This window comes from Nitrobacter vulgaris (assembly GCF_002028545.1).
Lineage (GTDB): Bacteria > Pseudomonadota > Alphaproteobacteria > Rhizobiales > Xanthobacteraceae > Nitrobacter > Nitrobacter vulgaris.
Map to the genome: position 1 here is coordinate 1 of NZ_MWPQ01000035.1, position 41,163 is coordinate 41,163.

Here is a 41,163-nt window from a genome sequence, read left to right on the forward strand (position 1 = left end):
AAGCAATCGCCAACGCTCTCAAACGCTTCTCACCCGATGAATGTCAAAATTATCTCGCCGCCGCTGGATACGACGCTACCTGATCGAAAAATGCTCTAGCGCGCGCGGCTGAGCGTGTGTCATGAACAACCGTCGCTGTTGATGTGAGTCAATGTGAACTGGTTCACGGTATGATGGATAAATTTGGATGGCGTGGGTCCGCAGATGCCGAGTCGGCTGGTTGTGACATGTCAACAGGCGGCGAAGCACGTCCGGGAGGATGCATGATGGGTTGGTCCATATCGCTCGGACGCATTGCCGGTACCGAGGTGCGCATCCACCTCACATTCTTCTTTCTCGTTGCATGGTTCGCTTTTGCCGCCGGCTCGAGGGGCGGACAAGCTGCGGCTGTCGAGGCCATTGTTCTCATTCTGGCAGTTTTCGGATGCGTTCTAGCTCACGAGTACGGGCATGTTTTGACGGCACGGCATTTCGGCATCGCAACGCGCGACATCACGCTTCTTCCCATCGGTGGCGTCGCAAGCATCGAAAGAATGCCAGAAAAGCCTGGCCAGGAGCTGTTGATCGCGCTCGCCGGGCCGGCAGTGAACGTCGTCATCGCTCTATTGCTTTTCACTGTATTCGGTGCGCGCCTCGATCCGGAACGGGCTGTGGATGCGGTTGGAGATCTTAAAATTGATCTCGTGACGCAACTCGCGGTCGTTAATGTCATACTGGTGATCTTCAATATGATTCCGGCCTTTCCCATGGACGGTGGCCGCGTGCTTCGCGCTCTTCTATCCTATCGGCTCGATCGGGCGCGAGCGACCCGCATTGCGGCATCCATAGGGCAAGCGGCTGCTTTCGGCCTCGGGTTCCTGGGGTTGTTTGGGAACCCGTTGCTGCTGTTCATCGCCCTGTTCGTATTTCTCGCTGCGAGCTACGAGGCCCATGCGGTCGAGCTCAGGGAGGCCGCCAAGGGCGTGGCGACTCGCAAAGCCACCATCACGTCATTCGCCACGCTCGATACCCAAGCGACCGTCCAACAGGCGGTCGATACGCTGCTTACGACGACGCAGCGCGAGTTTCCGGTCACGGATAGGAGCGGAAGGCTTCGCGGCGTGTTGACACGGGACGGTATGATCCGCGCCTTGGCGGCGACCTGGCCGGGGACCGCGGTGCTCGACGTGATGGAGCGCGATGTGGTGACAGTCAACTGCCACGCACCACTCTCGGAGGCGGTCACAGCGCTCCAAACAAGCGGTCGCCCAGTTGTCGGCATCGTCGACGATGAGGCGCGTGTCGTCGGCATCATTACGCTTGAGAATCTGGCCGAGTACATGATGGTCGATGCCGCCAGCCGGGGATGGCGCGAACTGGCTCCCGCGTCACCCATGGATGTTTCGCACCACAAGTAGGTCTTTGGGAGGCCGTGCTTAGGTTTGCGATCATCATGTCCGACGGCAGCGATCACAAGCAGGAACGGTGGAGGCGGCGCTGCTCGGCGTCATCGCTGCCTGGCTCTTGCTCGGCTCAGTCACGTGCGTAAGGGCATACTCAGAGTGCATATTCAATGGGAGATCAGGACAATGATTGCCAATGTAGGAAACTTGGACCGGGCGGCTCGTCTTGTGCTCGGCGTGGCGCTGATTGCAGTCGCGCTTCTTAGCGGCTGGGCCATCTTTGATGGAGTTGCGCTGAAGTACGGAACCATTGTCCTGGGCATCGTGATGATGGCGACAGCCACAATCCGGTTCTGCCCGCTCTACACCGTTCTGAGGGTCAAGACATGCCGGAACTGAGCGTTATCGAAACCCTTTTCACCCCCTGGCAATCGCTGGCGGGTGGTGTGCTGATCGGGCTGGCTTCGGTACTGCTGATGCTGACGCTGGGCCGGGTCATGGGCGCCACCGGCGTTCTTGCCGGCGTGCTGACCCCATCGGCGCATCCGGATGCCGGCTGGCGCCTTGCCCTTCTGGCCGGGATGATCAGCGGTCCTCTGGTCGTCCTGGCGGTCACCGGACAGATGCCTGCGGTCGAAGTGCCGGCGTCCATGCCGATGCTCCTGGCTGGCGGTCTGCTGGTCGGAATCGGGGTCACCTATGGGTCGGGTTGCACCTCGGGGCATGGGGTCTGCGGAATGGCGCGGTTGTCGCGCCGGTCAATCGCCGCCACGGCGACCTTCATGCTGACCACCGGATTGACCGTCTTTGTTATTCGCCACGTTCTGGGGGCCTAAGCCATGCGTCTCGTTTCAACCTATCTCATCGGGCTGATTTTCGGCGTCGGCATCGCAGTCTCGGGCATGGCTAACCCGGCTAAGGTGCTCAACTTCTTTGATGTTGCAGGCACCTGGGACCCGAGCCTGATCTTCGTGATGGGCGGCGCAGTTATGGTGGCCTTCATAGGCTACCGCATCGTGCTGCGAAGGCCCGCACCGATCATCGACGCTAAGTTTCACTTGCCCGACAACCCGCGCATCGATGCGCGTCTGCTCGGCGGCTCGGCCCTGTTCGGCGTGGGCTGGGGCATCGCCGGGTTCTGCCCGGGCGGCGCACTCCCCGCCTTGGGAACGGGCCGGATCGAGGTCTTCGCCTTCGTGGCGGCCCTCATCGTCGGGATCTTTTCTGCCAAGGGGCTGATGGCGCTGACCCATGCTCGCGCCGCGCGCCTGCTGCGCCGTGAAACCTGAACTGAAAAGGAAACCATCATGACCGACTATCCGATCGACATGTCCGTGAAACCCCAGGTCGAGGCGTTCTTCGACCCGGCGACCAACACCATCAGCTACGTGGTCAAGGACCCCTCCTCGAATGCCTGTGCCGTGATCGATTCCGTCATGGATATCGACTATGCGGCAGGCCGGATCACCTATGATCATGCCGACGCCATCATCGACTACATCCGCAAGAACGATTTGAAGCTGGAGTGGATCATCGAAACCCACGTCCATGCCGATCACCTATCCGCCGCGCCCTACATCCAGAACGCCCTGGGTGGCAAGATCGGTATCGGCGACAAGATCATGGTCGTGCAGAATACCTTCGGGAAGATCTTCAACGAAGGCACCGAGTTTCAGCGCGACGGCAGCCAGTTCGACGCGCTGTTCGAGGATGGCGATACCTACATGGTCGGTACCATGCAGGCAGTGGCGATCCACACGCCTGGCCACACGCCCGCCTGCATGGTGCATGTCATGGGCGATGCGGCCTTTGTGGGCGATACACTCTTCATGCCCGATGGCGGGTCGGCCCGCGCCGATTTTCCCGGCGGCGATGCGGCGACGCTTTACGACAGTATCCAAAAGGTGCTGGCCCTGCCGGATGAGACGCGCCTGTTCATGTGCCATGACTACGGCCCCGACGGCCGCGACATCCAGTGGGAGACCACGGTGGCGAGCGAAAAGGAGTACAACATCCATGTCGGGAAAGGGACCACGAAAGAGCAGTTCGTGAAGTTCCGCACCGAACGCGATGCAACGCTGGCGATGCCGAAGCTCATCATCCCGTCGCTCCAGGTCAACATGCGCGCAGGTGAGGTGCCGACCGACAAGGACGGCCGTCCGATGCTCAAGGTGCCCGTCAACGGGCTCTGACCAGACACTCCGTAGAAGAAGCGACAACGGTCCACTGGAAGCCTGAAGCAGAAATAACCGTCGCATGAACGTCGCGTCGCTCGCCCGCTATGTTCCGATCCTGAAATGGGGCCGGACCTATGGCCGAAACGCTCTGACGGGCGACGTGCTGGCGGCGGTGATCGTGACGATCATGTTGATCCCGCAATCGCTCGCCTATGCGCTGCTTGCCGGATTGCCGCCCGAGGCCGGGCTTTATGCCTCGATCGCACCCATTATCCTCTACGCGATCTTCGGCACCAGCCGGGCGCTGGCGGTGGGGCCGGTGGCCGTGGTGTCGTTGATGACGGCCGCTGCAATCGGAAATATCGCCGACCAAAGCACCATGGGCTACGCCGTTGCAGCCCTGACCCTGGCGGCACTGTCGGGCGCGATCCTGCTGGTGATGGGGCTTCTGAAACTTGGGTTCCTTGCCAACTTCCTTTCGCATCCCGTCATCGCAGGTTTTATCACTGCATCGGGCATCCTAATCGCGACCAGCCAGATCAAGCATATTCTGGGCATCAGCGCGGGCGGCGATACCCTGCCCGAAATGGTAATCTCGCTGGTCGGGAACCTATCTGCTACGAACTGGATCACGCTGGTGATTGGGGTTAGTGCCACCACGTTCCTGTTCTGGGTGCGCAAGGGGCTTAAGCCGCTGTTGTGCCGAATCAGACTTGGCCCGAGACTGGCCGATATGGTCACCAAGGCCGGGCCGGTGCTTGTCGTGATGGTAACGACGGCGGCGGTTTGGGGCCTCGGGCTGGATGCAGAGGGGATCCGGATCGTTGGCGTGGTGCCGCAGGGCCTGCCACCACTGACGCTGCCGTCGTTTTCAACCGATCTGATCCGCCTCCTCCTCTTACCAGCGCTGCTGATCTCGGTCATCGGCTTCGTTGAATCCGTGTCGGTCGCGCAGACGCTCGCCGCCAAGAAGCGCCAGCGGATCGATCCCAATCAGGAACTGATCGGTCTTGGCGTCGCGAACCTCGGAGCGGCCTTCACAGGTGGCTATCCCGTGACGGGCGGGTTTGCCCGGTCAGTCGTCAACTTCGATGCAGGGGCTGAAACACCGGCCGCGGGGATCTTTGCAGCTTTGGGCCTGTCCATCGCGGCCATCGCGCTGACCCCGCTGATTTATTTCCTGCCCACCGCCACCCTGGCCGCCACAATCATCGTGGCTGTCCTGTCGCTGGTGGATTTCTCAATCCTCAAGCGCAGCTGGACCTATTCCAAGGCAGATTTCAGTGCAGTTGCCGCCACCATCCTGCTGACACTGGGGCTGGGTGTGGAAACCGGCGTTTCGGCGGGGGTGGTCCTGTCCATCGCGCTGCACCTCTACAAATCATCTCGCCCCCATTTGGCCGAGGTGGGTCTTGTTCCGGGCACGCAGCACTTCCGGAACATCCATCGTCACAGCGTTTTGACCGACCCGACCCTTCTCACCATCCGCATCGATGAAAGCCTTTACTTCGCCAACGCCCGCTTTCTGGAAGATTATGTTGCTGATCGCGTCGCCACGGATCGCCCTATCAGGAACGTGGTGCTGATGTGCTCTGCCATCAACGAGATCGACCTGAGCGCGCTGGAAAGTCTGGAAGCAATCAATCATCGGTTGGAGACAATCGATGTGAAGCTGCACCTGTCGGAAGTGAAGGGGCCCGTGATGGACCGGTTAAAGAAATCCGATTTTCTTGATTTGCTGACCGGCCAGGTTTTTCTGTCACAATACGACGCCATGCGGGCCCTTGCTCCTGAGCAGGCATTGACGTGAAGCGCTGTTGGCGGCGCCATGCCGGCGTTCCACGCACATGGCTTCGGCGATGATGATCCCCGGCGTGCGACGGGACGGCGACCAGAAGACCGACATTCGGACCATCGGCGAAGCCTGCTCTGAACTGGCGCGCTCGCCATTAGGCCTGCCGCTCCAGGTCCCAGCGCAGGTTTCTCTTTGCTCAAACGGCGGCTACGGCCTTGTCCAGCAAATCGCGCACCTGACCCGCGACCTCACGCAAGGCGGGGTTATCGATGGCCTGCATCGATGCAACGGGATCAACCGCGCTGACCTCGACCCCACCCTCGACCTCCCGAAGGATGACGTTGCAGGGCAGCATCGCGCCCACCCGGGGCTCTATGCCGATGGCCTGATGCGCCATCCCCGGGTTGCAGGCGCCGAGGATCCGATAGGCCGGCATCTCGACATCCAGCTTCTTTTTCAAGGTTGCCTTGACGTCGATTTCGGTGAGGACGCCAAAACCATGCTTGCTCAGCGCGCTGCGCGCGCGAAGCTCCACATCGTCTATTGTGGCGTCTGCAATCATGCGATTGATTGTGTAGTTCATAGGTCATCCACTTTCTAGATTGGCCTGGGGTCGGTTTGCAAAAACACCAGACAGGGTTTGCTCGCTTCAGCTTGACCATGACAGCCCGAAATAGGCCGCCACTTCCTGGTTTTATAAGCGGCCGTGGGCAGGGCGCAAAAGGAGCCGTCATTCTGACTTTGGAACTTAGTGAACGAACACAAACTGACCTTGACGAACATCAATCGTCGACACCATCGAGCGGCGCTTTTTGGTTCGGTCGACTTATGCTTCTCATATAAGCGACGGCTTTCACGAGGCGTGCCCTAAGTGCGTTGACCAACTCGGTGCAATGACTGTCCGCTCCCGTCCGCACTAGCCTGGCAGCACGGGTGCAATGTTCGCCAGCTCAGGTCTTAATGCTTGACATCGTGCAGCTTCGCGCCAGATTCACGGAATTACAAGTCAGCGACTAGATCGCTTCGGAATTCTGAATGTCAATCGGCTCCTAGAACTTCAAATTCGCAAACGCACGCCGATTCTAGGCATCCTTTTGCGGACGTGGTTCGGATATTCTCTTTTAGAAGGTTTTTTCTGATCATTTCGCGGACGCGAATGAGGAAGCATCCAGCTTGGTCCTTTGGAAAGGCGCCAAGCTCACTGCTCTTGCCGTGCGCACCTGATACACAACGCCGCTTCCGGACGAACCTCTAGACGCTTGGCTGAAATCTGCTCTCCGCAGCGGACACACTCACCGTATGTTCCATTCTTGATTCGCGTCAATGCGCGCTGCACGGAAGCGATCTCTCGCACGAGGAGCGCAGCTTGTCCTTCGAGCGAAGCGTCATCCTCCAATTCGACCGCTTGTTCGGACGAGTCAGGATTGAGTGGTGTGGCCAAGTCCTGCGCAATCCGTTCCTGCCGTTCTTTAAGCTCCACAAGTTGTGCCTCAAGATGGGCTTTCGCTGCCGCAGTGTCGGCCATGCCAAATCTCCTTTGTTTGCCCCAATAATAACAGCCAACGTCGCTTTGCAAAGCTGCTCATCATGAAGCCAATGGATGCCGCGCGCGGTCTCTTAGGCGCGAACAGATGACGATCCAATGATTGACTGCCCAGCGTTGTGTTTCGGCGTGGGGGCTCGACCGTAGTCGGCAAGGGTCCATAATGCCAACTCAACGATATCCATGGGCTGAAGGCTTCCATAGCATAATTTTGACATGGTCGGTCGCGGCGGGATTGCCAAGGATATGATCGCGTTTGTAAAGCGCGACGTTCAAGTCGTGATCAACGACGTACGGATCGATTGTAGGATTGGATGTAAGGGTTTGACGAGCGGCACCGCGCGCTATCGGCTTGAATCAGCATCGTAGCAAAACCGGGGTTCACAGCCTGGGCGGGGCAGGCGAGTATCTGGTGGCCCGGGGAATTACTGCCGCACTTGAGAGAAAATCGGGTTCCGCGTACTGAGGCTACAACTGTCTTCCAACTCTGCGGGTCAGCGCAGCCCAAGGCGCCGTCGAGCCTACAGGTATCCATGCATCTTGACGAAACGATCAGCTCATCGCGAAGTTAACTAAGTTCGCCGGGTTGCGACCTGGCTTTAGCGCTCTGCGAGTTCAACCCTACCCCGTTAGTTGACCGAAGTCGGCGAATATACGTCGCTGATAAAAGCAGCTTGGTTTTAGTCAGGCATTATCAATGGAGTTCCGGATGGCGGAGCTGGATGACACGCAACTAGGTCTGATGGACCGCTACTGGCGAGCAGCCAACTACGTATCCGTGGGCCAGATATATCTAATGGACAATCCCCTGCTGCGCGAGCCGCTGAAGGCACAGCACGTGAAGCCACGGCTTCTCGGTCATTGGGGCACAACGCCGGGACTGAATTTCATCTACGTGCATCTGAACCGCGTCATCAAGAATCGCGGTGCCGACATCCTCTACATCTGTGGCCCCGGTCATGGCGGGCCGGCGGTGGTTGCTAACACTTACCTCGAGAGCTCCTACAGCGAGATCTACCCAGAGATCACGCAGGACGAGGAGGGATTGCGGAAGCTGTTCCGGCAGTTTTCGTTCCCAGGCGGCATCCCAAGCCACGCAGCCCCGGAGACGCCTGGCTCTATCCATGAGGGAGGCGAACTCGGCTACGCCCTTGTCCATGCTTTCGGCGCCGCCTTCGACAATCCCGCCCTCACGGTGGCGTGCGTGGTCGGCGATGGTGAAGCCGAGACGGGTCCGCTGGCTGCTGCATGGCATTCCAACAAGTTCCTGAACCCGAAGGTGGACGGCGCTGTCCTACCGATCCTACATCTGAACGGCTACAAGATCGCAAACCCCACCCTGTTGGCGCGCATGTCGGACGCGGAACTCTGCGAGCTTTTCAGGGGCTACGGCTACGACCCTCTTTTCGTCGAGGGGCATGAGCCGATGCCAATGCACCGCGCCATGGCGGGATCTTTGGACCTGGCCATGGATCGTATCAACGACATCCAGGGGGGCGCGCGAGCTGAAGGCGGGTCAGGCGAGCGGCCGCGTTGGCCGATGATCGTCCTGCGCAGCCCCAAAGGGTGGACCGGACCAAAGGAGGTTGACGGTAAGAAGGTCGAGGACTTCTGGCGCTCCCATCAGGTCCCCGTGTCCAACGCCCGCGGCGATGACGCGCATCGCAAGATCCTGGAGGAGTGGTTGCGCAGCTACCAGCCGCAGGAGCTGTTCGACGTCAACGGGCACCTCCTGCCGGAGATCGCTGCCCTGGCGCCTGAAGGCGACAAGCGCATGGGATCGCTACCGCATGCCAATGGCGGGCTGCTGAAGAAGGATCTCCTCTTGCCGGATTGGAGGGGTATGGCGGTCGAAGTCGGCAGGCCCGGAGAGACGATCGCCGAGACGACCCGATACATGGGGGCTTATCTGCGTGAGGTCATCCGCCTCAATGCCGAGGCAAAAAACTTCCGTCTCATGGGACCGGACGAAACCGCGTCCAACAGGCTTGATGCAGTCTTCGAGGTGACGGATCGGGTCTGGATGGAGAAGATCGAATCCTACGATGTGCACTTGGCTCGGGATGGCCGGGTTATGGAGGTGCTGTCAGAACATCTCTGCCAAGGGTGGCTGGAAGGTTACCTGCTGACGGGCCGCCACGGCGTGTTCTCCTGCTACGAGGCCTTCATCCACATCGTTGATTCGATGGTCAATCAGCATGCCAAGTGGCTGAAGGTTATGGCAGAGCTCCCATGGCGCAAGCCCATCGCCTCTCTGAACTATCTCCTGACCTCCCACGTCTGGCGCCAAGACCACAACGGCTTTAGCCACCAGGATCCGGGATTCGCCGACTTCGTCGCCAACAAGAAAGCTGACATCGTGCGGCTCTACTTCCCGCCCGACGCCAACACTCTACTCTGGGTCACCGACCACTGCTTGAGGACCCGGAACCGGATCAACGTGGTCACGGCCGGCAAGCAGCCTCAGCCGCAATGGTTGCCTGCCGAAGAGGCCGAACGCCACTGTGTGGTGGGTGCCGGGATCTGGAAGTGGGCCGGCACTTGCGGAGGGGGCGAGGATCCTGACGTGGTGATGGCCTGCTGCGGCGACGTGCCAACACTAGAAACCCTTGCTGCCGTCGACCTGCTGCGCCGCGAGTTGCCTGATCTCCGGGTCAGGGTTGTCAACGTCGTCGACCTGATGACGCTGCAATCCAAGGCAACACACCCGCACGGATTCACCGACGAGGAGTTCGACGCTCTCTTCACACGGGAAAACCCGGTGATTTTCGCGTACCACGGCTATCCCTATCTCATCCACCGCCTGACCTATAATCGGACCAATCACACGAATTTTCATGTGCATGGATTCCAGGAAGAAGGCACAACCACCACGCCCTTCGACATGGCGGTCTTGAACCAGATCGATCGCTTCCATCTGGCCATGGCCGCTATCCGGCGGCTGCCCGATCTCGGCGCCGAGGGCGATCGGGCGATAGACAAGTGCAGGCTTTCGCTCGAGGAGCACTCCCGCTATGTGCGCGAGCACGGCGAAGACATGCCTGAGATCCAGAAATGGAGTTGGCTCCACAAGACCGCGGCAGAGGCAAGAGACTGACTAGCGCTCAGCCAGCGACGTTATACCGCTTCAGACTACACGAGCTCATCTGTCACGGTGACTTCAATCCTGGCTGCGTGGCCCTCGATGGACGTGCATGGCTGAGACCGCGCTGGGAAAGCGCCATGTGGCCACGGGACTTGCCGGCCGTAAGCGCTTCCGCCATCAGGAGTTGAGAGCACGGCCGGTCAGGCGGGCCGCTCGCGTACGCTGGGCGCGAATGGGGAGGCGTTCTCGCCATGCCGGCAGTGAAGGCGATGCCCTCGAGCCTCTCCAAGCGGAAATCGTTGCGCCGGTCTCGCTCCGGATGCGGCGCACGAATATGTCGTCGCTTCGGTCGCGATCGAATCGTCGCGCATGCAACGCGCACATGTCGACGGAGATGCCGCCCCCCAGCAAGTTCTCGACTTCGGAAGCCCTCATTACCCTCATATATCTGGACGTGGAGAGGCGGCGCCAGGATCAATCGTGCCACTACATTGGCACGAACGGTCGCCGCCGGGCGCTGGGGCGAATACAAGATGTTCTAATTGATAACGGCTCCCAGAAGCTATGAAGGCGGACGTCTCAACTGCGTAGTTCCTCGAACCAGCCGAGGCGGCGCATCAGTAGCTTCTCGCCTTCAAGGAACAGCATCAGCGCGAAGCCGATTCCGATGATCAACGCGCCGTCGGCGAGGGTGAGAGGCTCGCTGTGGAATAGACCGTGCATGAAGGGGGCGTAGGTGAACAGCAGCTGGGCGATCACAACCACCGCAATCGCGGCAAGCACCGCCGGCGTGCCTAGCGCACCGCGCCAGGTTAGCGAGCGCATGCTGAGATAGCGCACATTGAACAGGCAGAATGTCTCGGCCACCACCAGCATGTTGACGACCATAGTTCGCGCTACGTCTATTGCCCGACCATTAGCCAGTGTTTCAAAGAAAACGCCAAACGCGACGCCCGCAAAAAGGACCGACACTACGATCACTCGCCACAGCAGGAAGGCGGACAAGAGTGGAGCATTTGCGGCCCTGGGGGGCGCTGCATGACGCCGGGTTCGGCAGGCTCGAAGGCCAGCACAAGGCCGAGACTTACGGCGGTGACGAGATTAACCCAAAGGATCTGGGTTGCGGTCATGGGTAGTGCAAAGCCGACCAATACGGCGAGGATGACCGCGATGGATTCACCGCCATTGGTCGGCAGCGTCCAGGAGATCACCTTGCGGATATTGTTGTAAACGGTGCGTCCTTCTTGAACAGCCGCCACAATCGACGCGAAATTATCATCAAGGAGTATCATCTCCGAAGCTTCCCGCGCAGCTTCGGTGCCCTTGAGCCCCATTGCCGTTCCCACGTCAGCCTGTTTAAGTGACGGTGAATCATTCACTCCATCGCCCGTCATTGCAACGATCGCGCCACCTGCCTGGAGCGCCCGGACGATGCGCAGCTTATGCTCGGGGGTGGTGCGCGCGAAGACAGCTATTTGCGGGACCCATCGCCCGCAACGCCTCATCCGCCAGGGGATCGAGTTCGGCACCGGTCATCGCCCTGGGATCGTCAGCAAGGTCCAACTGCCTGGCGAGGGCCAGTGCTGTCGCGACATGGTCGCCGGTAATCATCTTCACGTCGACTCCGGCGGAGCGGCATTGCGCAATGGCGAGCAGGGCTTCATCCCGCGGTGGGTCGATGAAGCCGATCAGTCCAAGAAACACCACATCCGCCTCGAGATCGGAAAATGCCAGCCTTTCGGTAGTGCACGGCAGCCGCTTGGTGGCGAAACCGAGCACGCGCTCGCCGGCGGCGGCAGCGGTTGCGATGTGGGTGTCCCACTTCGCGGACTGACACGTCCCGCGTCATGGCGAGCAGGGCTTCAGGCGCACCTTTGAGGAATACGATCGACTCACCTGCCGGACTGCGATGCAATGTCGCCATGAATCGGTAAGCTGCGTCGAAGGGTATTTCATCGAGCCGTGCCCATTCGCCGCGGACATGATTCGGATTGAAGCCGGCCTTCATCGCCAGCGCTGTCAGCGCTCCCTCCATGGGATCGCCTTCGACTTGCCCATCGCCAGCCTCCCGCCTCAACTGAGCGTCGTTGCACAACACCCCGCACCGGATGATCGCACACGCAGCCGCAATCGCTGCCGCATCATCATCGTGATTCTCGGCTGTCAGCTCGCCTTCGGGCACATAGCCTGATCCTCCGACGAGCAATTGATGATCTTCGACAAAGACGTGCCGGACTGTCATCTCATTGCGTGTGAGAGTACCCGTCTTGTCGGTGCAAATGACCGACGTTGCGCCCAGCGTCTCGACAGCAGGCAGCTTGCGTATGACTGCCTTGCGCGCCGCCATCCGGTGGACGCCGATCGCGAGTGTGATTGTTATGACGGCTGGCAACCCCTCCGGGATCACTCTGACCGCCACTGCCACGACGGCGATCAAGGCATCATCCCAGGCAAAACCCCGTACGAGAACGGCGAAGGCAAAGAGCAAAATCCCGCCGGCAAGCACGGCCCAGGTGAAACGGCGGGCAAAGCTGTTGATCTGCCTGAGGAGCGGTGTGGTAAGCGGCTCAACCCCGCGCAGCAATCCGCTGATGGCCAATCTGGGTCGCCGCACCGGTCGCTACGACAATCGCCGTCGCCTGCCCCGCCGTCATCATCGTCCCGGAAAACGCAACGCTTAGGCGATCACCCAGCGGTGCCTCGATGTCGACCGGAGACTCTTGGTTATCAGCGTTGACAGATTCGCCGGTCAGCAACGCTTCGTCGATCTTCAGCCCGCGCGCGTGGAGGATGCGCATGTCGGCGGGAACACGATCACCCGCTTGCAGGATCACTATATCGCCCGGAACCAGATCCGCGACCTCGACGGTCTTGCGCCCACCATCCCGCAACACCGTTGCATGAGGCGAGATCAGGTTCCGGATTGCCCCCAGCGCGTGCTCAGCCTTGCCTTCCTGAACAAAGCCGACAACCGCGTTGGCAATCACAACAGCAGCTATGACGGCGGCATCGACAGTGTGGCCCAGGAACATGGCCGCAGTGGCTGCGGCAAGCAGGAAGTAGATCAGAGCGCTGTTGAACTGCGCTAGAAACCGGATCACCGGGTGGACAGTTGCGGGTGCTGTCAGGCTGTTCGGGCCAAATTTGGCCAGTCGCCGTAGCACCTCACTCTGATCGAGTCCGGAACGATTGCCCTCCAACAGGGTGAGAACCCCATCCTCCGGGAGCGCATGCCACGCGACCTCTTTGTCGATCTGCACATATTTCTCCGACGCTTGACGCTGCGTAGATGATTGCGAGTCCGAAGAGCGTAGGGAAGAATACCAACTAGCGGCGGTCACTCATGGTAACATAAGGGCGGGGCTGAACAGCGCGAAATCAATCAAGATAGGTGATATACCGGCGATATTTGCGCATGGGCCTATCGGTCTGCGTTACAGTTGGCGCAAATCTGCTTGGCGCTGCGAATATCGTTGCCGTCGACAGGCTGCCCGAACAGCTCGGCATGCCGCGCGTCCTAGGGTCGGGACCCATAAAAGTGATTCCTTCGGCGCTGTGTTTGTGATTCACGGTCTCCGACAGGAGGCTTTTGATGGAGTCGCGATTGCAAAGATCATGCGCATTACTGAAGGCGGGATGTTGACGTCACAATCGAGGCGCTTGGCAAACAGGCGACGTTCGAAGCTTGTCTGCCGGTGCTCAGACCCGGCGGGACGCTGTCCAGCCTCGGGGTCTACTCCTCTGACCTGACCATCCCCTCGATGCATACGCCGACGGCATCGAGGACAATCGGAATGTGACAAGCCTTTGCCAAGGCCGCAAGGAGCGGCGGCTCGTAGCTGTCATTGAATCAGGGTGTGTGGATCTTACCGCGATGGTTTCCCATCTCTTCAGACTCGATGACATCGAAGCCGCTTACGAACGTTTCGTTAGTCAAGAGGATGGCGTTTTCAAGATTGCCATCACATCCTGAGGGCCGGGACGGAGTGGCCCCTGCGACGTTGATGCGCTGAACTCGTCTGAAAGGCGTTTCGTGAAGATACTGGTAATAAACTGCGGCAGCTCGAGCTTGAAAGTCGGCGTTTTCGAAATCGAGGAAAAATCGACCGAAGTCTTCAAGGCGAGCTACGAAAAGTTTGAGGCCGGGTCCTGTTCCTATGAAATTACGTCGGGCGGCAAAACGGCGACAGGCGAAGCGCCCCTCAACGATATAGCCGCTGCCCTGGTTGCCCTTCCGCGCAGTCTTGCAGACCGTGGCGTCACGAAACTGGACGCGGTCGGACACCGGATCGTCCATGGAGGTGAAGACTTTCGAACCACGACGGTCCTCGACGAATCAACCATCAAGGTTATCGAGACGCTGACGCCGTTGGCGCCGCTGCACAATCCCCCAAATCTTTTGGGTGTGCGAATTGCAAAAGAAGTCTGGCCGAACCTGCCGCAGGTTGCGGTCTTCGACACCGCTTTCCATAGCACCAATCCACCTCGCGCCACGACCTACGCGGTGCCGAGGACGTGGCGCGATGCTGGTCTGCGGCGCTTTGGGTTTCACGGCACTTCACACAAATATGTGGCTATCCGTGCCGCCGAAGAGATTGGGGTGCCGCTGCGAGATCTGCAGATCGTCAGCGTGCATCTCGGAAACGGGGCCAGTGTCTGCGCGGTGAATTACGGGGAAAGCATAGACACCTCCATGGGCATGACGCCGCTCGAAGGGTTGGTTATGGGAACACGTTCTGGCGACGTCGACCCGGGCCTGTTTGGATTCCTTTCGCGGCAACATCGGCTGTCGATCATGGAAGTTGAGGAAGCACTTTATTCCGATAGCGGGCTCAAGGGACTCACGGGCTCCTCCGACATGCGCGATGTCGAAGATCGTGCCCGCGAAGGTGACGCCGATGCCCAGCTTGCTATCGCATTGTTCGCCTATCGCGCTCGAAAATATATTGGAGCCTATGCGGCGGCGATGGGTGGCCTCGATGCTGTCGTCTTTACCGGAGGCATCGGCGAGAACTCCCCGTCAATGCGTCGGCGCATCTGCGATGGACTGGAGTTCATGGGCCTGCGGCTCGATCACGACCGAAACCAAGTTGTGGACCTTGCTAACCACGGTGCACCGCAGATCCAGGCCTATGGCGCCAGAGTGCGGGTAATCGTCACCAGGACTGCCGAGCAATTGATGATCGCCCGGGAGACAGCTGCTGCATTGAAGCCTATGACATCAGTGCCCGCACCGATCCCGATCGCGGTGTCGGCCCGCCACGTTCACTTGTCCCGGCGAGCAGTCGAGGCCTTATTTGGGGCCGGCTACCAACTGACTCCCGCTGTTTCTCTGCGGCAGCCTGGCAAATGGGCAGCCAGCGAGCGCGTGATGCTGGAGGGGCCTAAAGGTCGCTTAGAGCGCGTTGCCATTCTCGGTCCGGAGCGGCCCCGGACGCAGATCGAAATCTCAAGAACGGATGGCTTCGCGCTCGGCATCGACGCCCCGGTTCGCGACAGTGGGAAGCTGGAGGGGACGCCAATGGTGCGGCTCATCGGACCTGCCGGTATCCTTGACAGCGACGGACTGATTGTGGCCGCACGGCATATTCATACCAACCCGGATGATGCGTCACGCCTGGGCCTTATGGACGGCACGCTCGTGGACGTTCACATCGAAGACGAAGAGCGCGGGCTGGTGTTTGGTAAGACGCTCATCCGCGTGAGCGCCAACGCTGTAACCGAGATGCATATCGACACTGATGAGGCAAACGCCGCCGATATCCGCATCAGCGCTGAAGGATCGCTCGTTCCCGATCTTTCCGCCCTGGCCGTGCGGAGCACAGAGCCGTAGATCCGAAATTGGATACTAGCACGATAGAACTGAAAAATGCTTGATGACATGCTTTCTCGCTCTCGCATCGGAGCGAAACTCGGACAACGCCTTAGGTGTTTGGTCCCGGCATATCGGATAAGACTTGAACTTCTTCTTTGGTGGTCTGTCGCCCGCAACCTCGGGTAAGCCGCTCGGCATCATCGCCGTCACATGGCTCATGGTGCGGCTGGGCTGGTGCCGCTTGCCGCCCGGCGTGACCTGGGGAGAGGTCGCCCTGATCGGCCTGCTCGCCGGGATCGGCTTCACCATGTCGATCTTTATCGCCATGCTCGCTTTCGAGAATGAAGCGCTGTTGAGCGCGGCAAAACTCGGCGTACTGTTGGGTTCACTGACGGCCGCGCTGATCGGCTTGGCCTGGGGCCTCGTCCAGGTGCGGCGTCTTCGCCGGTAAAGGCAGTTCTCCAGGATGAGATCGACCACGACCTCCTTCAAGGCAGTCGCGGAAGGAGGCGCCTGTCAGCTCGTTTTCTTCGCAAGCGCGTCCCGCTCGTGGGTGAGTCGCTCCAGTTCTTCCGTTTGTTGAGCGATCCTATCAGACACCAAAGCTTCGCTTTCAGCTCCTGACGTCGCTGTCGCCTGTTCGATCAATTGCCGGATATTGTCCTGAATGATGCCGATCCGGGCCTCGATCTCTGAGAGAGTCCGTGTTCCAGCCATCGGCATTTCTCCGTATTTCGGCAATTCTTCGCTCATTCTTGGAGGTAAAATCCATGGACGACGTTCACAAGGCCCCCACCTTCAGGATTAGGTTTGCCGCGAGGTTCCAGATTGAGCAAGGTTCCCGCCATTCTCTAGCCGGCCCTTCCAACCCTTGTCCTCCGAAGTAGTTGACGACACGGTCGCTGGATCGGTCGCCCGCCTTGTAACGGCGCAGCGCCTCTGCATCGTCGTCGAGAAACATCGCCAGCGCCATTTTGCTGACGATCCATTGTCCGCTTCGACGTGCTGGAACATAATGTCGCGATGCCGCTTGAGCAGCTGCACGATGCGCCGGAGGATCCCCTTGCGCTTCTCGCGGTTCGGGAACGCCTCGATGTCGGCCCGGATGCCGCTATCGGCGGCGATCGACTTGGTGAATTTGAGGCGCGGTTGGAGCTGGCAACGCCGCTCGAACAGCGCCTTGTAACCGAGCGGGTTGGTCGGCTTCCATGTCTTCACTGATTTGTCGGGCACCAGGTCACCGCCGTTGCTGCAACGGGGGTTGAAGATGGTCGGTGAGATGTCGAGGTGGAAAGCCCGCTCGTAGTTGAGGCGCCAGCACCGCTTCTTCTCCTCCAGCATCGTCCGGTACAGGCCGTGCTCGCGCAGCCGATTGCTGATGATCTGCTTCAGCACCGACGGGGAGGTCGTGTCGGTGAGGTTGTGGACCCGGCAGATGGTGTCGACATCGAAGTCATCGCGGCGATCGGGCGGATGGTGGTGCCAAGGGCGCTCAAGCCGTGGGCGTACAGCGAAATGTTTTTGAGGATCGGGTTGTCCGACACGCTCAACCAAGCGGCGACGGTCTCGTAGCTGGTCTTGGACTGCTCGTACTGCGTGTCGGTCGGCTCGAGTCCCTGACAGATCTCCTCGAGGATTTCCCAAGTTGCGGCCTTGCGCATCTGGAAGTGGCCGAACGCGGTACGCGTGGGATACGGCGTATCCAAAGATGGAAGCCAAGGCTAACCAGTTCGCAGCGATGGTGCTTATGCCTCCGGATGATTTCCGCGAACAGACTAAGTCGTTCTTGGCGCCGACGCTCGCGCAGTTCGAAGATTTGAAAGATCGTTATGAGGTCTCGCTCACTGCGATCGTCTTGAACTGGCTAAAAACGACCGATCGGCGGGCGATGATTGTCGTTAGCAAAGATGGCTTTATCGACTGGTCATTGGGAAGCGACCGTTTATTCAGGTCAGGCGTATTCTTCCAGGCAAAGAAGGAAACGATCCCAATTCCGGAAAGGTCTCTGGCTGCGCTTGGATCCGCGTGCGGCAAAGAAGACGCACGACATCCGGCCGGGGTTTGGAACGCCCGGGAGGGCGTTCTAGAATCCGTTGTGTTCGCCGATGCGCATGGCATGACTATCTCGTTACTGATCTATCCGAAAGATGCGCCATCACGATGGGAAGCGGCTGAGGAAGAGGCGGAGCTGATGGACACCTACGAAGCGTTCAAGCGCGGGCAACGATAGTAGCGTCAGCATCGAGATCGTCGTTATCGCTGCCGAAGTCCAAGAGTGGAAATACTGTCCGTCGTCAGATAATTTGAGACTGATCAGGCGTTTCGAGAAGAGAGGATCTGGCTCGTCAGGGGTTAGAGTTTAAGCGGCCCGCAGCTGATGCTGCAAGCGGCGGTTTGCGATAGTGGTAAGCTTGATACGTTTGCGTTCGGCGAGGATCGCCTCAGATCTGCCGAAGTAAACATCGGCAGGTGTAACGTTGCCGATGCTCTCGTGGTAGCGGACGTGATTGTAGTGCTCGACGAAGGCGGCGATCTGGGCTTCGAGATCACCCGAGAGGAAGTAATTTTCGAGAAGGATGCGGTTCTTCAGCGTCTGGTGCCAGCGCTCGATCTTGCCCTGGGTCTGAGGATGGTACGGCGCGCCGCGCACATTAGCGTTCAGCGCGCCGATGCCCGGAATGCCCTGTCAACCGCCGGGCTCGATCGTCGGTCCGCGCCATAGCTGCGAACTCAGCGTCAAATGCGGCGATCCGGAGATCCAGCTCCTCCCAGCGTGTGCGCATATCCCGGAGCAGGAACGTCATCCGGGGGCTCAGAGCGCCCGCGCTGCAATCCAGTAGTTCGCTGAGCAGGAGGCGTAGTTGGGCATGGCCCTGCGCCACGACGTGCCCGCGCTCCATTAGAACAAAATAGGAACACTATCGCTGCCCGTCAAGACGGAAACGCGACATGCAAATCCATCTACTCACGAACGATCAATCGGAGGCCGAGAACCTTGAGATCGCGGTCGGGCAGGCCATCGCTGCCTGCGACGGCGATCTGCGGACGACGATCCGAGCTTTGATCGTAGCGAATGCGTTTCGGGAAAAGCAGGTCTCGCACGGTTACGCGCGCCGAAATTGGCGACTTTCTCGGCCTGACGATTGGAACCGTTTCGCGCGAGCTCACGCGGCTACGGCGAGTCGGAGTGATCAAGATTTCCTCGCACCGCCACATCAACATTCTGAATCACGAAGCGGCGATCTTCAACATCGCTGTCCGCAGTTATAGGCTCGCTTTTCAAGCTCATTGAGATGGTCGATCTTAATAGTGGGGATTGTTTTGAGGCCCATTTCGGCGACAGCCTGTTTCACGTCAATGAAACGCGTCCGTGAAGGCGTAGACGTGACGGTCACCTTTGCAGATGCTGGCGTGGGTGAAGAAGCGCTGCGGCACCATCAGATGCAAATCGTCCTTTGCGCGGGTCATCGCGACACGCATTTCTTTTGGAAATGACATTCCTGTACTCCCGTTTCGGCAATTGCGATCGATCTCGGCGGCAGGAGCCCTGCTGCCGGTCGTCGAACGAGGAGATGACGACCTCGTGCACGTAGCCACGGACCAGCACCTTCTGGTGCCCACCAATGTCTAATAGACTGAATGTAGATACTCGGCTGAACGACTACTCGGTGCCCCCGGCCTATGTGTGGGGTCGAGGTGATTGCGCGCCATCTGCGCTCACGGCTTGCTCCTGATGCTGGCTCTATTTCCACTCGAGGCGCTGTCTGGCGGCATGACGCCCCGTGAAAGCATGCCCGGGTTTTATCCAGAATATCATGCTTGCCGCCCCAAGACTCGCTTCGCGACCATGGCGCAGGCTGTTCTGTTCCGCGGCGCCGGCTTCGATGTGGTCTGGCCGCAATTTCATTGCGCTACTCGGGATCGGTTCTGCGCTATTCACTTTTTCTTTGTGGCGCCTCCGGAAAGCGCTGAGATGACGGCGCACGATTCATGCGAATCGAACCTGTCACCGAGGATGCTTCTCAGTCACTCGACTACGCCGAGTAGCCGCAGGTATCCGGCGCGATCCCTTGCGATGAATCAAAACATGGAGTTCCTTAGCTAGGTTAAAAATCTCCAAAAGGAGGGATTCATGGCCTTCAAGGATGTTCTTCTAACGCTGACGAGCTATCCGGAGCCGACGCCCGTCTCGGTGGTGGACGATGCAGTTTCGATAGCCGCCGCCCTTGGTGCTCATCTGGCGGCGATTTCCTACGAAGTACATGTAGAAGTGCCAGGCAGCTTCCTTGCCAGGACGATCATTGACATACCCGGGATCGCGGCCCACGAAACGGCCAAGAGCCGAAAGAATGCCAAAGAGCTGCTCGCCGCGTTTGAAGCGGCGGCTGCAAAATTCGGCGTTCCGCATGAAACCATTTTCGAAAAATGCGCACCCCATAGGACCGCAGCGCTGCTGGTCGGCTATGCGCGGCTTCGCGATCTCACGATTATGCCGGTCCCGGAATCATATGAACTGTGGTGCGCGGAGGAGATCATCTTCGAATCGGGCAGGCCGGCGCTGATCCTGCCTGCTTCCCCGCGATCAGGTCCGTTCCAGCTCGACACCGTCGGCGTAGCCTGGGATTTCAGCCGTACCGCGGCGCGTGCGGTTTCGGACGCGCTCCCCCTTCTTGAGAAGGCGAAGAAAGTCCGCGCCGTTATTGTCACGAATGAAAAATCATTTGGCTCCCAACATTCCCCCGAAGAACTGGCAAAAAATCTTGCCCGTCACGGTATCGATGTCATTGTGGATGAGGTGGACGCCGAGGGCAGGCCGATTGGCGAGGTCCTTGAAGCATACGTGCTTTCGCGTCAGATCGACCTGCTTGTAATGGGAGCCTACGGGCAGTCCAGATGGCGTGAGTTCGTACTTGGAGGTGCAACCAGGAGTCTGCTGTCGAAACCGCCTGTTCCGGTTTTCTTCTCGCATTGACGAGGTGCGATGCAAGGGCGCTATTCGCATCCGGCGAAAATGCGTGCGGTTGGATTTGGCATGTTTCGAGCGAAGTGAATACCGGTTCGCGTGAAGAAAACGTGTCAAAACAGCATCCAGAGCTTCGCTTCTGATTCAATCAGAAGCGAAAATGTTCTAAGAAAATTTCGAACGAATTCTGAGCGGTGTTTTCTTGCAGCAGCAGTGGCAGCAACCAAGAGATCCACATCGCCTCTCGGCGGATGAGGTATTCAAAGCGCTCGGCACGACGATGCAGTTCGGGTTGAGCGGTGACGAGGTTAAGCGACGCCTTGGGCGCTATGGCCGCAATGAACTGCAAGCGGAACCGCCCAGGGCTGCCTGGCTGAAGTTCCTTGATCAGTTCGCCAACATCCTCGTGGCCCTTTTGATCGTCGCGGCGGTGATCTCCGCCGGCCTTTGGTTCTATGAATCTCGTTCCGCGCTGCCTTACGAAGCCATTGCGATCTTCGTCATCGTTCTTCTGAATGCGGTGCTGGGCTATGTCCAGGAATCTCGAGCTCAGAAGGCCATGGCGGCGCTGCGCCAGATGGCGGCGACGCGTGCTAGTGTCATCCGGGAAGGCGCGCCGCAAACGATCGCCGCGGCGGAGCTGGTTCCGGGCGACATCATTTTCATCGAGGAAGGCAGCACGATCCCCGCTGACGCGCGGCTTGTTCAATCAACCGCGCTGCAGCTCCAGGAGGCAGCGCTGACCGGAGAAAGCCTTCCAGTCTCGAAGAACACGCTGCCCGTCACCACCGAGGCGGAATTAGGTGACCGGCACAACATGGTCTTCAGCGGGACGACCGTCGCTTATGGGCACGGTCGCGCCGTGATCACGGGGACGGGCATACAGACCCAGATAGGTCGCATCGCCGGTCTGCTCGAAAGGGCGCCGGAAGAGACGACCCCCCTTCAGAAGGAGCTTGATCGCGTCGGCAAGCTGTTGGCGATGGTCGTCATAGTCACCGCGGCGGCAATGATCGGGATCATCCTGCTCATTAGCGAGATTCGCGGACTCTCCGATGTGTTCGATGCCTTGATCTTCGGCGTTGCGCTTGCCGTGGCAGCGGTCCCGGAAGGCTTGCCAGCCATCGTGACGGCCGTGCTGGCCCTCGGCGTGCAGCGGATGGCCAAGCGAAACGCCATCATTCGTAAGCTCGCCGCGGTCGAGGCCCTGGGTTCGGCGAACGTCATCGCTTCCGACAAAACCGGAACGCTGACGAAGAACGAGATGACCGTCCGCCGTATCGTTACGGCCAGTGGATGCACCAATTTGAACGGCACCGGCTATGTCCCCGACGGGGACCTGGAGTTTCAGTCGTCGAATGACGCCGCCCTTCAGCACGAGCTGAGCCGCGCGCTGCGCGCGGCCGACCGGGCCAACAATGCAATTCTCCGGGAGGACGATGGCAGATGGACGATTCATGGTGATCCGACTGAGGCCGCGCTGATTGTCGCGGCGCGCAAGGCGGGGCTGACGGCAGAGGCGCTGGACAAGCGTTTTTCCCGCATAGCCGAGGTCCCGTTCTCGTCGGAGCGCAAGCTCATGAGCACGATTCACGCTGATGCCAAGAGGCGCGAGCGGCTTATCGCTCTGACGAAAGGCGCGCCTGACGTTCTGCTCACCCGCTGTTCGCACGAGCTTGTAGGCAGAGAGGCGAGGCCGCTGACCGATGCGCGCCGGGCTGAAATCCTGATGAGCAATGAAGCGCTGGCTGCGGACGCGCTTCGGACGCTGGGAGTGGCATTCCGCTCGCTGCCACCCGACCTGGAGGAGCGAGAGGGCTTTGACGAAAGCGTCGAGCAGGATCTCGTCTTCCTGGGGTTGATCGGAATGATGGACCCGCCGCGGGAGGAAGCACGTATCGCCATCGCCAAGGCGAAAAGAGCGGGTATCCGCCCGATCATGATCACCGGCGATCATCCGAAGACCGCCACCGTGATCGCCGCCGAACTTGGCATCGCATCCGGCGGCCGCGTCGTCGCTGGCCTTGAGTTGAAGACTATGAGTGACGACGCGCTCGACCGGGTGGTCGCGGAGGCTTCGGTCTACGCGCGGGTCAATCCGGAGCACAAGCTGCGCATCGTCGAGGCGCTTCAGCGGAACGGAATGATGGTGGCGATGACAGGCGACGGCGTCAACGACGCACCGGCCCTAAAGAGGGCGGATATCGGCATCGCCATGGGGATCACCGGCACCGATGTCTCCAAGGAAGCAGCTGACATGGTGCTGGCCGACGATAATTTCGCGACGATTGTGGCGGCAGTGGAGGAGGGACGGGCAATCTTCGCCAATATCAGAAGATTTCTGCGCTATCTGCTGTCGTCGAACTTCGGCGAAGTCATGACGATGTTCTTTGGCGTGCTGCTCGCTGGCGTGATCGGCCTTTCAGCGCCGGGAGGGGACGACGGCACGCTCATCCTTCCCCTAATGGCCACGCAGATCCTGTGGATCAATCTGGTGACAGATGGCGGTCCTGCGCTTGCCCTCGGAGTTGACCCGATCGACGCCCGAACCATGACTCGTTCGCCGCGCCCTCGAGGCGAAGGCGTGATCACCCGCCGGATGTGGAAAGGTATCTTTTTCGTCGGCGCCGTGATGGCGGCCGGAACGCTTTTCGTGCTCGACGCTTCGCTTCCCGGCGGTCTGATCGAAGGCAAGGGATCGGTCGCCTATGCGCAGACCATGGCGTTCACCACGTTGACGATGTTTCAGCTGTTCAATGTGTTCAATGCTCGCTCCGATGAGCAGAGCGCGTTCGTTGGGCTGTTCAGGAATAACTGGCTGTCGGCGGCCGTCGTGTTTTCTCTGATCCTCCACATCGCTGTCGTCTATGTGCCGTTTCTTCAGGAAGCGTTCTCGACGACAGCTCTGGGTCCGGGCGACTGGTTGATGTGTACGGTGGTCGCAAGCTCGGTATTGTGGCTGCGTGAGCTTGGCAAGCTCCCGGTCCGGGCGGGTTCACCCCACCGCCGGGATTGATCCCTTCGACGCGGACGTGATCGATGCTGATGGAACTGAGACGCCGATTGCTGGAAGTGCTCCGGAGCCTTTGGGCCGCTGCTCGGCCTGATTTGCTTGCTTCAGATCATGCTCGTTCAGGCCCCTGCGGCGCTATTTATCCAGTTTCTGGCAGGTTCGATGCTTGTCATTCTCGGGCTGCTTCTGCTGTTTCTCGGGGTCGATTTCGGAATCTTGCCGATGGGCCGGTTCATCGGCGCTGAAATGCCGAGAAAGGGTTCGATTACGCTGATTATCAGCGTCGTTTTTGCGATGGGCCTTGTAACCACCATTGCCGAACCGGATGTGCTGGTTCTTGCCCGTCAGATTGATGAGATTTCGCAAAAGAATATCGATGGCACGATTGTTCTCTACGTGATCGGAATAGGCGTCGCCCTCTGCACGGCCCTTGCGATGGCGCGGGTGGTATACGGGATATCGTTGCGCCTGCTGCTCACCTGCTTGCTCGTTTCGGCGATTTTGCTCTCGTTCCTCGCACCGGCAGCGTTCGTGCCGCTAGCCTACGACGCGGGCAGTGTCACCACGGGCGTTCTCACTGCGCCAGTGATCATCGCCGGAGCGGTGGGATTAAGCTCGGTGCTGGCAGGCCGCTCCGCGGTGTCCGATGGATTTAGGTTGCTCGGCCACCCGCAAAGGCATGACTTCCTGTCGGCCTCATCATGCCCGCACGTGGCCGATCAGATGCACGGCCGGATGTATTGCCGATTAGCCTCCCAGAGCTCTTCCAACAGATTCGACGCCGCAGTCGCGGAATTGACGACGGGATCGATCAGCAGCGCCTGTAATGCGATTTCCTTGGAGGCTCGCACAGCCGCTTCTACGGCGAGCTGCTGGACGTTCACTTGTGCCAGGAGCAGCTTGGCAATGGCGTCAGGCAGCGGACCCAGCGATACCGGATGTATCCCGGCAGGATCAATCATTACCGGGGCCTCGGCGGCCGCGTCATCGGGCAGGTTCGGAATGGCGCCCTGGTTATACACGATACCGGATTCGATCACGCGGCGCTCATCACGCATCGCCCCGGCAATCACCGCCGCGCCGCGCTCGCCGGAGGCCGTGCGCCATTCGGTAGGCACTTCTCCGCCAGACAGCACAGCGTCTATGGTTGACCGGAGCTTTTCGCGGTCCATCTCGTCACGGGCGAAGTCGTAGCCCTTTTCTCCCGCCTCCCATCTGTATGCCAGAAGCTCCCCGAGGTGTTCGTCGCTGCAGGTGGGCCACAGCCCGAAGGCGTGGAAAAGGCGGCGTGTCAGCGGAGCAAACGAGGGATCATATCGCATGTCCCGTTCCGAGGACGTGGATAGAGATCTTCGCCGGTACGGCGCTGGCGGATGTGAACAAGCCACTGGAAATGATTGAGCCCCCGCTCCCCACACCGCGACCTCCGCCGGCGGCATGTCAAGAATCCGCGCCACATCGTCACGCGACATGAACAGCCCATGGCACAGGCCAATCGTCCGTATCCGGCTATAACGGCCCAGCGCCAGGACGATACGATTTTCCGGATTGGAGAAGTCGATAAACAACGCCTGCGGACAGCGCTCCTCCATGTCCCGCACGATATCGAAGACGAGCGGCAAGGTGCGGAGCGTGAAGAACAGGCCGCCGGGCCCGCCATTCTCGCCGAGCGTATGGCGGATGCCGTACTTGCGGGGAATCTCGAAATCGAGCTTCCACAGCCGCAGCCGGTCAATGGCGGCCGCATTGATCACGAATCCGGCGCCGTCGAGAGCCGATCGCCGCTCGGTCGTATGTTCGATCGTGAACCCCGAGCCGGACGCCGCATTCAGAACATGCGCGAGCTCGGCCATGCGCGCCAGACTTTGCGCGTCATGGTCCACCAGGGTCAACGTACTTCCCGCCAATTCGAGGGTCGAAAACAGATGGCGCAGCATACTAAGTCCGAACGACATGCTGCCGGCGCCAATAAACACGATCTTGCAGCGCTTGATCATTTCGCGGCCCATCCAGGCTCGGCCGCGCCGGCATGAATCGTTTCGGCCCGGGCATTTACATCGGTCATGGTCCGTGTCAGTTCGCCGTAGGCGACATCCTCGATCGTCACGGTTCCGTAGTTGGAATTCTCCCCGTCGAATCGGCCCTCTGCGGGCTGATCGGCATGTTCGAACCAGTGGTAGCCGATGAGGTTCGGATGGAGCAGGCCGCTCTCGACGAAGCTACGGAAACACCGGGCGCGGTCTGTTTGCCGGGGCACCCGAAGTCCGGCGCCAATGGTGTTGGGAAGCCCCGAATCGTCGCCGCGGAACGAGAATTCAGTCACCATGCACGGCTTGCCGATCGCCGCGTAGCTGTCGATGACGGCTGCGACGTCGGGGTCGTAATTGTTGAACGACAGGATATCCAGATGCGGACCGGCCGCATCAATCACCGATGATGATGGGACGTAGGCGAAGCGGCAGCCGAGGAACAGGTGGTTCGGGTCGGCCTTGCGCACAGCGGCGCTTACTATTGTGAAGTAGCGGTGTGCGACCCTGCCCGCAAAGAGATCGCAATCCGCCAGGAAAGCGGCATGTTTCGAGTCAGATGCGCCGATCCGCGCATTCGTGGCCGCGTCTCGCTCGCAGACCGACTGCCGCGGATAGGGCGGTACGATATGAGGGCTGGCGGCAAGCTCGTCCCATCCGCCGAGGCCTGAGCGCCAGACCGTATTGAAATCTGCGAATGACGTGTAGCGCTCCTTGAGTAGCGCCAGAGAGGCCTGACGGCCGGGACTCTGTGGAGGCAAATTGAGAAACAGCGTCAGCAGCGCATCATCACCACGCCAATCCGGTCCCCAGCGCAGTTCATTGTCCGAGAACCAGCCGATGATATGCTGGTCCTCGCACCACGGTGCGCAGAGATCATGTGCGCGCTGCGCCACATGTCGCTCGAACGCCGAATCGAATACATCAGGAAAAGCCTGCGGCGCCGCGTTGCGGTTGCCGGAGACGAATGCGGAGCCGAGGTGGAGCGTCGACGTCGAGGCCAGCGGCGACAGCCTAGCGTTGGCGACACGCATGTCGGACCACGACCCTAGCGTATTGAAGCCCCACGACAGCAGACGCGCAGCCGCCGCGGCGCGCCAGGCATCCTTGCTGCCGTATTTTCGCCGGCAAGCTTCAGCGTAAGGGATACGATCGCTATTCTGGACGGTATCCTGATCGTATCGGACCGTGTTGACACCCTTGGACAGAAAGCGACCGCCATCGGGATCGATCAGCCACCAGATGCCGGATATAGTCTCCGTGCGAAAGAACTTGCCTGCCGGCGCATTGCCGCGCGGGATGCCACCCCATCTTGTCCGTACCATCGCCATACCGTGACGTGAATGGATCGTAGGAACAATTCTGACTGGTGATAGACCGGGCGCCTTGATCCCGGTCAAGTTCTCTCTTCCTGCGCTGGTATGTTGTATGAACCAATTGCGAGACAGGACCGCTTCCCATGAACCCACTAGACGAGGCGAAATGGACATGGCCGCCGACATTCGTCTGGGGAGTCTCCACGTCGGCTTTTCAGATCGAAGGGGCAACGCGCGAGGACGGCCGTGGGCCGAGTGTGTGGGACATATACGGTGCAAGCGGCCGGGTAGCCAATAATGATACTGGCGACGTCGCCTGCGATCATTACCACCGCTATCCGGAGGACATCGCCCTCATGCGCGAACTCGGGGTGCGAGCCTATCGCTTCTCGGTGGCATGGTCTCGTGTGCTGCCGCAGGGCAGGGGAGTCGCCAACGAGGCTGGGCTTGCCTTCTATGACCGGCTTGTAGATGCGCTCCTTGAGGCCGGTATAGAGCCGTGGCTATGCCTCTACCATTTCGATTTACCGCAAGCGCTCGATAATTTCGGCGGATGGGCCGTGCGCGACTCGTCGGGATGGTTTGCCGATTACGCAACTCTTGTCGCGCGTCGATATGGCGACCGTGTGAAACGATTTGCGACCTTCAACGAACCCTCTATCTTCACCTTGTTCGGATACGCCTTGGGCGGGGCGGCTCCGGACGCCGCCGACGTGAGCACGCTGAGACGCGCGATCCACAACGTGAATCTCGCTCACGGCTCGGCGGTCGATGCGTTGCGTGCGCTCGTGCCGCGGGCCTCAATCGGGGCCATACACAACGTTCAGCCGTGTCTGCCCGCAACCCCAGCGGATGCGGACGCAGCCGATCTGCTGGGCGCCTACTGGAATGCCGCATTTCCTGATCCGCAATGCCTCGGCCACTATCCCTCCAGGCTCGTCGAGGTGATGGAGCCTTATATTCATCCCGGCGATCTTGCGCGTATTTGTCGCCCGCTTGACTGGTTTGGCCTCAATCATTATTCGCCGATCTACGCAACTGCCAATCCGAATTCGCCGCTAGGCGTGACGCCTGGAGCAGCGCCAGCGGATATTTCGCGAACCCCGGTCGACTGGCCCATCATGCCCGAGGCGCTGCGTGAGACCCTGCATCAGGTCCACAACCGGTATCGGCTGCCGATCTATGTCACGGAAAACGGCTTCGGAGGCCAAGATGCGCCGGATGCCGCAGGCAAGATTACCGATACTCCGCGGATCGAGTTTCTCAGCGCCTACGTCGAAGCGGTTCGCCAGGCGGTCACCGAGGGCGTCGATGTCCGAGGCTATTTTGTCTGGTCGCTGCTCGACAATTTTGAATGGGGATCGGGGTATGCGGTGCGCTTCGGGTTGGTTCACGTCGACTATACAACGCAGAAACGGACGCCGAAGGATTCGTTCTTCTGGTATGCCGACCTGATCAAGGCGGCGCAGGGAGCAAGTCGTGTGATCCAGCCGGCGCGATCAGTATTGGGCGGCCTCAACCCGCCCCGGTGACGATTCCGGATCGCTGTAGGTATCGAGCGCCAGCAAGAATGTGGCGACCCGATGCACCGATGCCTGCCAGTCGGCGAGCCGGGCGTAGTTGTCCACCAGCCAGTTGAAGGCGCTTTGGACGGTGACGAAGGCGGCAGCGGCTTGAGTCAACTCACCGAGCGACATCGTTCCGGCAACGAATTTCGGAGCACAGAGTAGCCACGCCACGATCGGTGCCAATAGAAAGTTACTTTGCGAAACCAGCGTGGTCCGCATCAACTCCCAGAGGAGATTGCGCCAACGCTGCAGAACGACGTGCATAGCCTTCCAAAATATCTCCCGTTCCTCGGTGTGGGATTGTTGTGTTTCGTCGCCGTTCTCCTGGCGCAAGGCATGCGCGGCCGATCGAAAGTCAGCTTCGGCCTGAAGCTGGTGTTCGATCACCGGGCTGAGGTTTCGCCCGACGAGCATCATCAGCCCGGAGAAGACCGTCGAATAGACGATGACGCCGATGACGAGGTAACCTGGAATGCTCCAGACGCGGCCGAACGCGTCGAAACTCAGGGTTCCCCCAATGCCCCACAGGATGCTCAGGAAGATGGCCGCTGTCAGAGCCGACGAGAGAAGCGCCATGATCAGGTCTATGGGTGAATCCGTCGCGATGCGGATATTCTCGGAGATTCGATATTCCGGATTCTCCGCTCCGGCCGCTGTGTAGTCGATCCTGCGGAATCGCTCCTGAGAAAGCCAGTGATTGGCCACATGGCGCAGCAAGAATTCGCGCCACTTGCGCTGCGTGGTCATGCGCGCCCATACAGATGTCACGGCGATTAAAACGCTTGCTGCCGCTAGGGGAACCAGCAACTCTACCTGCACCCACAGCATGGCGACATCGCGCGTCTGCAAGGCGTCGAAAAAGTGCCTGTTCCATAGGTTCAACAGGTACTGCACGAGCAGTTGCAGGAGGACGATGAGCATGAGGAACGCGGTCAGACTCCACGCTCCAATCGCCGAACGGCCGGTCCAGAACCGCGAGGCGGAACGCCAAAATCGCGCGAACAAGTACCGGCGTCCAGGCGTAGGGTTGCTTTTCTGCGCCCCGTCTATTGGCGTCGCCTGGCTGGCACGTAGGATGGGAATGGTAAACTCCTCCGGTGGATAACGCACATTTCGGAAAAACGTTATTTGGCGGATTCCGACCCGATCTTGACCTCCGTCAAGAACATCAACATTGTTCAGTAGAGGAAGATCGACGCTCATTTGGTCCGGCCGTGCACGATACTCTGATCCAGAACCGATTTTTGATGATATGATAAGATGACCATGAAGGCTCGCGACGTCATGACTCGTCATGTCGTTTCCGTTGCACCGAACGAGGCGATCCTCGAAGCGGGCGAGCTGATGTTGCGCCATCACGTCAGCGGGCTGCCGGTTGTCGATGGAAATGGGCGGCTGATCGGAATCGTCACCGAGCGCGACTTTCTTCGCCCGATAGGTCCCCGCGCGGACGATCGCCGGCCCCGCTGGTTCGAGGTGATCGCGGCTCGTCCGGTGATTTCGGAGCCTGCAGAATTGCGGTGCCGGCGTAAGGTGGCCGAGGTTATGACGCCCAATCCCGTGACAGTGGACGACAACACTCCTATCGACGAAGTGGTCCGGATAATGGAGACACACCGTGTCAAGCGCTTGCCGGTTATGCGCGAAAGCCGCGTGGTCGGCATCATCAGCCGTGAGAACCTGATGCACGCCCTGATCAAGAGTATCCACAAGACCCAGGCATGGGCAAAGCAGGAGGAAGCAGACCGTGGACGACTTGCGGAACTTGAACGCGAAGCATGGCTGCACCGGACGCGCACCTGACCCTCCCTGCGTCGAGATTCCGCTGTCGTCGGGCATGTCTGGTGCGGTCATAAGGCAGCGCTGCACGAGTCGAGAAATTCATGGCTAATCCTGCAAGCTGCGTATTGCTTGGTGACATCGGCGGAACCAATGCCCGGTTTGCGCTCGTCACGGATGAGCGCATGGGGCCGATCGAGACATTGTCGGTCGCCGATTATCCGGATTTCGATCGGGCACTGGCCGCGTTCCTTGGTCGTCATCGGAACGGGCTGCCGATTTCCGGCGCGGTGTTCGCCGTAGCCGGAGCTGTCGAGGCCAATCGCAGCATACTGACCAACAGTGGTTGGGTTATCGATGCTGGTCGATTGGGAGCGATATTCGATTTGCCAAGCGTGCGCGTGATCAACGATTTCAAGGCGGTCGCCTGGTCGCTGCCACATCTCACACCGCACGACCTGTTTGCGGTCGGAGGCGGCGAGCAGGCCGCGGCTGCGCCCGCAGTCGTGTTGGGGCCTGGAACAGGCCTCGGGCTCGCCTGTCTTGTGCCGCGTCCTCGCGACCCGCTCGTCGTCACTACGGAGGCGGGCCATACCACGCTTCCGGGCGCCAATGCGCGGGAGGATGCGGTCATCGCGCATCTACGTGGATGTTTCGGCCATGTCTCCGTGGAGCGCGCGTTGTCGGGTCCGGGGCTGGTCAGTCTTTACCAGTCGCTCGCCGCCATCGATCATCTTTCCGTACCTCCACGCAAACCAAGCGAGATCACCGAAGCGGCGCTTCGCGAGAGTTGTCCGACTAGCCGGGAGGCTGTCGACATGTTCTGCGCCATGCTGGGTACCGTTGCTGGAAATGCCGCGCTGACGTTCGATGCGCGTGGCGGCGTGTATATCGGTGGTGGCATTGCCCCGCGGATCAGCGAGTATCTGGCGTGCTCGCAGTTCCGCGAGCGGTTCGAAGCGAAGGGGCGTTTCCGGGCCTACGTCGCTGCCATCCCGTCCTGGGTGATCATGCACCCCGATCCTGCCTTCATTGGATTGCAGCGTCTCGCCACGAGACCGAGCAGCGACAGCAAACCACCGCAAGGTAATTACGCTCAGGTGCCGTCGCATGGAGAATAGCCAATTAGGCTACGAATGCGCATCACCAAGCGATAGTGCACCATGAAACGTCCAGTTATCTCATTGACACTAAGGACGGACGAGACCTGTTGAAACGTCGTGGGATATTGGCCAGCATCGCTTTAAAAACTCCAGTTCGAGCGCCTGACGGCCGGCCAACCGCTCGAGCGCGGCGATGCGCGCTTCGTATTCCTGGACCAGACCCGCAGCGCGCGTGTCGTCGTCCAGCGCGCCGGCCTCGTACTTTTCGACCCAGATGCGGATCAGGTTACGCGAAACGTCGTGGCGTTTGGCCAGCCCATGAAGCGTCTCACCACCCAGAAACTCCTGGGCGACCTGGCGCTTAAACTCAAGGCTGTGGGATCGGTGTCTCGGCAAGGGCTTTTCTCCAAAAGCCCGGCCACCCGGTCAATCAACTTTGCTTACCTGTCCGGCACCAGGGGCCACTCCAAACTGGCTGGCAGGGCCCGGCAGAAATTGGCAAAACCGCACGAGATCGGCGAAAGCAATTTCGTCCATCCACTACCGGCGAACAAACTCATCGCGGAAGTAACCAATGTAGGCGATCGGGCCGCCGAAGCACCACAATCCGAGCTTAAGAAAATCCCGAGGACCTCCAAAGGCGAACCCAGCCTTGCTACGCGTCCAGTATCTGCCTCGTTCGAGAAATTGAGGCTGCTCACAACGTCCACTCTCAGATTGGAATTCTATAGCGGAGAGCACCATGCTGTTCTTGTTCGTTTCGAACTCAATGACGCCTGCGTCTCGTAGTTTACCTCCGCACGATCTGGAAAGCTCGGCCAGACGCGACGCAAAGATCGGTATAAGAGCCGCCTCAGCGAGAAATATCTTGTCGAGCATTGACTGAGGCCGTGCTCGCGCAAGACGGACCTCACAACAGGCTTGAAACGAACCGGCCTAACGTCGGCTAGAATAGATCGGTGCCGCCAAAACCACACCGGCTGCGATCTGCAGTACAAGCAGAAAGAACAGGGCTGCGATAGTTATTCTCGCTGCGGAATTATGCCTGAGCTCTCCACAAATGTATTGGTCGGACGATTTGGTTGGAACCAAAGGTGGCTGACCTTTCTTACTGTGGTTCATTGAAATCTCCCCGAACAGACGTTGACCAATTGTCTGCTTGCACTCTTTCCGGACGCAGGGGAATGATCTGGATCAACATGGGAGGGCAGCGCCGCCGCTGGTGGTCTCAGCGTTCCTGGCGTTGCTTGAGAACTAGCAACAATAGCCCGGGTGCGCTGAGATGTTCTCTCTCGAACGGAAAGGCTGTGCCTCTCCGCTCATCCTAGCCTTGTCAAAGCCTCTGGGGTCTGAATCCATCAAAGTCTCGTGCGATCAGAGTCCGCTCTAAATATAACACGCATCAAATCGCCGCGCTCTGGCATTACCTGGCGCAACTCCGGAATGCGCTAGGTGTAGTTTCGTCGAAAGCCGCTTGCCGCGCGTATGCCAACATGCCTTCGAAGATCACCTGCGCCTGTTCAGACAGGTTACGACTACATCCTTCTCCATTTTGATCGACATCAAGTCTGCCTATGACACGCGATGTAGACTTCAAGTGAAGAGGAGGTCCAATATGCTGATCTGCAATTCCGCAAAGGGATATGGTGCGATACCGCAGGCGATCCATTGGCTTACCGTCATTCTTGTGGTTGCTGCCTGGATTCTCGGTCTTGTAGGCGATGAGTTGCCAAAAGGAACGCTGCGTGATGCGGGGCTGTCTGTTCATATATCTGCAGGACTCGTCGTTATAATTCTGCTTGTTGTTCGGTTGGCTTGGAGCTTCTTCAACCCGGCACCATCCGCAGGGTCTACAATGCTCGGCGTCTGGTTAGCTCGCGTGGGGCACGTCGCTCACTACTTGCTCTATGTCCTGCTGTTCGCAGTTCCTATCGCGGGGATTGTGCTGCGGTTCGCGGGCGGCGAATCTATTCCAATATTTGGATTGTACGAAATTGCATCCCCTTGGGTTAAAGATCGGGCATTGTCCGAGACTGTCGAAGAGGTACACGAAGTTCTCGCTCATACCTTAATGGTTGTCGCAGGCCTGCATGCCGCCGCAGCTTTAATCCATCATTGGATACTTCGTGATCAAACGCTGGCAAGGATGCTTCCTCGTTTTGGCGAGAAGGAGTAAATGAACTACATCCGCGGGCGGGGCCCTTCCTCGTAGCATTTGTTGGATGGGTTGCTGGCAATGCGCCGTTTTGGCACAAACGTCTGAGTGTAGGAATGTACAGACTTGCGAGACATCCTTTCTCTTGAGCCTCAATGGCAGGAAGGATGATCGGGATGCACAAGTTTCGGCGAGATGTGGACCACAAGCTGCGGGTGCTCCAGCACGCTGATAAGATTGGCGATGTCGGCAAGGCTTGCCGGTATTTCGGCGTCGGTCGCGCTAGCTTCTATCTCTATGGACCGCTCTCCCGTTGCAGGTCGATTTTGATCTGATCTGCTTGGTCCGTTGCAAACATCTATCCGGCGTCACCTGAAGTGATCCAGGGCGCCCAAATGGGGAATCCGCTCGCGCCCGCCTCTACAGTTGGTAGGCCACGAAGGCCTCGATAAAAGTCAGGCTCTTGGCGCGCCGGTCCGACCTGTGCATCTCATTTCTCCGTCGTCTCGCAATCTCCAGACGGGTCCTCAGAAAGCGGCGCGGTACGGTTCGCCGGTTCGAAGCACAGCCCAGATGATCCGTGCATTCTTATTGGCGACCGCCACCGTGGCGCGGTTGAAACCGCGCCGCTCCCGAAGCTGATTGACCCATTGGTTATTGAGGTCTGTCTTGGATGGCGCCGTCCGGACCACAGCTCTGGCGCCGTGAACGAGCAAGCTGCGCAGGTGCTGGCTCCCGCGCTTAGAAATGCCCATTAACGTGGTGCGATCGCCACTGGAGAATTGCCGCGGCACGAGGCCGATCCAGGCGGCAAGATGACGGCCGTTCTTGAATTCCGCGCCGTCCCCGATGGCGGCGATGATTGCCGTGGCGGTCTTAGGCCCAACACCTTTGATTGTCGCGATGCGCTGGCAACGCTCGCTGCCGCGGAAAACCGCATCGATCTTCTTGTCGAAGATCGCGATGCGGCGGTCGAGATCTCGGAACAGATCATGCAGCTCAGCGATTGCCTCCCGCGCCAGCGGCGTCAGTTCGTTCTCCAGATCCGACAGGATCTCCGGAACCAATCGCCGGGCGCGGGTAATGCTCTTGGCAATGGCGAAGCCTCGATCGAGCAAGAGACCTCGGATTTGGCTGACCACGGCGGTGCGATGTTTGACCATGCGCTGGCGAGCGCGATGCAGGGCCTGGATGTCCTGCTGCTCGACCGTCTTCTTCGGGACGAGCGGAATGTGCGGTTGGCGTGTGCGGCGGTGCAGATCGCCTCAGCGTCGTTGCCGTCGTTCTTCTGCCGGCGCACAAAGGGCTTCACATATTGCGGGCTGATGATCTTCACCTGGTGGCCGAGCGCCTCGAACTTGCGCGCCCAGCAGAACGCGCCGGTGCAGGCTTCCACCACGATCGTGCAGCACTCGACTTGCGCGACAATATCGAGAAGCTGATCGCGCATCACCCGCCGCTTCAGCACGACGCAGCCATGATGATTGACCCCGTGAAGTTGAAACACGTTCTTGGCGATATCGATACCGAGCGTCTCGACGGTCATTGCAGTTCTCCTTCCTGTTGCAGGCTCTCAGCCTGAATGGTGGAGGGAGAGCCGTCCATCCCATTAGATGGCGAACAGCTTATCGACAGCACGGCCTGGCAGGCCGTGAGAACCGCGAGACGGCCGAAGAATCCCGCCAATCGAACGGTGCCGGAGATCGTCGAGAAGGTGCTACATCTGCGCAAAACCTACTGTCTGGGGCCAATACGCATCGTCTGCTATCTGGCGCGCTATCACGCCATCATTATCTCCGATGCAGGCGTGTATCGCATTCTCAGGCGCAATGGCCTCAACCAGATGCCCGGCGGCACGCGCGTTCGCAAGATCCACCCCAGCGATATCAGAAACAGGTGCCGGGTCACCAGATCCAGGTCGACGTCAAATTCTCGAAATTCGAGGGCAAAGACGGAAAGCCCGTGAAGCGCTACCAGTACACGGCGATCGACGATGCCCCGCGCATTCGCGCCTTGAAAATCCACGACCAACACAATCAGTCAAACGCGATCGACTTCATCAATACCATCATCGAAAAATTCCCGTTCCGAATCCGCGAGGTTCGAACCGACAATGGTCATGAATTCCAGGCTCAATTCCATTGGCATGTTGAGAACCTCGGCATTCGCCACGCCTACATCAAACCTGCGTCGCCGCAGCTGAACGGCAAGGTCGAGCGGTCGCATCGAACAGATGAGCAGGAGTTCTATCAGCTCCTCACCTACACCGACGATGTCGATCTTCGCGCAAGGCTCTCCGAGTGGGAGCAGTTCTACAACCTCTCCCGGCCTCACGGTGCATTCAACGGAAAAGCACCTTACGAGGTTCTCCGCGAACGGCTGTAATTCAAGGGCGGATGTCTCATAAGTGCGCTGACATTACATCTCCTGTCCGTCGTCAGATGATTTGAGACTGATCAGGCGGCTTGCGAAGCGAGGCTCTGGCTCATCAGGGGTTAGAGTTTAAGCGGCCTGCAGTCGATGCTGCAAGCGGCGGTTTGCGATAGTGGCAAGCTTGATACGTTTGCGTTCGGCGAGGATCGTCTCAGATTTGCCGAGTAAACATCGGAAGGTGTAACGTTGTCGATGCTCTCGTGGTAGCGGACGTGATTGTCCAAAAATGCGCCGTGTGGTCGAGCATCTTGCGCGCCGTCGGGTGAATTCCGCCTTCAAGATTCTGGAAGCGCGACATTGCATCGTCGAGACCGAAGGACAAAGATCGACCGTTGTGACTGCAGTGGACACATGGTTTGCTGCCCGACAGGAGCAGCCCGACAAGGACCATCTCCTGATCGCACGCTCCAACGCCACGGTGTGCCGCCTCAATGCCGAGATCCGTAGGCGCCTGCGCGCCTCGAGTCAGATTCAGGGGCTGGACGTATCGATGACCGCGTCGTCAGCATCGGGCGATTCTCACGTCTCGCCGTCGGGGAGCGGATCACGTTGCCGTCGCGCGAATCTCCGGCAATGAGCTTCGCGCCGCTGGTTGTGGAAGAGCCGTTAGACGAGCGTCACGTTCCGGTGCGTTTGTCGGTACTTCATAAAAAGCCTCGTCTGATGATCGGTTACATGGAGACCCGGTACGTTGGTGATTTTCTGGAATGGAGAACCACCTTTTTGTCCAGCCGCGATCTTGCCTGATCGGCAATTCACGCTTGGCAGAAAATCCGATCACGTAGCTTGGTGTAACTGCTGTATCATCGATGACGACACCAGCTGCCTTTACGCCCGTTTTTGCTGCCTGACTGGCCACATCGTCAATGGAGGCTGCTACCACCTTCGCGATCGCCGCAATGTCGTCGAGAAGGGCGATCAGTCCGATGCTCATTGTTAACCCTCGAGGAACTAATAAGCACACGAAATCGTGCACACATCGTTCATGAACATATCTGCAAGCTCCTGCGGACGTGCCGACAAAGAGTTCGAAGTGGATTGCGGCGCGTTCAATCGGGCACGTGGTATTTCAGCAGAAATCCGGAAGCATGCTGACATCGACGCAAGAGTGGTTCAAGCGAACGTTCGTTGATGTCTTTCGGCAGCTGCGCTGGGCATTTCTGCCGCCGCTCATGGTCTATTTCGCGGCCGGGATTTCCGGGGTGACTGCGATCGTCGGCACGTTTTTTGTCAAAGAGTACCTCGGACTTTCGGCGGCGTTTCTCGCTGCACTTACGTTCTGGGCTGGTCTGCCGTGGGCGTTGAAAATGCCACTTGGCCACCTGGTTGATCTGGTTTGGCGGTGGAAGGCACTCCTGGTGTATCTCGGCGCCGCGCTGATCGCAGCGAGCCTCGGCATCATGTACGCACTCATCATGCACACCGAGGCCATGCGTCAATTACTGAGTGTGGAAGCATGGTTCGTGGTGAGCAGCCTGCTAGCACCAGCAGGTTATGTGGTGCAGGACACGGTTGCGGATGCCATGACGGTTGAAGCCGTACCGCGAGTGCACTCCGACGGCAAGCCGCTGGCTGAGGAGGAAACTAAGGCGCTCCATACCACGATGCAGACGCTCGGCCGGATCGCACTTATCGGCGGACTTGTGTTCGTCGCGCTGCTCAATATCGTGATGTTTTCTGGCGTAGAGAGCCTGGAGCAAAGCCAGAAGGCCGATGTCTACGCCCGCATCTACCTGATGGCGCTCGCCATCCCCCTGGTGTCAGTCAGTGGCATGGTGCTGTCCCAATCCATGCTTGCCGCACGAGCGAGGCAACTTCGTGAGCAGGGGGTTAAAGCGGACGAAGTTGACCGGCTGGTTTATTCGCCGGGCCAATCAACAGAGCCCGACTACTGGATATTCGGCGGGGGGGCGGCGTTTGTGGTTCTGACGCTCGCAATAGGTATCAGCGACATACCGCTGGCACAGGAGATCGTCTTCTGCGGATCGATGGCGATCACCTCGGTGCTTATCTACCAGCTGGTCCAGAAGGTGCCACGCGCCAAGGCGCGGGCGCTCATCGGCACCGCACTCATAATCTTCGTGTTTCGCGCGGCTCCCCTTCCAGGCGCAGGGGCAACGTGGTTCATGATCGATCAACTTCACTTCGACCAGCAGTTTCTGTCCGTGCTTTCTCTGATTGCATCCTGCCTTACGCTCATAGGCATGGTGCTACTGAGACCGTTGATGGCGAGCCGATCGATCGCCTATATTGTTGTTCTGCTGACGCTTGCCTCCGGTGTTCTGGCGTTGCCGAATATCGGGCTTTACTACGGCATTCAGAACTGGACAGCACGCCTGACTGGCGGTGTGGTCGATGCGCATTTCATCGCAATTATCGAAACCACACTAGAGTCTCCATTGGGCCAGGTCGCGATGATTCCCCTGCTGACTTGGATTGCGCGCAATGCACCAGCGGACCTCAAGGCAACGTTCTTCGCGGTGATGGCTTCGTTCACCAATATGGCGCTGACGGCTAGCAGTTTACTTACAAAATATCTGAACCAGATATTCGTGGTGACTCGCGAGGTTAAGGATCACGCGACCGACACCGTTCAAACGCCCGCTGACTATAGCCAGCTCGGCTGGCTGCTGATCACAGTGACCCTGATCGGAGTACTGATGCCTCTTCTTACCGTACTTTTGGTGCAGAGGTCGCGGCTTCAAACCCACGACTGATAGAGTCGCGACCGCCTTCGCTCAATGTGGCGCTGGTCTCTACCGAACCGTTTGCCAGATGCCGTGATCTATCTCGTGCTCATCGTAGCTGTTGTAAACTCCTCGGATATGGGCACGGACGCGCCGGCACCGAGACACAACTCGGCAGTCAATTCTTCGAGGTCATCTGTTGGCGCGTAAGAGCCTAATTTTTGATCACCCACGAGATCGTCGCACGAAAAACAAATCCATCGCCGCGATGCCGTCGGCATGGTTATGAAGAAACGTCTTCCAGCCTTGCGACCGGTGACCCCCGTCTCTTCACCATATACTTGGCCACGCTCGTTTGGCCGATATCGATGCCGAGCTTAAGCAACTCTCCGTGGATCCGAGGAGCTCCCCACAGCGGGTTGGCGATGCTCATCTCGCGGATAAGCTTGCGTATCTCCGTTGATAAGTTTGGTCGGCCACCACGAGGTCGTGTTTCCAACACCAGTACGATTTGAACCTCGCGCGGTGCCACTTTATAACGGTATCTAGCTTCATGGCACCGATCAATACAGCTCGGCAAAGATTAAGCGGGCCATGGGCTGAACGTCTGCTTTTGGGCGGATGCCATCTTATATGTCAATCTGATGCCGAGGGGACAAGATCTCGGCTGCCAGGGAGGCCCGCGATCGGAACAAGAATCAGCGCCGACCGATCGGGCTGCAAGCTATCTCTCATGAGATAGTAACATTGCGCGATTCGGCTTCAATTGCCAGCCGAACTCGCTCCCCGACAGGGATACGTTCAAGAGCGCGGGATCAGCCCAACGATTTCTGTCTGTTCACGTCGCCACCTATAACACTTCGACCTCGAGTGCCATCTCATCTCATCTCAGCGAAGACACACCTAACATTCCGAGTTTCGGCCATGCCGGCATGCCGCAATATGATTACTGCGGCGTGATCGCGATTGAATGATGGATTTGTCGCGCTTATCATCCGCTAACGTGAAAATGCCCATGGATGGCTGCTTTTAATGCAGCAATTGCGTGAACTTGGCTAAAATAAAGCTTATAAGGAGACCCCATGTATCGACAAATCCTGATTCCAACCGATGGCTCGGAACTGGCGCATAAAGGCGTCGTACATGGGTTGTCGCTTGCGCAAGCGGTGGGTGCTAAGATCATTGTTCTTACAGTTGAAGCTTTCAATCCATATGATGCGTCCGAGTCACGGATGAAGCACGCGCGGGAGCACGCTGCTTTGATTCTGAATGAAATAGCCAACGAGGCGAAGGCCGTTGGTGTGGAGTGCGAGACGCTGCAGCTCGTTCAGCATGACCCCGACGTAGCTATCGTGGCTGCCGCAAAGGAGAAAAGCTGCGACCTCATTGTGATGGCTTCACATGGAAGAAGCGGGATTGCAGCGGCACTGCTCGGTAGCGTTACGGCCAAGGTACTCGTGCATACAGCCATTCCGGTACTAGTCTGTCACTGACGCGGCCACGCCCGAGTTGAATCATTAGCACCTACGCCGGTCGGAGATTCAGCATAGGCATTGTCAGCATTGTCACTTTGTGGTCAGCCCTGATCTCCGACCATAAGTGCATCATGAGCAAAACAGCTATGCCGTGTAAACCGGCGCTGAACAATGCCTCGTGAGCGGTAACTCCTTGTGACCAGTAACGGAATCGACGTCAGAGTTGGGTTGCGCATTAGCCATGGTGACGTACCCCTCACGATTCCAATGGATCAGCCAATCATGCTAATCCGCAAGAATTTAATAGGTCCTGATAAGTCATCGAAATAAAAGCGAGGGCGGCAATCATCCCCCGAAAAGTTAGAATAACCCCGGCCACAAGCATCGGCACTAGGCCATCACCCGAACGTGGATTGGCTTGCTAGCAAAGTCTTCGGTGTCTTTTTGCGATTGAGCTTTTTTTGAACTTGCTCATAGGATGGTGATGACCAGATTTGCAGCCGAGCAAGGAGCCACGCGGGCACGCTCGTGCAATAATTTGCACTCGCCTTGCGAAGGGATGTCCGGGTTTTGTTGAGTTTCTGAAGAGGTCGGCGTTCTCTATCTTGAGCCGGTAGGCTGAGGGTGCTGATTCCGCAAAGCAGAGTAACGAGAGATATAACACCGGCTGGTTCGCCGGCGAGGCTCAAAGAGAAGGGATGTCTCGTAAGTCCGTACATTCCTACAATTCGCGACGAAGCGTCGAAGCCTGCTGATTCCGGAGCAAGCCGCCCACCTATTCCAGGATGATGCCGCCCACCTGTTCCGATTAATTGTCGCCCAGCATTCCGATTAATCCTCGCCCAGC

General features: G+C 59.0%; 29 protein-coding genes and 12 pseudogenes. 22 read left to right on the plus strand and 19 right to left on the minus strand.

Going from position 1 to position 41,163, the window contains the following annotated elements:
* Nucleotides 1–266: 266 nt before the first annotated feature.
* The 6 genes from B2M20_RS07725 (at nucleotide 267) to B2M20_RS07750 (ending at nucleotide 5,369) form a co-directional block, all read left to right on the plus strand.
* Nucleotides 267–1,397, plus strand: coding sequence for a site-2 protease family protein (locus tag B2M20_RS07725; protein WP_079446511.1), 1,131 nt, complete (start codon nucleotides 267–269; stop codon nucleotides 1,395–1,397).
* Nucleotides 1,398–1,568: 171 nt separating this feature from the next.
* A complete protein-coding gene (locus B2M20_RS07730; protein ID WP_079446512.1) occupies nucleotides 1,569–1,781 on the plus strand; it encodes a YgaP family membrane protein in 213 nt (70 codons plus the stop codon).
* Nucleotides 1,769–2,218 (plus strand): YeeE/YedE family protein, encoded by a 450-nt coding sequence (locus B2M20_RS07735; protein WP_079446489.1) that lies wholly within the window; start codon nucleotides 1,769–1,771, stop codon nucleotides 2,216–2,218. The genes B2M20_RS07730 and B2M20_RS07735 overlap by 13 nt, the downstream gene beginning before the upstream one ends.
* Before the next feature lie 3 nt (nucleotides 2,219–2,221).
* Complete coding sequence (locus B2M20_RS07740) at nucleotides 2,222–2,671, plus strand: YeeE/YedE family protein (protein WP_079446490.1); 450 nt, start codon at nucleotides 2,222–2,224, stop codon at nucleotides 2,669–2,671.
* 18 nt (nucleotides 2,672–2,689) lie between these two features.
* Complete coding sequence (locus tag B2M20_RS07745; RefSeq protein ID WP_079446491.1) at nucleotides 2,690–3,574, plus strand: MBL fold metallo-hydrolase; 885 nt, start codon at nucleotides 2,690–2,692, stop codon at nucleotides 3,572–3,574.
* Nucleotides 3,575–3,638: 64 nt separating this feature from the next.
* Entirely contained in the window at nucleotides 3,639–5,369 is a 1,731-nt protein-coding gene (locus B2M20_RS07750; RefSeq protein ID WP_079446492.1) for a SulP family inorganic anion transporter, read from the plus strand.
* A 181-nt stretch (nucleotides 5,370–5,550) separates the two neighbouring features.
* Here the strand turns inward: B2M20_RS07750 and B2M20_RS07755 are convergent, their stop codons facing one another.
* Together B2M20_RS07755 and B2M20_RS07760 are read right to left on the minus strand one after the other, a co-directional pair.
* On the minus strand, nucleotides 5,551–5,937 hold the full coding sequence (locus B2M20_RS07755) for a DUF302 domain-containing protein (RefSeq protein WP_009800311.1): 387 nt from the start codon (nucleotides 5,935–5,937) through the stop codon (nucleotides 5,551–5,553).
* 615 nt (nucleotides 5,938–6,552) lie between these two features.
* Nucleotides 6,553–6,879: a TraR/DksA family transcriptional regulator gene (locus B2M20_RS07760; RefSeq protein ID WP_079446493.1), complete on the minus strand. Its 327-nt coding sequence runs from the start codon at nucleotides 6,877–6,879 to the stop codon at nucleotides 6,553–6,555.
* 727 nt (nucleotides 6,880–7,606) lie between these two features.
* Between B2M20_RS07760 and B2M20_RS07765 the strand changes: the two genes are divergently transcribed.
* Nucleotides 7,607–9,994: a phosphoketolase family protein gene (locus B2M20_RS07765; protein ID WP_079446513.1), complete on the plus strand. Its 2,388-nt coding sequence runs from the start codon at nucleotides 7,607–7,609 to the stop codon at nucleotides 9,992–9,994.
* Between the two features lie 567 nt (nucleotides 9,995–10,561).
* Here the strand turns inward: B2M20_RS07765 and B2M20_RS20770 are convergent.
* The 4 genes and pseudogenes from B2M20_RS20770 to B2M20_RS20215 form a co-directional block, all read right to left on the minus strand.
* Nucleotides 10,562–11,487 (minus strand): annotated as a pseudogene (locus tag B2M20_RS20770) (HAD-IC family P-type ATPase).
* Nucleotides 11,423–11,761 (minus strand): hypothetical protein, encoded by a 339-nt coding sequence (locus B2M20_RS20570; RefSeq protein WP_476638870.1) that lies wholly within the window; start codon nucleotides 11,759–11,761, stop codon nucleotides 11,423–11,425. The pseudogene B2M20_RS20770 and the gene B2M20_RS20570 overlap by 65 nt, the downstream one beginning before the upstream one ends.
* Entirely contained in the window at nucleotides 11,643–12,581 is a 939-nt protein-coding gene (locus B2M20_RS20845; RefSeq protein ID WP_476638871.1) for an HAD-IC family P-type ATPase, read from the minus strand. The genes B2M20_RS20570 and B2M20_RS20845 overlap by 119 nt, the downstream gene beginning before the upstream one ends.
* Nucleotides 12,550–13,242, minus strand: coding sequence for an HAD-IC family P-type ATPase (locus B2M20_RS20215; RefSeq protein WP_476638872.1), 693 nt, complete (start codon nucleotides 13,240–13,242; stop codon nucleotides 12,550–12,552). Before B2M20_RS20215 ends, B2M20_RS20845 begins: the two co-directional genes overlap by 32 nt.
* Before the next feature lie 773 nt (nucleotides 13,243–14,015).
* Here B2M20_RS20215 and B2M20_RS07780 point away from each other — a divergent pair.
* Together B2M20_RS07780 and B2M20_RS07785 are read left to right on the plus strand one after the other, a co-directional pair.
* Nucleotides 14,016–15,815 (plus strand): acetate/propionate family kinase, encoded by a 1,800-nt coding sequence (locus B2M20_RS07780; protein WP_079446495.1) that lies wholly within the window; start codon nucleotides 14,016–14,018, stop codon nucleotides 15,813–15,815.
* A 124-nt stretch (nucleotides 15,816–15,939) separates the two neighbouring features.
* A complete protein-coding gene (locus tag B2M20_RS07785) occupies nucleotides 15,940–16,248 on the plus strand; it encodes a Na+/H+ antiporter NhaA (RefSeq protein ID WP_338013163.1) in 309 nt (102 codons plus the stop codon).
* Nucleotides 16,249–16,313: 65 nt separating this feature from the next.
* On the opposite strand, the gene B2M20_RS07790 is transcribed toward B2M20_RS07785, so the two are convergent.
* Nucleotides 16,314–16,514 carry a hypothetical protein gene (locus B2M20_RS07790; RefSeq protein ID WP_079446515.1) on the minus strand — a complete coding sequence of 67 codons (201 nt, stop codon included), beginning with the start codon at nucleotides 16,512–16,514 and terminating at the stop codon, nucleotides 16,314–16,316.
* Between the two features lie 87 nt (nucleotides 16,515–16,601).
* Nucleotides 16,602–17,351 (minus strand): nucleotidyltransferase domain-containing protein, encoded by a 750-nt coding sequence (locus B2M20_RS19045; RefSeq protein WP_139372862.1) that lies wholly within the window; start codon nucleotides 17,349–17,351, stop codon nucleotides 16,602–16,604.
* A gap of 91 nt (nucleotides 17,352–17,442) precedes the next feature.
* Between B2M20_RS19045 and B2M20_RS07810 the strand changes: the two genes are divergently transcribed.
* Complete coding sequence (locus B2M20_RS07810; RefSeq protein ID WP_274533954.1) at nucleotides 17,443–18,027, plus strand: ImmA/IrrE family metallo-endopeptidase; 585 nt, start codon at nucleotides 17,443–17,445, stop codon at nucleotides 18,025–18,027.
* Between the two features lie 129 nt (nucleotides 18,028–18,156).
* Here the strand turns inward: B2M20_RS07810 and B2M20_RS07815 are convergent.
* The 3 genes and pseudogenes from B2M20_RS07815 to B2M20_RS19755 form a co-directional block, all read right to left on the minus strand.
* Nucleotides 18,157–18,450 (minus strand): annotated as a pseudogene (locus B2M20_RS07815) (integrase core domain-containing protein); the annotation flags it as partial.
* A pseudogene (locus B2M20_RS20225) lies at nucleotides 18,451–18,703 on the minus strand (IS110 family transposase); the annotation flags it as partial.
* A gap of 55 nt (nucleotides 18,704–18,758) precedes the next feature.
* On the minus strand, nucleotides 18,759–18,899 hold the full coding sequence (locus tag B2M20_RS19755; protein ID WP_173815948.1) for a hypothetical protein: 141 nt from the start codon (nucleotides 18,897–18,899) through the stop codon (nucleotides 18,759–18,761).
* Nucleotide 18,900: 1 nt separating this feature from the next.
* Between B2M20_RS19755 and B2M20_RS07825 the strand changes: the two are divergent.
* Nucleotides 18,901–19,089 (plus strand): annotated as a pseudogene (locus tag B2M20_RS07825) (helix-turn-helix domain-containing protein); the annotation flags it as partial.
* On the opposite strand, the pseudogene B2M20_RS20230 reads toward B2M20_RS07825, so the two are convergent.
* Nucleotides 19,043–19,271: pseudogene (locus tag B2M20_RS20230) on the minus strand (hypothetical protein); the annotation flags it as partial. The pseudogenes B2M20_RS07825 and B2M20_RS20230 overlap by 47 nt on opposite strands.
* 658 nt (nucleotides 19,272–19,929) lie before the next feature.
* Here B2M20_RS20230 and B2M20_RS07835 point away from each other — a divergent pair.
* The 3 genes and pseudogenes from B2M20_RS07835 to B2M20_RS07845 form a co-directional block, all read left to right on the plus strand.
* Entirely contained in the window at nucleotides 19,930–20,769 is an 840-nt protein-coding gene (locus tag B2M20_RS07835; protein ID WP_079446501.1) for a universal stress protein, read from the plus strand.
* 193 nt (nucleotides 20,770–20,962) lie between these two features.
* The gene (locus tag B2M20_RS07840) at nucleotides 20,963–23,776 is read left to right on the plus strand and encodes a cation-translocating P-type ATPase (protein ID WP_079446502.1); all 2,814 of its coding nucleotides are present in this window, start codon (nucleotides 20,963–20,965) and stop codon (nucleotides 23,774–23,776) included.
* Nucleotides 23,777–23,884: 108 nt separating this feature from the next.
* Nucleotides 23,885–24,376, plus strand: a pseudogene (locus tag B2M20_RS07845) (DUF1538 family protein); the annotation flags it as partial.
* Nucleotides 24,377–24,492: 116 nt separating this feature from the next.
* Here the strand turns inward: B2M20_RS07845 and B2M20_RS07850 are convergent.
* Together B2M20_RS07850 and B2M20_RS07855 are read right to left on the minus strand one after the other, a co-directional pair.
* A pseudogene (locus B2M20_RS07850) lies at nucleotides 24,493–25,770 on the minus strand (family 4 glycosyl hydrolase).
* A complete protein-coding gene (locus B2M20_RS07855) occupies nucleotides 25,767–27,125 on the minus strand; it encodes an agarase (protein ID WP_244553460.1) in 1,359 nt (452 codons plus the stop codon). Before B2M20_RS07855 ends, B2M20_RS07850 begins: the two are co-directional and overlap by 4 nt.
* A 134-nt stretch (nucleotides 27,126–27,259) precedes the next feature.
* Between B2M20_RS07855 and B2M20_RS07860 the strand changes: the two genes are divergently transcribed.
* Nucleotides 27,260–28,648, plus strand: coding sequence for a GH1 family beta-glucosidase (locus B2M20_RS07860; protein WP_079446504.1), 1,389 nt, complete (start codon nucleotides 27,260–27,262; stop codon nucleotides 28,646–28,648).
* On the opposite strand, the gene B2M20_RS07865 is transcribed toward B2M20_RS07860, so the two are convergent.
* The gene (locus B2M20_RS07865) at nucleotides 28,616–29,887 is read right to left on the minus strand and encodes an SbmA/BacA-like family transporter (RefSeq protein ID WP_079446505.1); all 1,272 of its coding nucleotides are present in this window, start codon (nucleotides 29,885–29,887) and stop codon (nucleotides 28,616–28,618) included. The two genes, B2M20_RS07860 and B2M20_RS07865, sit on opposite strands and share 33 nt — an antisense overlap.
* A gap of 57 nt (nucleotides 29,888–29,944) precedes the next feature.
* Between B2M20_RS07865 and B2M20_RS07870 the strand changes: the two genes are divergently transcribed.
* The gene (locus B2M20_RS07870) at nucleotides 29,945–30,487 is read left to right on the plus strand and encodes a CBS domain-containing protein (RefSeq protein WP_079446506.1); all 543 of its coding nucleotides are present in this window, start codon (nucleotides 29,945–29,947) and stop codon (nucleotides 30,485–30,487) included.
* An 80-nt stretch (nucleotides 30,488–30,567) separates the two neighbouring features.
* Nucleotides 30,568–31,584 (plus strand): glucokinase, encoded by a 1,017-nt coding sequence (gene glk / locus B2M20_RS07875; protein WP_079446507.1) that lies wholly within the window; start codon nucleotides 30,568–30,570, stop codon nucleotides 31,582–31,584.
* Nucleotides 31,585–31,653: 69 nt separating this feature from the next.
* Here glk and B2M20_RS07880 read toward each other — a convergent pair whose 3' ends face one another.
* Complete coding sequence (locus tag B2M20_RS07880) at nucleotides 31,654–31,962, minus strand: transposase (protein WP_079446508.1); 309 nt, start codon at nucleotides 31,960–31,962, stop codon at nucleotides 31,654–31,656.
* Between the two features lie 57 nt (nucleotides 31,963–32,019).
* A pseudogene (locus B2M20_RS20240) lies at nucleotides 32,020–32,216 on the minus strand (chromate transporter); the annotation flags it as partial.
* A 965-nt stretch (nucleotides 32,217–33,181) separates the two neighbouring features.
* Here B2M20_RS20240 and B2M20_RS07890 point away from each other — a divergent pair.
* Together B2M20_RS07890 and B2M20_RS20245 are read left to right on the plus strand one after the other, a co-directional pair.
* Nucleotides 33,182–33,742 (plus strand): cytochrome b, encoded by a 561-nt coding sequence (locus B2M20_RS07890; RefSeq protein WP_079446516.1) that lies wholly within the window; start codon nucleotides 33,182–33,184, stop codon nucleotides 33,740–33,742.
* A 155-nt stretch (nucleotides 33,743–33,897) separates the two neighbouring features.
* Nucleotides 33,898–34,014, plus strand: a pseudogene (locus B2M20_RS20245) (IS481 family transposase); the annotation flags it as partial.
* 234 nt (nucleotides 34,015–34,248) lie between these two features.
* Here the strand turns inward: B2M20_RS20245 and B2M20_RS07895 are convergent.
* Nucleotides 34,249–35,267 (minus strand): annotated as a pseudogene (locus B2M20_RS07895) (IS110 family RNA-guided transposase).
* A gap of 95 nt (nucleotides 35,268–35,362) precedes the next feature.
* Here B2M20_RS07895 and B2M20_RS07900 point away from each other — a divergent pair.
* Nucleotides 35,363–36,106: pseudogene (locus B2M20_RS07900) on the plus strand (integrase core domain-containing protein).
* A gap of 774 nt (nucleotides 36,107–36,880) precedes the next feature.
* Here the strand turns inward: B2M20_RS07900 and B2M20_RS07910 are convergent.
* Nucleotides 36,881–37,088: pseudogene (locus tag B2M20_RS07910) on the minus strand (DUF808 family protein); the annotation flags it as partial.
* A gap of 154 nt (nucleotides 37,089–37,242) precedes the next feature.
* Here B2M20_RS07910 and B2M20_RS07915 point away from each other — a divergent pair.
* Together B2M20_RS07915 and B2M20_RS07925 are read left to right on the plus strand one after the other, a co-directional pair.
* Nucleotides 37,243–38,871 (plus strand): MFS transporter, encoded by a 1,629-nt coding sequence (locus B2M20_RS07915; protein WP_079446517.1) that lies wholly within the window; start codon nucleotides 37,243–37,245, stop codon nucleotides 38,869–38,871.
* Nucleotides 38,872–39,923: 1,052 nt separating this feature from the next.
* A complete protein-coding gene (locus tag B2M20_RS07925) occupies nucleotides 39,924–40,334 on the plus strand; it encodes a universal stress protein (protein ID WP_079446510.1) in 411 nt (136 codons plus the stop codon).
* Nucleotides 40,335–41,163: the final 829 nt, after the last annotated feature.

Excerpts from the sequence above, each read along its gene's own strand:
- B2M20_RS07890 (WP_079446516.1), top strand. The coding sequence starts at position 33,182 with ATGCTGATCTGCAATTCCGCAAAGGGATATGGTGCGATACCGCAGGCG.
- B2M20_RS07925 (WP_079446510.1), top strand. The coding sequence starts at position 39,924 with ATGTATCGACAAATCCTGATTCCAACCGATGGCTCGGAACTGGCGCAT.
- B2M20_RS07870 (WP_079446506.1), top strand. The coding sequence starts at position 29,945 with ATGACCATGAAGGCTCGCGACGTCATGACTCGTCATGTCGTTTCCGTT.
- B2M20_RS07790 (WP_079446515.1), bottom strand. The coding sequence starts at position 16,514 with ATGGCTGGAACACGGACTCTCTCAGAGATCGAGGCCCGGATCGGCATC.
- B2M20_RS07745 (WP_079446491.1), top strand. The coding sequence starts at position 2,690 with ATGACCGACTATCCGATCGACATGTCCGTGAAACCCCAGGTCGAGGCG.
- B2M20_RS07860 (WP_079446504.1), top strand. The coding sequence starts at position 27,260 with ATGAACCCACTAGACGAGGCGAAATGGACATGGCCGCCGACATTCGTC.
- B2M20_RS07760 (WP_079446493.1), bottom strand. The coding sequence starts at position 6,879 with ATGGCCGACACTGCGGCAGCGAAAGCCCATCTTGAGGCACAACTTGTG.
- B2M20_RS07855 (WP_244553460.1), bottom strand. The coding sequence starts at position 27,125 with ATGGTACGGACAAGATGGGGTGGCATCCCGCGCGGCAATGCGCCGGCA.
- B2M20_RS07735 (WP_079446489.1), top strand. The coding sequence starts at position 1,769 with ATGCCGGAACTGAGCGTTATCGAAACCCTTTTCACCCCCTGGCAATCG.
- B2M20_RS07915 (WP_079446517.1), top strand. The coding sequence starts at position 37,243 with ATGCTGACATCGACGCAAGAGTGGTTCAAGCGAACGTTCGTTGATGTC.
- B2M20_RS07750 (WP_079446492.1), top strand. The coding sequence starts at position 3,639 with ATGAACGTCGCGTCGCTCGCCCGCTATGTTCCGATCCTGAAATGGGGC.
- B2M20_RS07740 (WP_079446490.1), top strand. The coding sequence starts at position 2,222 with ATGCGTCTCGTTTCAACCTATCTCATCGGGCTGATTTTCGGCGTCGGC.
- B2M20_RS07765 (WP_079446513.1), top strand. The coding sequence starts at position 7,607 with ATGGCGGAGCTGGATGACACGCAACTAGGTCTGATGGACCGCTACTGG.
- B2M20_RS07865 (WP_079446505.1), bottom strand. The coding sequence starts at position 29,887 with ATGAGCGTCGATCTTCCTCTACTGAACAATGTTGATGTTCTTGACGGA.
- glk (WP_079446507.1), top strand. The coding sequence starts at position 30,568 with ATGGCTAATCCTGCAAGCTGCGTATTGCTTGGTGACATCGGCGGAACC.
- B2M20_RS07730 (WP_079446512.1), top strand. The coding sequence starts at position 1,569 with ATGATTGCCAATGTAGGAAACTTGGACCGGGCGGCTCGTCTTGTGCTC.
- B2M20_RS07755 (WP_009800311.1), bottom strand. The coding sequence starts at position 5,937 with ATGAACTACACAATCAATCGCATGATTGCAGACGCCACAATAGACGAT.
- B2M20_RS07835 (WP_079446501.1), top strand. The coding sequence starts at position 19,930 with ATGGCCTTCAAGGATGTTCTTCTAACGCTGACGAGCTATCCGGAGCCG.
- B2M20_RS07725 (WP_079446511.1), top strand. The coding sequence starts at position 267 with ATGGGTTGGTCCATATCGCTCGGACGCATTGCCGGTACCGAGGTGCGC.